This is a genomic window from Asprobacillus argus, assembly GCF_032248395.1.
GTDB classification, from domain to species: domain Bacteria; phylum Bacteroidota; class Bacteroidia; order Flavobacteriales; family Flavobacteriaceae; genus Polaribacter; species Polaribacter argus.
Map to the genome: position 1 here is coordinate 57,672 of NZ_JAVTTO010000003.1, position 57,671 is coordinate 115,342.

The window sequence follows — 57,671 nt, forward strand, 5'->3', positions numbered from 1 at the left end:
CCAAGAACCGATCCTACACCGAAACAAGACATGATCCAACCTACGTGCTCTAGAGTAAATCCTAAGCTTTTTGTTAGATATAGCGACAAAAAAGGAATGACCATGGTACCTGCCCTATTGATCAAAGTGATCAATGATAACCACCACACTTCCCGGGAGAGTCCATTAAAGGTTTCTAAATAATTAAAGTATAACTTTTTCATGTTGCTAGTTGATTAAGAGTTGTATTAAAAATAAAAAGTCCGGCTAAATAGCCGGACTTTTATGATTGATTGATTTTATATAGATATTATCAAAACATATGCATACGGCGACGAAGGGTAACATACACCCTTTGTTTCGTTGAACATGTAATGAAATTCTTCATTGTTTTTTTAATTAATGGCGTAAAGCTACATATTTTTTTTAAATATCAGCGAAATCTAAAATCAATCTTATAAAAACATCCGTATTTTTACATTGTATATTGTACCTCATGAAAAAAATACTGTTGCTTTTAACTGTTTTAATCCTTACTTCTTGTAGTTCTCAAGGCAAAAGGCCTTTGGCTGGAAAAACGGAATATCAACAAAAAGAGAATGCACGCTTTAAGGATGCTTCAAAATCTCCTTTAAAGAAAAGAGATCTTAAAAAGTTTAAGGGTTTAGCCTTTTACCCTGTAGATTCTTCCTATGTAGTAAATGCCACTTTGACCAGAACCCCAGATGAGCCTGTTTTTGAAATGGCCACTACAACAGACCGAAAACCTTTATACAAACAATACGGAATTCTTTCCTTTACATTAAAAGGGAAGGTGTTAAAATTGCACTTGTTTCAAAATCAGGAAAACTTAACAGACGAAAAATATAAAGATTATCTCTTTTTACCTTTTACAGATGATACCAGTGGGGATGGCTCTTATGGTGGCGGACGGTATATGGATGTTTTTATCAGTGAAATTAATAAAGATGACACTGTTATCTTAAACTTTAACAATACGTATAACCCATACTGCGCTTACAACGATAAATACTCCTGTCCGATTACACCAAGAAAGAATCATCTAGATATTGCTATCGAAGCAGGAGTGAAAGATTTTAAAAAGCCCTAGTGCTCATTCAAGCGAAAATCAGGATACGCAGACATTCCATGTTCATGAACATCTAACCCTTCTAGCTCTTCCCTTTTTGGAACCCTTATTCCCACCGTTTTCTTAATGGTAAATATGATAATGAATGATGCTACTACGCAAGCCCCGCCAACAATCAATATCCCGTAGAATTGATTTAAAAATTGGGAAAGTCCTTTCATGTTTCCGAATAGCCCCACGGCCAATGTTCCCCAAATACCACATACCAAATGTACTGAAATCGCCCCTACCGGATCATCTAAACGCAATCTGTCTATTAAAGAAACGGCAAACACAACTAAGGATCCCGCAACTAATCCGATCACAATTGCATCGGTGACTCCCATTTGATCGGCACCAGCAGTAATTCCTACCAATCCGCCTAAAATTCCATTCAACAACATGGACAGGTCATTCTCCTTATATCTGGCATAGGATACAATGAATGCTCCTAAACCTCCTCCCGCTGCTGCGAGACAGGTTGTGACCAATACTAATGACGTTGCTCCTGGCTCTGCAGATAATACCGAACCTCCATTAAAACCGAACCACCCAAACCATAATAAAAATACACCAGCCGTAGCCAGTGGTAAGCTATGACCTGGAATCACTCCTATTTTTCCATCCTTAAATTTCCCTATTCGGGGACCTAACAACCAAACTGCCATAAGTGCAGCCCATCCCCCTACAGAATGTACTAAAGTCGATCCTGCAAAATCATAGAATCCTAATGTCTCGAGAAAACCACCTCCCCATTTCCACATACCCACAATCGGGTAAATAAGGCCTACATAAACTGCAGAAAATAAAATAAATGCTCCAAGCTTCATTCTTTCTGCTACTGCTCCAGACACAATTGTAGCCGCTGTAGCGGCAAACATTGCCTGAAATAAGAATTCAGTCCAAAAGGTATATTGTCCATTGTAATACTCGGCGGTAAGCCCATTGACGGGAAGCTCAAGTCCAAATCCACTAAAACCAATAAAACCACCTGCAAACTCCGCTCCTGGATACATTAAATTAAAACCAATTAACGTATATGTCAGTAACCCAACGACAATAATGATTACATTCTTGAATAAGATATTAATAGTGTTCTTTGCTCTAGTTAGACCGATCTCCAATAATGAAAACCCAAGGTGCATTATAAATACCAACGCGATGCACAACATCATCCAAATGTTGTTAGCAACAAATAATCCATTTTCCATAAACTCTTATTGAAGTGATTCTTTTCCTTTTTCCTTTGTTCGTATTCTATAGGCTTCATCTACTGGAACTACAAAGATCTTTCCATCTCCAACTTCTCCAGTAAAGGCAGCTTCGAGAATTGCACTTACCGTTTTTTCTACAAAAGAGTCCGAAACAACAATCGATAGCATTCTACGTGGTATATCGCTCGTGCTGTATGTAACACCACGATACACTCTTCCTTTTTGTGCGTTTCCTACTCCGGTAACGTCCCAATAGGATAGAAATGTTACTTCAATGTCGTGCAAGGCATCCCTTACATCATCGAATTTTGACTTTCTAATAATGGCTTCTATTTTTTTCATTATATCTATTGATTTAGGTCTTGGTTATTATAAAAACAGAAGAAAAATACACCTAAATATTTCAGATATGAAAGTTCAAATTCATTTTTGCGAAGATGAAAAAAATGAGGGCAAAAAATTATAATATACTTATTTTAAGCATATTGAAATTATGAATTTGAAAATCGGCAGGAAATAACTATGCAGAAACACGCACAAAATACATTCCTAAGAATACTGCTAAAAATGCAATTACAAAACTGGCTATCGTATAGAATGCAAAGCTAGCAAAATCACCTGCTTTTAAGAATACATGATTTTCGTAAGCAAATGTTGAGAACGTTGTGAATCCGCCACAAAATCCAGTGGCCAATAATAAGGTTTGATTTTGCGTCAGAGACTCATTTTTGGCGGCCAAACCTAAAATAATACCTATCAATAAGCTTCCTAAAATATTGGCAGCAAAGGTTCCATAGGGGATTCCACTTTCGGGGTTGTTTAGGTATTTCCCTAATATATAGCGAAGTACGCTTCCAAAACCTCCTCCAATAAAAACCAGTAACAGTTGCTTCATCTTTGCGAAGATAAGAAAACCTCATAGTTTTCACTATGAGGTTTTCTTAGCATTATTTTTTAGACAATTACTTTACAGCATAGTAAATATCTGTTTGAATATCTTGTGGTTTTACACTCGTAGGATCATTCATATATAGTTCCCAAACTAGTCCATTATACTCTAATTTATTGGCTTTCATATACTGGTCAATCTTCGCATGCGCCTCCATATCTCCGGTTCCATAGTTCCCATATTTATCTACCATTACTCCTTTTCCGCTGGGCATTGTCACTACTTTCATTCCTTCTCCTGGTTTCAAATTTTTGTGCAACAATAAACCTATATAAAATTCGGCTTCTTTTGTTTCTTCATCCCACTTGGTATATACAGACCCTGGTGTGTAATCACCTTCTTTTAACCCACTTTTCACAGCATACATCCCTGCTTTTGGCAAACTGGTCATGAATAGTTTTGTCATCTCTTCATGACTCATATCTGTTCTTCCTTTATGGTAATACCCAATAAACTTCTGTCCTTTTAAATCTACGGAGGTTACTTCTCCCACTCTAAAACTATTTTGTGTCATTTTTATCCTTTCTTGTACTACTTTTTCTAAATTATCTAATCCTTGGGCTTCCATCGGACCTAACATAGCATCCCATCCCCCAGACATTGCCGCAAAAATCTTAAACGAGAATGGAGCTTGTGTTTCCTTCATATGCCAAGAAACTTCAGTTCCTCCTTCCACTTCTTTAAAAGACCAGATAACATCTATAGGATTATAATCTCCCATTTGCATCTTTTGTTCAATCAGTTGATTTGGAAGCACTTTTACCGTTTTTATATTTCCCGGTCCGTCTTTACTCGTCCAAGAATCACTTGCTCCTACTCCTACTGTTTTGTCTCCATAAGTAACCACGATTGTTGAATCGTCATCGTGCCATGGACCCCATTCTTCCCAGGACTTAAGGTCATTTACAGTGTTAAACACATCTGCAATTGGTGCCTTAATAACTTTATCTCTAGAGATATCATATTCGCTTGGTTGCATCATAGCAAAAACCAAACCTCCAATAACTAGCACTAATACTAGTAATAATAAGTACTTTAAAAATTTCATTTGTAATGTTTTTTAAGATTGATTACTACTAAGTTAGCATTTTCTACCAAAAAACAAACTAAAACTACAGTTTAACATCCTCAGCATCAGTCCAATTCCACTTACCAGTGACCGTTCCTTTAGAGAATGTCATGATTCCTGGATTGGCTCTAATCATTGTTTTTAACACTGTTTCATCACAGAATAAGAAATCAAAAGGAAGTGAGTATTTGGTTTGAGTCAAGACCAGTTCGTCACCAAAAGAAGCGGTAACTCCATATACCGTATAGCCTTTATTAATGGCATCGTCGGCTATTTTTTTAATTTTTGCAAAACCATCCTTTTCTGACTTAGATATGTTGTAAACCAACAGTAGCATCAATTTATCTTTAGCCATTAACTCATTGGTAAGATCATTTTGCGTGTCTTCTAGAATAAAATCTTGTGTAGGAGGCAATTGATCACCTCCATGATATATTTTACCATCTGGGATATTCTTTCCAACTGCATAGGCTCTAAAGTCGATTAGAGGTAAATGGTTTAACACATGATAGGTGATGTATGAGAAGCTCAATAAAGAGATTAAAGTGATAGCAAGTGTTATCTTTTTGGAAAGTATTTCTTTGATGTCTTTTACACGTATTAGCAATAAAATGATCAGTCCGATCAAAATTACATTCTTGTAGAACGTTTCCCATGGAGTTAGCTTGATCGCATCTCCAAAACAACCGCAATCAGTCACCTTATTATAATAGGCAGAGTACCAAGTTAAGAATAAGAAAATAGCTGTTAATACCAATAAACTCCAAACTGTCTTTTTGGATTTATATCCCAACAGGAGCATTACGCCCAGCATAATTTCAGCTAAGATCAAGAGGATTGAAAAAGGTAATGCATATGGGATCAAGAATTCTAAATTCAACACTCCCTCTCCAAAATATTCCTCAAACTTATATTGCGACCCTATAGGGTCGACTAATTTTACGAAGCCAGAAAAAACAAACATGGCTCCAACAAAAATTCTCGACAGGTGGACTAGTATCTTGATTATCATCTTTAATTCATATGTATCATTGCAAAAACTGCATAGTTAATCATATCCTGGTAATTCGCATCAATCCCTTCAGAAACTAAGGTTTTCCCTTTATTATCTTCAATTTGTTTGACACGTAATAATTTTTGAATAATCAGATCGGTAAGAGAGCTAATTCGCATATCGCGCCATGCCTCTCCGTAATCATGATTTTTATCTTCCATTAATTGCTTGGTTATTCCTATATGCTTATCATATAGGTCCGTAGCTTCCTCCGTTGTTAGGTCTGGGTTCTCAACTACACCCAGCTCCAACTGAATTAACGCCATAATGCTATAATTGATAATCCCTATGAACTCAGACTTCTCTCCTTCGTCTACTTTTCGCACTGCATTTTCCTGCAATTGACGAATTCGTTGTGCTTTTATAAATATTTGATCGGTTAATGACGGTAATCTTAAGATTCTCCAGGCACTACCATAATCACTCATCTTCTTAATAAATAAACTTCTACAGCTTGATACAACGGCATCGTATTCTTTGGAAGTATTCTGCATAAACTCTTTTTATTTCTATAAAGTATTTGCGTAAAAATAGTAAATCCTAAACGCTTTTCGTTTATTTTTACGGAAGAATTTTAGGGATTTAACACATGTCTTTTATGAATAAAATTGTTGTTTTTTGTGGTTCGAGCTTAGGTTTTAATCCTGTTTATAAGGAAGCGGCTATTGCCCTCGGAAATTCTTTTGTCGAAAAGAATATTGCGCTCGTGTATGGTGGAGGGAAAATTGGTATGATGGGGGTTTTGGCAGAAACGATACTATCTCAAAAAGGGGAAGTTATTGGAGTCATTCCAAGTTTGCTCACCCATGAAGAAGTTGTTAATAAAGAAGTTACGCAGCTAGTAGTGACCAAAACGATGAGCGAACGTAAAGTGGTTATGAGTAAAATGGTAGACGGTTATATTACTTTACCAGGTGGGTTTGGCACTTTAGATGAACTTTTTGAAAGCCTTACACTAGGACAATTGCACATAGAACAAAAGCCTGTAGGGCTATTGAACATTAATGGTTTTTTCGATCATACATTGAAACAATTAGATGTTATGGTGGCAGAAGGTTATTTGAAGCCCGCGAATCGAGCATTGTTGATCGTAGCAAATACCGTTGAAGGATTATTAAGTAAAATGAGCGCTTACGAAACTCCAGAAAAATCTCCAGTAATTAATAAAGTGGTACGCTAATGACAATCAATTGTAAGGGCTCCATTATCGATCTTTCTACACCCAAAGTAATGGGGATTCTAAATATTACGCCCGATTCTTTTTACGATGGTGGGAAATACAAAAACAATTCTGATGTTTTACATCAAGTTGAAAACATGTTATCTGAGGGTGCTACTTTTATAGATATAGGAGCTTATTCTTCCCGACCTGGTGCCACTCATATTTCCGAAGAAGAGGAGCTCCAAAGAATACTTCCCGTGATTGATCTTTTGCTCAAAGAATTTCCCGAAATTTTGATTTCCGTAGATACTTTTAGAAGTAAGATCGCCAAAGAAACGATTGCTAGTGGAGCAGCCATAATCAATGATATTTCCGGTGGAAATATGGATGTTAATATGTTCGCTACTGTTGCTGAGCTTCAGGTGCCATATATTGTAATGCATATGTTAAGAACTCCACAAAATATGCAGCAAGACCCTACCTATAAAAATGTAACAACGGAGCTCATTGCTTTTTTTGCAGAGAAGATTTCGACGTTACGGAGCCTAAAGCTAAATGATATCATTATTGATGTTGGTTTTGGTTTTGGAAAAACAAGAGTTCATAATTTCGAATTACTCCAAAACCTTTCATTGTTCAAAAATCTGGATGTTCCCATTTTAGCTGGGATGTCAAGAAAATCAATGCTGTATAAAACGTTAGGAACAACTCCACAAGAGGCTTTAAATGCAACCACCTCTGCAAATACTATAGCGCTTTTGAACGGTGCTTCTATTTTACGAGTACACGATGTAAAAGAAGCCACAGAAGCCATCACAATCACTAACCAACTGATATAGAGAATTTTCGGCATATTGTTTGTAGGTCTTATACTATTAAAAACCTAGACTATGAACAAAAGACACACACCCGAAATTAATGCGGGCTCAATGGCCGACATTGCATTTTTACTACTCATTTTCTTTTTAGTAACCACCACAATGGATACGGATTCCGGAATCTTGAAGAAACTACCTCCAAAAGAGAAAAATGCTCCACAAATTGTTATTCACGATAGAAATATTCTGGAGGTAAAGATCAATCAACACAATGAATTGATGTTTGATAATCGAATTATTGGTCCAGATGAAATTAAAGAAATTACGCTTAATTTTATTGACAATGGCGGAGGGTTAGACATCGATAAGCAGCCATGCACATGGTGTAAGGGTAAAAAAGACAAAGCTTCTTCCGATCATCCATCTAAAGCTTTTATTTCTATTCAAGCCAATAGGAGTTCTTCATATGAAACCTATATAACCGTCATGGACGAGATCAATAAAGCCTATGCTTCATTAAGGAATAGAGTTTCAGTGGACATGTATGGTCAAAATTACTCCAGCTTGCTGGAAAATTTAAAAGCAAACCCAGAAAATGGAGAGGAGATCATGGCAAAAATAAAGGCGGTTCGTTCTAAATACCCGCTCTTAGTGGCAGATACCGAAATGTCGAATTGATATGGCGAAAAGGTAAATAATTAGTACATTTATCCGAAATACATCAATTAATGCTCGATTTTATTGATATTTCATTTTTGGATATACTAGACATCTTACTAGTCGCTATCTTACTCTATTACATTTATAAGCTTTTAAAAGGTACTGTTGCCATCAATATTTTTTTAGGTATTGCCTTTATATTCTTGATCTGGAAGATTACAGAAGCGCTTAAAATGGAAATGCTAAGCCGTATTTTAGGATACCTACTTAGCGGTGGAGTTATTGCATTGATTATTGTTTTTCAACAGGAAATTAGAAAGTTCTTACTAATGATCGGGACTACCAATTTCTCCTCTAAAAGAAGTTTTTTAAATCAGATCAAGTTTTTGAAATCAGAAATTAGCTCTGAAACAAACGTCACTATTTTAGTTGAAGCATGTAAGAAATTATCTACTACAAAAACAGGAGCACTAATTGTACTGGAAAGAACCAATAGTTTGGATTTTTTAACCAACACAGGTGATACTATGAATGCTTTACTTAATGAAGTTTTATTAGAAAGCATTTTCTACAAAAATAGTCCGCTGCACGATGGCGCTACTATTATTAGAGATAATTATATTGTTGCTACCAGAGTTATATTGCCTGTTTCTAATAGCGCTACTATTCCTTCAAGGTTCGGTTTAAGGCATAGAGCCGCTATAGGTGTATCCGAGAAGACCGATGCTGTTTGTTTGCTAGTATCTGAGGAAACTGGCGAGATCTCCTATATTAAAGATGGGGGGTTTGAACTGTATGCAGATTACAATGAACTTATTGATAAACTAAGAAATGATATTGCTTAACATATGGATTGTAAAAACTGTAAGAATTCTGTATTAGATTCAGATGGCTTTTGCTCTAATTGCGGAGCTAGAAAAGTAGATAATCGACTCACGTTTAAATATTTTTTTCAAGAGTTTTCTGAGAAGGTTTTAAGTGTAGACAATAAGCTTCTTAAGACGATCATCCATCTTTTTGTAAAACCCGATGTTGTTATTAAAAGTTATATTGATGGGGTACGAAAAAGATATATCGACCCATTTGGATATCTTTTAATATCTATTACCCTTTCTGGTATTTCCATTTATTTAATGAGAGAGGGAGCCATTCAATCGATAGAAAATCTGAATGATACTGCTGGTTTGCAAAATACTGAAGGGACTAAGCAGATGATGAATATGATCTATGATTATTCCGCGATAGTTACTGGAATGAGTATTCCCATTTATGCGCTCATGTCATGGATTGTGTTTTACAACAAAAAAATGTACAACTATGTTGAGCACATCATCATTTATTTATATACCAATGCGCAATTTGCTATTGTAAACCTTGTTGCAGTATTAATTGTATACGCAACAAAACAAACTATGGGGCTTGTCTTTTCTTTTGGGCTCATGGGTTTCTATTTCATTTACACAGCCATTATTTTAAAGAAGTTGTTTAAGTTAACCTTTGTACAACTCATTATAAAAAGTTTATATTTTTTGTTGATTCTGGCAATCTTTTACGTCATATTTAGTATTCTCACTGCCGCATTGATGTACCTATTTTTAGGGCCTGAGTATTTTAAACAATTTGCACGTCCAGCGCAAGCGCTTTATGATGCTAGTTCTACACTAAATTGTTTATCGTATAGGTTTCTGTAGTATCCGTCTTCTTTTTGTAGTAACTGATTATGGGTTCCTTGCTCTACGATAATCCCTTTGTCCATGACAATGATCTTATCTGCTTTTTTAATAGTGGCTAACCTATGCGCAATAACAATGGAGGTTCTATCTTTAGTAATCGTATCCGTAGCGTGCTGAATCATTTGTTCTGCATGTGAATCTACCGACGACGTAGCTTCATCTAAAATAAGAATACTTGGCTTACTGACATAAGCTCTTAAAAAAGCAATCAACTGTCGCTGCCCTGAAGAAAGCATTGCGCCTCTTTCTTTTACGTTGTAGTTATAATTTTCCGGTAAGGTCATGATAAAATCATGTATCCCAATCTTTCTAGCCGCTTCTTTCACCTCTTCCAAAGAAATGTTCTCATTTTTAAGTGTAATATTATTAAAAATGGTATCGGAAAATAAGAATACATCTTGTAATACCACTGCGACTTGCTTTCTAAGAGATAAGATTTCGTATTCATTCACAGGAATCGTATCTACACAAATGGTTCCTGAGTCAATTTCATAAAAACGGTTGATCAAATTAATTATCGTTGATTTTCCTGCTCCTGTAGCTCCAACAATGGCTACGGTTTGTCCTTTCTGCACGTCGAAAGAAATTCCTTTTAACACTTCTTCTCCTTCTATATAACTAAATCTAACATTTTTAAAAGCGATATCTCCTTTTAAGTTTTCTGCTTTTAATGTTCCGCTTTTATTAATAAAGCTATCCGTATCCATCACTTTAAATACACGTTCACCAGAAACGATTCCCATTTGCAACTGATTAAACTTATCGGCTATCTGACGTAATGGTCTGAACAGCATTTGTGCAAACATGATAAATCCGAAAATATCACCAGGACCAGAGACTACTCCTTCGAGTACTTGACCTCCTCCAAACCATACTATCAAACCAATTCCTATAGACGATAGTACCTCAGCAATCGGGAAGAAGATAGAATAATACCAAATGGTTTTTATATAAGCTTTCTTGTGCTTATTATTAATTTCTTTAAAGTTTCTATATTCAATCTTTTCTCTATTGAACAACTGTACAATCTTCATACCCGTCACTCTTTCTTGTACAAAACCATTCAAATTCGCTACCTGATTTCTAACTTCTTGAAATGTGGCTTTAATAGCAATTTGAAAGATTTTCGTTGCATAAATCAGAATCGGCAATACAGCTATGGCTATTAATGCTAGTTGCCAATTTATATAGAACATTACAACAATAACCGTCATCATTTTTAAGATGTCACTTACTATGGTAAAAACGCCTTGCGTAAAAAAACTTGCAATGGTTTCTATATCAGATACTACTCTCGTAACTAACCTCCCTACCGACGTATTATCAAAATAGGTCATTTTAAACTCCAAGATATGCCTAAATGTTTTAGTTCTAATATCTCTGATAATATGTTGCCCTACCCAATTGGCATAATAGATAAATGTGAATTGTAATAGAACCTCACCCATCAAAATTGCCAGCATGATCAATATATAGTTCAGCAAGCCAACTTCATCCTTACCAATGATGTAATCATTTACTGAAGCAATTACCACCAAAGGTCTTGCCACAGAAAACAAAGCCAATAAGATCGTGGAAGACGCCGCTATAAAAAAATGTAATTTATAACGCCTTGCAAAACCCATTAGTCTTGTAAATACTTTTACATCAAATGCTTTTCCCGAAACTTTTTCTGCCATTGCTTAATAGGTAACTTTTGTTAAAAATAATCCTTTTGCCGGTACCGATGTCCCTGCATTGCTTCTATTTTTACTTTCTATAATTTTTTCAAACTCGTCTATACTAATTTTACGCTCTCCAACTTGTAATAACGTTCCTACAATGGCTCGCACCATATTCCGTAAAAATCTATTTGCCGTAATATGAAATGTGAGCTCACTTCCATCTTGTATCCACTCTGCTTTTGTAATATCGCATAAAAAGGTATGCACCTCCGTCTGAACTTTGGAAAATGCCTCAAAATCTTTATACTTAAACAAACTCTTACATGCTTCATTCATCAAATCTACATCCAAAGTTTTATGATGCAATTGAAAGGTAGTATCTAGTAAAAATACATTTCTACCTTGCCAAACTCTATATTCGTAACTACGATCTATAGCATCGAATCTAGCATGTTTTCCGTCATCTACCTTAAAGAGGTCATGAATTACAATATCGTTTGGCAGTACAGAGTTAAACTTGTATGTGTACTTGCTATCCAGTTCTTTTTCCGAATCAAAATGTGCGAACATTTGGGATGCATGTACTCCTGTATCTGTTCTTCCAGCTCCTACAACACTTATTTCTTCTTGCAACACGGTACTTAGCGCTTTATGAATTTCGCTCTGCACGGAATTCGCATCAGGTTGAATTTGCCATCCATGATAGTTCTTTCCATGATACGATAATTCGATAAAATATCTCAAAAAAATACGGATTTAAAACAAATCAAAATTACGGATTTTATTTCGTTATTTGTACTTTAGAATTATGAAGAAGATACTACTACTTTCTGACACGCATAGCTATATCGATGATCAAATTTTAAAGTTTGTAAAACAAGCCGATGAAGTCTGGCATGCAGGTGATATTGGGAACCTTGATGTTACCGATACTATTAAAAAATTAAAACCGCTACGCGCCGTATTTGGAAACATTGATAATAAAGATGCACGTACTGAATTTCCGTTAGACAACAAATTTGAAGTAGAAGGTGTAACGGTTTGGATTACACATATTGGAGGGTATCCTAATAGGTATAACCCTCGTGTAAAAGAAATGTTGGCTACCAACCCTCCAAAATTATTTATATGTGGTCATTCACATATTTTAAAGGTTCAGTTCGATAAAAAATTGGAGCTTCTACACCTAAACCCAGGTGCCGCTGGAAAACATGGCTTTCACAAAATACGCACTATGCTTCGTTTTGAGTTAGATAAAGGTGCTATTAAAAATATGGAAGTGATTGAATTGGCTAAGCGAACGTAACAGCTTCACGCTCGTGAATAGGAAGTTCTACCGAAATTTTAGTACCATTTCCTTTGCTACTTTCAATCGTGAATTTACCTTGCATCATTTTTATTCTGGCATCAATCTGGTTGATTCCTAATCCATCTTTTTCAGGAATGAGATCTTTATTAAATCCTTGTCCATTATCGTTAATAGAAAGCATTAATCTCTGATCTTTTTCAAATAATGTCAATTCTGCTTTAGAAGCTTTACTATGCTTTAAAACATTATTAATAAACTCCTGAATGATATTGTAGGTCTTTATTTCGAACCCTTGATCGTATCTTCTCAAGTCAGAGATGTCAGTTCTAATCTCTATTTGGGAGTTCGAATACTTGTCTGCCATATCTTTTAGCGAATACTGCAGTCCGAATTTCAATAGTACAGAGGAGACTAGCGTATGTGACAAATCTCGAATCTTATCAGAAGCTTCGGTAATGATCTTTTGTGATTTCTCTATTTCTACAGGTGTGGATCCATTGAACTGAGAACGGCATGCCTGTAAATGTAGATTTGCGGAAGATAATAAGGTACTTACACTATCGTGCAAGGTTTCTGCTATTTGTTTCCGCTCTGATTCTTTTCCGTCTATGGTAGCATTTAAAATACGGATCTGTGATTCTGATTTTAACTTCTCAATCTTTTGTTGTTGAATCAGTTCGTTTCGAGACACCTTTAAACTCAGATTCTTTTGTCGGAATTTAAAATACGCAATGGTTCCAATTAATATGATTAGTATAGAAATACTTAATACCGTTACTCCCCAGGTTTTGTCTTTTTGCTCTAAAAGCTTGATCTCTTCCTGCAAAATTCCCTCTTTCATACCAATTTCGAAATTCTTCTCTGCGTTAGCTTTTTCGACTATTTTCCTTAACTCATCCCCTCTTAATTTGTCAAAAATATTATACGATTTCTCTTGAAATTCATAAGCTTTGTAATCTCTTAACATATACATTGCATAGGCTAAGTTAAAATACAAATCCGCTTTATACCTGTCTGCTTTTTCTCCCTTAATATTATCTAGAAAATTCAAAGCTTTTAAGGTAGTTTGTTTAGACTTTTCATAATCAGACTCATACAGGTATATTCCTGCCAAGTTTCCATATGCTCCAGCTAGATCATAAAAATTCTTTGAAAAGTCAGATTCAATTTGAATTGATTTATTTGCATATAGTTCAGCCGTATCAAACATGCTATCATGCATGTAAATACTAGATAAGTTACTATAAGTTTTTGACTGCAACTTGAGTGCCTTTCTTTTAAAAGTCTCAGAATCAATTACTTTACCATAATAATATAGTGCACTATCTTGAAACTTTATTATACTATCATTTCTTTCTAAAAGTCTATGGTATGTGACTCCCAACTTAAAATTATTTTCCAGAAAAAGAAAATCATTATCTTCCACCTTTAGTTCTTTCAATAGAGTATTATTCATTCTATTTCTACTAAAACTTGACAAACTCTTTCTAAAATATTTCGCTGACTTTTTATATGCTTTCGTTTTGTACCATATTTGCGCCATCAGGTAATTAGCAAGCGATTGTAATTCTATATTTTTTTCTTTTTTCGCTTGATATAGCAATTCAGTCGTTACCTCAACAGCCTTAGGGTAATCTTTAACGAGAAATAAACTATCAGCCTTTCTAAATTTCTCAAGCAAAAGACTATCCTTGACTTGACTATGAATTATAAGCGAAGAAGTTGTATAAGATACAACTTCTTTATTAGAACACTCAACCGCAGAGCTATAAATCAATATAACTAAGGCAAAGAATAATTTCGTTATTTCCCTCAAGTATTTAATCATTAATTATAGACCTCGGCTTTCTTTCAACCATTGCGACATTTTCCTCTCTACTTGTTGTACCAACGTAATGATTTACAAAATCAATTTTTAAATCCACACCTTCCTCTTTAACAAATGTCTTAAGATATTCAGATTGTGAATTGACTCCATCTTCAAGATGTACCTCATACGTTTGTAAATCATCATTATAAATAAACTCTACTGTTACATCATCAGCAACCTTAAAATCTAAATCATAAGTACCATCTCCATTGCTTGAAATACTATATTCATTTAAAAAATCTTCATCAGCATTTCTATTACTGTAAGAAATTTTATCATCTATTATCATTATAGAAGATTTTTTTCCTGTTTCTGTATCAGTAAACCCAACTCTTAAAGAATTGTCTTGTATTGCTAACGCTTCTTTAAAACTTTTTTTAGACTGATTATCAGATGAATATAGGTAAAAATCATTAGAATTTGATCTTTTATCCTTAGAAAGTGATACTTCTGCATTATCTGCTAAATTATAATCTAATGAGTATGCCCCTGATGCATCTCTTTTAACGGTATAGTTTTCTAGTAACTTATTTGTTGTGTCTTCTGGTGTAAATATTTCTTCTGAAGAACAAGACATTAGCCCCATGCTAATGGTTAACATTACAAAAATTGATTTGAAATTTTTCATGATTGAGAGAATTTAGGAAATTGAATTTAATACTAAAAAAATAGGCTTATAATGTATGCAGCTTACATAGTAATTGGGGGGAAAACAAACTCTTATTAGGGGTATTCTTAAAAGAATATAAGAGAATCTTATTTTAGGGGATATTACTAGATAATATTGTTTTTTACTGCATACATTGCTAAGCCTACTGCGTTTTTAACTTTTGTTTTCTTTAATAAACTTTTTCTATACGTTTCTACTGTGTTTGTACTTATGTTTAATATACCTGAGATTTCTGAGGTACTGTTTTCTTTTGCTATTAACTTAAGAACTTCTAGTTCTCTTTCTGTTAAACTATGAGCAATGGTACTTTCTGGTCTTTCTCCTTCGGCTACCTTTTGCCCCGTATATAACTTAAATAAGTTATTCTGAATATCGTCGCTAAAATACTGCTCTCCTGCTGCAACCGCCTTAATAGCTTTTACAATATGCTCTCCAGCACTATTCTTTGATAAAAATCCTTTGGCTCCTAAATTGAGCATTTGTTTTACCAAATTCACATCGTCATAACTAGAGAGGATAATTACTTTTTGGTCTGTCTTATTTGACTGAAAAAACTTCAGCACATCTATTCCATCAAAAATGGGCATGTTAATGTCCAAAATCAGAATATCAGCGGTTTTTTCTTTCGACCAATCAATCACTTCTTTACCAGTGAGAGAATATCCTTCTATCTCTATATCCTTGTCAGTATTTATTACAGCAATGATCCCTTCTATTAAGATTTTATGATCATCTGCTACGTGAACGTATATCTTTTCTTTCATTATTACGTTACAAATTTAAGTGGTATTTCAAAGTTGTACAATACCTTTTTTCCGTGAAATTTTCATCTAACGGTTTTCGGTGATATCAAATTAAGGGGTGAAAATTGATCACAAAATAATATTGTTCTCGACTACAAACATACAGAATATAAAACGAAAAAACCGGAGTTCTTCAACTCCGGTTTACGCACTAAATATACTAAGATGTTAGGCTTATCGCAATCTATCTACAGATTTCACAAGATCTTCATCCCTCTTTATAGCCTTATTAGCCAATACGGCAAACAAGATTGCTACCACAGGTAGGAACATCCCAATACCCTTCTTAGAAACCGCAGTTTCTCCAGGTAAGGTTAGAGATAGATAAATCAACAATCCTAATAAAAAAAGGTTGACCAATACTATAATTCGTCCTAAAACAAATTGCAATTGTCTCTTCTTAAAATTAAAGATAGCCATCAATGCAATTAAAGACGATGCTAAAAATGAAACAGGAATCACTTTAAAGGTAAACTCTGGCTTAGAAAATAAGTCTAAAACAAACTCTTGTTTGTCGCTTACCAATGTCCATAAACTGAATACAAATATGAGCCCTCCAGAAACAGCTGCCACCAATAATAAATATAATGTTTGTATTCTTTGAATCATTTTTAAAAATTCTGGAAGACAAAAGTAAAAATTTCTTTTTTAACGGGAGCCTTTTAAATTTAAAATAATTGTATATATTTGCTTGGAATAAAGAACCCTTCTGAAAAAAATTGTATACATACTTTATACAATTGCTAGATATCAAAAAACAATTTAAAATTCTTACACCTCTAAGAAATAATTTAATCATTATATATAATGTTCGAGATTTCGGAACTAAAAGCAAAGACTCTACCAGAGTTACAAGAAATTGCTAAAAGCATTGGCCTATCTAAGATAAGTCAATTAAAAAAATTGGATTTAGTGTATAAAATAATTGATACACAAGCGGCAAATCCTCCTAAAAGTGAAAAACCTAAAACTGCTAGACCAAAAAGGAAACGCGTTGCTAAGTCAGCTGCGCCAGTGGCTAAAGTAGTTGCTGAAAAATCAAATGCACCAGAAAAGCACGCAGTTAAAAAGGAAGAAGCTAAGCAGGAACCAAAAGAGGCATCTCATGCCAAACAACCTCAAAAACAGGCGCATCCTAAAACTGATAATTCTAAGGCTGACAATTCTAAAGCTCCTGCTAAGAAAGAGAACACTGATGGAAAACAAAACCATCAAAAATCAAAACAGCAGCAGAACAATCAGAATCAGAATAATCAGCGAAATAAAAATCATAACAACCAGAATAGAGATAAGAATCATCAAAGAAATCAAAAGAACGGGAACAAGTATAGAGACCCTGATTTTGAATTTGATGGAATTATTGAAAGTGAAGGTGTGTTAGAGATGATGCCTGATGGATATGGGTTTTTAAGATCTTCGGATTATAACTACCTATCCTCACCAGATGATATATATGTTTCTCAATCTCAGATAAAATTATTTGGTTTGAAAACAGGAGATACTGTTAAAGGAAATGTACGTCCTCCTAAAGAAGGAGAAAAATACTTTCCATTAATTAGAGTATCTAAAATAAATGGTTTAAACCCTAATGTTGTAAGAGATCGTGTTTCTTTTGAGCATTTAACACCGTTATTTCCGGATGAAAAATTCAACCTAGCAGAAAAGGGAAGTTCTCTATCTACTAGAATTATTGATTTATTCTCTCCACTTGGTAAGGGACAGCGTGGAATGATCGTAGCACAGCCTAAAACTGGTAAAACCATGTTATTAAAGGATGTGGCGAACGCTATTGCTGCGAATCACCCTGAAGTATATCAGATCGTTCTATTAATTGACGAACGTCCTGAAGAAGTTACCGACATGCAACGTAGTGTGCGTGGTGAGGTAGTTGCTTCTACTTTTGATGAACCAGCTGATAAGCATGTACGCGTAGCAAACATCGTTTTAGAAAAGGCAAAACGACTTGTAGAATGCGGTCATGATGTTGTGATCCTTTTAGATTCTATTACACGTTTAGCGAGAGCATACAATACTGTAGCTCCGGCTTCTGGAAAGATCTTATCTGGTGGTATCGATGCAAATGCGCTACATAAACCTAAACGATTCTTTGGTGCAGCTAGAAATATTGAAAATGGTGGTTCTTTAACAATCATTGCTACAGCATTAACAGAAACTGGTTCTAAGATGGATGAAGTGATCTTTGAAGAATTTAAAGGAACTGGTAATATGGAGCTTCAATTAGATAGAAACATTTCTAATAGAAGAATTTACCCTGCTATTGATCTTATTAAATCTAGTACACGTAGAGACGACCTGTTACTGGATGAAAAGACAGTACAACGCATGTGGGTATTACGTAAGTACTTAGCTGATATGAACCCCATTGAAGCAATGGAGTTTATTAACGAAAGAATAAAGTTCTCTAAGAATAATACAGAGTTCTTAGTATCTATGAATGGGTAAACCTACTTCATTATTAAACATAAAAAAGCCGCTACAAATTGTAGCGGCTTTTTTATGTGCTTTAACGAACCTTCTAATTAATCGTTTACCCCGTAGTATGCAGGTCTGTAATCTTCAATCTTAGTCGATTTCTTGATTGCTTCATACATCTTAAAAGATTGATTTTGTCTAGTTTTTGCTAGTTGATTTCTGCTTATACTATAATTAGGTAAAGCCGTTGGTAATTCTTTGCTATTTAATACCACAGCAAAAACTCCATTCTTCCCAACAATCTTCGTATATAACTTATTAGGCGCTGCATTATACATTGCTCCTAACACAGCTGGCTCTGTACCAACTCCAGGAATTGATGGTGCTTTTAACGTTGCCGCAGCTACCCTTCTTACAGTAGTATTATTTGCTTTTGCGATATCAGCTAATGATGTTCCGCTCATTTTAGCCTCTAACAATGTCGCTTTACGCTCTTTTACAATAATAGGTCTTACCGTATTCGTAACACTCGCTGCTGTTGCTAACCCTTCTTCATTTGAAGCAGTAACAATAGCCACTACATGTCCTTTATCTATATCAAATCTTTTAAAGCTTCCAACTTCAGTATCTTTATTAAAAGCCCAAGCAACGATAGTTCTTTGTTTTCCTAATCCAGGGATATCTTCGCCCAATACTTTTAAACCAATTGCCGGTCTAACCTGAGCTCCTTTTTCCTTGGCAGCATCATTGATCTTAGTTCCATCAGATAATGCCAGTGCAAACTCTTCAGAGTTCTGGAATGCCTTGTTTTCTGTTTCTTTTGATGGTTCAATCTTTCTACCAAACGTTATCAGTTTAAATGCATCTAAAGGTTTGTTTTGATCTTCGATCATGACTATATGAATCCCAAACGCTGTCTTTACAGTACCTATATCTCCTTTTTTACCAGAAAAACAAAAGTCTCTAAATTCAGGCACCATACGCTTATAATCGAATTTCCCTAAATCTCCTCCTATATCAGCATTTGTTTGATCCGCAGAAAACTCTTTAGCCAATGCAGCAAATTTTGATTTATTTCTCTTTACAACCTTCACAATACTGTCTGCAGTTACTTGAACCTGTGCTTCCGTTTTCTTTGTATCCGGGCCTGCTGATCTCGATCCCAAAAATGGAATCAAAATATGGCTAGCTTTTACAGAATCTGGCATTTTAGTCACTTCAGAAATCTTTGAGATCTTATAATACTCACCATCCTTATATGGGCCGAAAGTATCTCCTTTTTTTCCTGCTATTACTTGACCTGCAACTACGGCTGGAATATCTTTTTTAAACTTATACAATGTATCTAACGGAACATCTGAATCACTCTCGTCAAAGAAAAGAGTTATATCAGTAGCATTTTTCAATCCTTGAATTGTTTCTACGCTATTTGTTACCTTGTTTAATTCTTGTCTGTCTTCTAAAAACTCTCCGACAGTATTCTTAATCGCTTGTTCGTCTGCGGCACTTGGAACAATATCAAACTTTACATAAGATAGATTTCTTGAAGCATCTACTTTATACTCATCTCCATGTGCTTTAATGTATGCTTCTATATCCGACTTAGTAACATTAATTGTACTATCTTGAATAGATGTGTACGGTAAATACACTACACTACCTGTTAATTTAGTGTTGTCAATCATGTACTTGTTTTCCGCTTCTTTTAAAGAAGCACCTAAACCAGAACTGATTAATTTGTTATATGTATTTGTCTCTAAGTTAGATTTTACGTTGTTCTCGTATTGTTTCCATCTTGCCCATCTACCATCTGTTGGATTATCTCTCATTTCTGATAAGAACAATTTAAATTTCTCTTCATCAAAAAACCCAGCTTCATTTGTAAACTGCGGGTTTTGTTGATATGCTTTTAATATTTCTTGCCATACATCTTCTTCTCCAATAGTAATACCTGCCTCAGCTAACTGCGTTTGGTAGATTTTCTGTCTTACTAAATTATCCCAAGTTGCTGTAGCCGCTTGCATTTCTGATGATCTGTTTCCAGTTCTAGATCTATAATCTTCCAATGCCTGCGCATATTCTTGTCTAGAAATAGTTTCTCCGTCTACTTGCCCAACTTCATTTACCTTAGATGAGCTAAAGAAATCTTCTAACGTGGAAGGATCTAATACAAAAGCAAAAAGCGCTAAACCAATAACAATGATCAATGCCATTGAACGTTCTCTAATCTTAGATAAAATTGCCATACTTCATTTATTTTAATTTCAGTCTGCGAATATACAATTTGGGTTTTAATAATACAACCTGAACACTAGAGAATTAAAGAAAAAGAAGAGATTTTAGAGCAATTTATTCTTCGCTATCTAAAACCTTAAAATTCACCTCTTCAATTTTAGAAGAGCTTACCTTTAGAATTTTAATTTTAAAATTAAAGATTTCAAGAACTTCGTCCTGATTCGGTATATTTTCGGTGTGATCGATGATAAAACCACCCAATGTTTCATAGCCTTCTTCTTTAGGAATATTAAGATCGTATTCTTCATTCAAATAATCAATCTCTAATCTTGCAGAAAAATTGTAATCATGTTCACCAATCCGATCATCAAGCATCTCTTGTACATCATGTTCGTCTTCTATTTCCCCAAACAGTTCCTCCACAACATCTTCTACCGTAATAATACCGGAAGTTCCACCATATTCATCCACAACAACAGCAATACTTCGTCGTTTTTTCATGAGTCCATTCAGAATATCGTTGATGAGCACGGACTCCGGCACAATTTCTACCGGTAGCAGGATCGATTTTATTGTCTTGGGCTTTTTAAAAAGTTCAAAAGCATTTACATAGCCTAAAATATCATCCAATGAGTTCTTATATACCAGGATCTTAGATAATCCAGTCTCAATAAATAGTTTTTTTAGGTTAGAAACGGCATCGTGTATTTCGATAGCAATGATCTCCGTTCTCGGAACCATGATCTCTCTAGCTTTTACATTTTGAAATTCTAAAGCATTTTGAAATATTTGAATTTCAGAATCTATCTCCTCATTTTCTTGACCGGTTTCTAATTGCTCGGTAATATAATTCCCAAGTTCCTGTTTGCTAAACTCTGTCTGCTCTTCGTCTTTATTTGTTTTAAAGAAAACTCTCAGGAAAAAATCCGAAATACCAGTTATGAATGATGAAAAGACATAAAAAATGATGTAAAAGAAAAAAGCAGGTAAGGCAAAGATCTTTAAAACAGTATTTGCATAGATTCTAAAGATAGCCTTTGGCAAAAATTCTGCTGTGACTAAAATGACTAAAGTAGATATGACGGTTTGTGTCAACAATGACAGCTCCGATAAAAGATAATTTATAAATGAAAACTGTGACGGAAGCATAGTTTGAAACCAAGAAACTAATAATCCTCCCATGAAGTAACTGTAGATCACCAGTGCAATATTATTACCTACCAACATAGTGGTAATAAACTTAGATGATTTTCGAGTGAGCTGTGTAAGTATATAAGGTATCAAACCTGATTGCTTCTTCTCTAACTCAATATGTAGTTTGTTAGCAGAAACGAAAGCGATCTCCATTCCTGAAAAAAAAGCCGATAAAATGATAGAAATTAGTATGACAACTATCTCAATATCCATTTATTTTTGAGCGTTTCTCTTCTCTATTTTTTTTCTAAAATGTCTTTTAAAGAAGAATATTAATATTATAAAAATAGCAAAACCAAACATAAGTAATGCTCTTTCTCTATTTTTATTAAATGCTAATACTCCTTCTACTAAGAAAATGGCTCCTACGATCAGGTAACCATATTGGAATATCTTCCACAATTTATTCATAATTCGTTTTCTTTAATATTGAATTCTCCAGTTACATTTTTTGAAACCCATTTACTCAGGTTTTCTCTCGATTCAAACCCAAAACCCCTTGTGGTATCTCGTTCTTTCATTCTGATTAATGTAAATCTTTTTTCAGAAAAGAAATACTTTGTCTTTTGATCCCAAAAAAGCTGATCTGTTTCCAATTTAGATGCTTCGGTATGATTAATTACCACTACATTCCCTCGTATCTCAGAAATAGCTGTTTTTGTATATGATAAAGCATAATCACCTGTAATTGTTATTGAGTCTTTTCCTTTATTTTCAAAATTAATAATCTTAATTCCTTTAGGAAATTCGTTATACGGATGATCTTCACGATTTCTAAAATCTCTCATTAGTGGTGTAATAAGCTTTGAGGTAATTTGACCCGAGTCTTTATACACATGAAAAGCATCCTTTGCCACTGCAATTGGCATATTCTTCTCCGCTAAAAAATCACGTACTTGTTTGGTGCTATTCTTACAAGAAAAAAACATTGCTACTGCCAAAGCAATAACAATGTTTTTTGTTAATATATAAGAATTGATTTTCATTACCTTCCTTGAGGAACTTTTACAGTCTCACCGATCCAACATTTGATCGAATGATTACTTCCAACTGTTACCCCAGCTGTAAATACCTCATTCTTGGTTGGGATATTTCCTTTGTAGTTCTTTACAAACTGTCTCGCAACAGATGCAATACTAGGGTCTACCGCAGAAGCTCTTCTTGCTTTATTTAACGCTGCTACATACACCATTCTCTTTTCAAAAATATTACCTCCACAATCATTTACAGAGCTCGCATATAAACTTGCAATGAATAGGTATGCTTTTCCTAAATTAGGATTAAAGCTCAGTGCTTCTCTTGCCAATTGTCTTGCTCTAGATTTTTGTCCTCTCTTCTTAGCTGCTTGTGCAAACTTTAACTTAAAGTTTGCCTTTTTTAATGGATCTGTTTCAAGGTTGAATGCTTTCAATCTCATTTCAGCAGCGCCTTTAGCGTCTCCATTTTTTTCTAAAACAGCAGCCACAAAAGAATATGCATCTGCAGAAGGAGAAGCATCGGCATACGCCTTCGCTAATTTTTCGAATAATGGATCGTCTGTACACTCTTTATTAAACATTCTAGACACTGCTCTCTTTAACCATTTAGCGTTAGATTTGTTCGCCTCAAAATCTCTAGTATATAAAGGAACTAATCTATCACAAGTAGAAAGTGTTACAATAATATTGTCTAACCCAGCTTCAACCTGACCCAAAGCTTCAGAATTTTTAGTATAAGCTCTTAATCTTCTTGCATCTTTTTTACCTAGCTCTTCTCCAGCTTCTTCCATACTTCTGTACTTCTTGATTTTTTTAGCATAATCTGCTAATTTCTCCGATACAGACTCTAATACATCATCATACGTGTCAAATACTTTTTGCGGATTTGAATCCTTATTTCTATCCGTCACTCCCTTGAAATATCTATACATATTTCTAACTCCTAATCTCGTTGGATCTATAGAGTATGCTTTTTCCAAAATTGAAAAGATTTCCTGATCCGTACCTAATTTGTTCTTAATCATAAAAGTTGCATAATCACTATGCACTTTTGCTGGATCTCTATCAGGAAAATTTTGTAATCTTTGGTTGTAGATTCTATTAATAAGCTTCAACGCTTCATCTTTGTTTGAAGCTTTCTTATATCTATCTTTAGCAATAACATCTCCTTGTTTATACACGTTAACAGATAACTTAGCACAGTTATCCATCATATACATTAAATTTGGAAACGCATCATCGTACTTTTTAGATTTATAATCTCCACTAAAAAGATTATATTTAATTACACATTCCTTATTCTCCTGTGCATTTGTATCAACCACGGATAGCAACAAAAATAGGCTAGCCAAAACATAAGTAACTTTTCTCATCTTGTTTTTATTTATGTATTTAATCAATTCTTCTTTTAATAAACCATATGTCATTTAAAGACAGTCCCACTCGAACATTAAAGTAGTTTTCCTGTATTAAACCATTACTGGTTGTCCCCCTTTTACCATATTCAAATCCAAGGTTTATATTAGACAACCCTTTTCCTAATGGTAAACTTAAACCAAAAGACATGCCAAAGTCTTTAATGCTTGTAAATGTGTTAGAGGTAGAAGACCCATTTACTAACAATCCTGTGTCCTCAAATCGTACACCGGCGCTATACTTTATTCTTTTCCAATAGCCATTAATTGCATTTACATTTGGGATGTAAAATCCACCAATAGATATTCTATTCGAATTCCCAAATTTATAGGCGTCACTTACTGTATCAAAATACCCTTCTGCTACGATAGCATCCTGCTGTTCATATTCAGCTCCTAAGTACCATTTGCTTTCCTTTCCTAGTCCTACTCCTATAATAGCTTCTAAAGGGTTTTTCAATTTTCCACGTGAAGCCACATTATAAACTGTATCTCTTGGTGCTTCGGAATCATTTATCCCTACCGCTAAAGAATATAAATACTCGCGCCCATTAGCGTTAAATGTATTACTTAATTTTAAACTAGCCCCTACATCTAACATCAATTTATCTTTAAGTTCTTTCTTATATTGAACTCCTAACTTTATAGCGCCTCCTCTTACATTTGCCGTTTCGAGGTTTTTCGTAGCCAATTGTACTCCTGATCTTTGTGTTCTAATGGAATTTTCCACATTACCAAAAACAAAGTCTAATTCGACCCCTAAAGATAAATTCTTAGCAGCAAAAATACCAAAACTTCCGTAAATTCTATTCAACCCCCCATTTCCTTTAAATAACGTTCTTTCAATTAGCGTTTCATCTGCATCAAAAACATTATTCACTAAAGAATATCCAACTGCGGAAACTGGCTGTAATCCAAAATGGGCACCAGCCTTAGTTCCTAAAGGAAACCCAATAGTGAAATAGTTCAAGTTAGTAGTCGTAGTCGACTGCTTTTTTGTTCCATCATCGATGGTCAAATCATTATTTAATAATCCAAATGTGTATGTTGAATATCTTAAATACGCTGCTGCTGCTGGGTTTGTTAAATTTATTTGATATAAACTATTATATGCGGCTCCTAAACCACCCATACTAGCTTGTTCTATGGTTCTTGGTTTAAACTCTTCTCCTACTCCAAAAAAAGAATATGGTGACGAAACTGTTCTTTGTGAAAAAACAGACACTGACACAAGCAGTGTTATAACAATCAGTCCTTTTTTAATCATTTGCTACTGTTAAAAATCAATATTGAATTTAATCCCTCTAGGAGAAAATTTTGATTGGCAAATATGCTACTTTTTAATTGTTTAGCCAAGAAATTTGTGTCTCCTCCTGTTAAAACTACTGTTAAATCTGGATATTTCATTCTATACTTAGAAATAACACCTTCAATTTCATTGAGTACACCATTAATTATACCAGAATGAATTGAGGCTTCCGTATTCCTTCCGATAAGTTCTCTTGGGCATTCTGGGTTCAAGCTTGGTAAGCCATTTGTATATGCGTGCAACGACTTATATCTCATATTAATTCCAGGAGAAATGCCTCCACCTAAATACTCTTTTTCTTGGCTTACAAAATCAAAAGTAATACAGGTTCCGGCATCAATAATTAAACTATTCTTATTTGGAAAGGCATGAATTGCCGCCGCCGCCAATGCTATTCTATCTACACCCAAAGTCTTAGGTGTTTTGTACGCATTTTTAAATGGAACAGGAGATGTATTAGACACTTCCATAAAATGCTCATTTTTAAACATCTCTTGCAAGTCTGTATCTATAACGGAAGTTACCTTGGATACGATCGTATGCTTAATTTGAAAAGTTTCTTTAATTTTTTCTATTCGATCTTTTATTTCAGAATGCTCAAAAGAAAAACTCTTTTGCAACGTATCACCCTTAAAGACAGCAGCTTTCACTCGGGTATTTCCAACATCAATAATAAGATTCATTTGGTAACTTTTAAAGAAGTGTAAAAATACAATAGATTTTTGTAAATTTATTTGGTAGATATAAAAAACTCGCTTTATATTTGCGTCCGCTAACGCGATGGTGCCTTAGCTCAGTTGGTAGAGCAAAGGACTGAAAATCCTTGTGTCCCTGGTTCGATTCCTGGAGGCACCACCAAAAAAGCCCGATCAAATTTGATCGGGCTTTTTATTTTTATCTTGATTTCTTTATATCATCTGTAAGTTTATCACTTCTTGATTGGTAAGCTCTCGCCAGCGACCTCTTGGTATATTCTTTTTTGTCAATCCTGCAAAAATCACACGGTCTAGTTTCACCACCTTATACCCAACATGCTCGAAAATTTTCCTCACAATTCTATTTCTTCCTGAATGTATTTCTATCCCAATCTCCGTTTTTTGCTCTCCTTCTATATAGGAAACAGCATCAATAAATACTTTTCTTCCTTCTATGACTACATCTCCTTGTAGTTTGTGCAGTGCTTTAAGATCTAACTTTCTATCTAAAGATGCATGATACAACTTTCGCACATTATGTTTAGGATGGGTAAGCTTTTTTGCCAATTCGCCATCATTTGTAAACAAAAGCAATCCTGTAGTCATTCTATCCAGTCTACCGACAGGATAAATACGTTCATTTGTCGCATTATCAACCAAGTCCATGACTGTTTTCCTACCTCTATCATCATCCATAGTGGTAATGTAATTCTTAGGCTTGTTCAACAATACATATCTTTTTTGCTCTGGAGAGATCGCACTTCCATCGAATCTTACAACGTCATTTGGTTGTACTTTATATCCCATTTCCGTAACCAGATTACCATTGACCGTTACACTTCCATGTTCAATATAGGTATCCGCTTCTCTACGTGAGCAGATTCCTGAATTTGAAATGTATTTGTTCAATCGAATTCCGCCCACATCGGCAGGCTTTGGAGTAGGTTTTGATTTCTTAAAATCTTTCTGGTAACCTTTTTTTCTTTGAGGAGTGCTGCCTTTGCTTGCTTGTCGTCCTCTCGACGAGTTTTTATTTGAGTTCATTTTTAAAATTTTGGCAAATGTACTGCTAAATAATTTTTTAGTTTAGTTTATCAATCACTTTTTCTAAAACTAGACTGGTATCAATAAAGATTAAGCTTAAAATACCAATAAGCAACAACAGCTTTAAAATATTATGAAGCCTCATATACTGACTTTTTGTAGTAGCCTTCCACAGATACACACTCACGTAAATAAGCACTAACGCCGCAAAATAGAAGTAGAATTTCATATAACTAATAGCCGGATACGTAAATAAAATTGCAGCTGGAAAAAGGGTCAATCCTATAAGCAGCACAGATAATTGCTTTGTTCTTTTTTCTCCATAAGCAACAGGAAAAGTGTCATAATTATTAGCCACTGCTCCTTTTATACTTTCAAGATCCTTTATAAACTCACGCACCATAATCACTAAAAAGAGAAAAATAGCATGTACAAAAATGATCTTAGAAAAATTCCTAAAGTATACAAATACAGCAAAAAAAGGCAATATGGTGAGTACTGTTGCAGAGATGGATCCAGTAAGAGGATATCTCTTAAGCTTATGTGAATACAACCAAATTCCAAAAATATAGGTTGCAAAAAAGATAGCAGCTCTATACGAGACTAAATATGCTGTTAAAAATCCAATGAAGTTCAAGAAAAAGTACAGCGATAATTTTGTCTCTTGCTTTATAAAACTATCAATTTTTGCCTTTATCGGACGATTGATCCTATCTACTTTAACATCATAAAAATTATTAATTATATACCCGGCTGCAATAACGCATACACTTGCAAAAACAATATAAAAAAGATGTAAGTCTAAGATAACACTACGTGCTGATTTCTTTGGTGAGAAAATGAAAATAGCAGCCAGATATTGGGCTGCTACTAATATTGCTATATTGTATCCTCTTACCACAGAGAGCAAGCTAAAAAGCTTATAAAACAAAGAAACTTTGTTAGAACCTCCCATAACTCTGAATACTATCTTTAGAACCTATATACCAGTTCTAACCTATAGTCTTTTAATTTTTTCTTTGCTTTCTCAAAATCCTCTGTAAAACCTAGAATATACCCGCCGCCGCCTGAGCCGCATAACTTTAAGTAATAATCATTGGTTTGTATTCCCTGTTCCCAAACTTTATGAAAGGATGTAGGGATCATCGGTTTAAAATTTGCTAAAACAACCTTAGATAATTTCTTTACATTGCCGAACAAGGATTTTACATTACCTCTTAAAAAATCTTCTATACAAGCATCTGTATGAAAGGCAAACTCCTCATTCAACATTTTTCTGAAACCTTCGTTCTTCATTTTATTCATGAAGATACTTACCATTGGTTCAGTCTCACCTACTTGTTCCGAATCCAATAAGAAAACGGCACCTTTACCTTCTTTTTGAGAAGGAATACCTGCGGGCTCAATATTTGTCTTAGAATTAATAAGAATCGGCAAGCTTAAGTAACTATTCAATGGATCCAGCCCTGAGCTTTTTCCGTGAAAAAAAGACTCCATTAAAGAAAAGATACCTTTTAATTTTAGCAATTTATCTCTAGTAAGGTTCTCTAAAACTGTAATCTTATCATTAGCATACTTGTCATAAATCGAAGCTACCAATGCACCTGAGCTACCTACTCCATATCCTTGTGGAATAGAAGAATCGAAATACAATCCATTTTCCAGGTCTTCCTTAAATTCTGATAGATTAAATGAAACAAGATCCGTATCTAACCCAACTAAGTAGTTGTAGAACTTTACTAAGCAATTATTCGATTTCTCAGCTTCACCTGACAAATTTTTTGCAGCTTTTAACGCTCCTCTATACGAATTATAAGGAATCGCCAAACCTTTAGAATCTTTAATGATTCCGTATTCACCGAATAATAAAATCTTGGCATAAAATAATGGGCCTCTCATAAATTTCTATTTCTTTAGCTATACAAAAATACTACATAATCCCATATAAATGAATTAATTAGTAGATGTTTTTATAAAATGTCTTCCAGACACCTACCTTCTCTCCATCTTTATAGGTTCCTTTTGTTTTTATTTTTCCGCTTTTATTATAAAACTTCCAACCGCCATCTCTCTTTCCATCTTCATACCTTCCACTTTCTTTCAATTCTCCAGTCCTATAATACTCCATGTATGCACCATCCATTATCCCTCTTTTATAATTGACCTTCTTAAAAATGGTCTCATCCGAAAAATAATACGTTACATATCCTTGAAACAGTTCATTGTTTAACTCAGGCGTTTTTGCTTTACCTTCTCTAAATTTTTTACCGTTCTTATAATAGTCGATAATCAAGAAATTACTTCTTTTTTGCTTAGGGACTGGTCTATAATAGGTTGCTTTTTCTTTACTGGTTTCGTTAAACCCAGCATCAAACCAAATAGTTTTTTGAGAAAAAACATTTGACCAAGACAAACTAAACAGTAAAAAAACGAGTGCTATTTTGAAGTGTTTGCTATTCAATATCATCTATTTTTCTGGCTCCAAAGCCAGTATTATCACAAATATACTGATTTTTTTGACAGTATTTAGATAGCTGATTTTCAATAAATTGCAACACTTTTTCTTTTTCTTTTTCTGGATATAATACGTGTACGTTTGCTCCGGCATCTAGTGTAAAACAGATATAGCTATTTTGTTCCTTTCGATACCTCCATATTTCATTAATAATCTGTAATGTATTTGGCTTCATTAATATAAAATAAGGGTCGCTGGTTAACATCATGGCATGTAATGTTAATGCCTCACTTTCTACTAAACCAATGAAAGATGTTATATCTCCATTAATTAGAATTTGCTTTAGCTTCTTAATATTTTCATTGGCCTGAGAAAATCGTTGCTCAGCATATGGGTGATCATGCATTAAATTATGCCCTACTGTACTACTGACCTGCTTTTCTCCTTTATCTACCAATAGAATAGTGTCTTGGTAGTTCTTAAAAATTGGGGCTACCTCCTCGTTAAACGGAACTCCAAAAAGATCTGAACTCTCTTTTATTTCATCATGACTACCCCAAACCACAAGCGGTCCTTCAATACTTCTACTAGCACTTCCAGATCCCAATCTTGCTAAAAAAGAAGCTTTTTGCTTGAAGAATTGATCGTTCAAATTGTCCAAACTCAACGCTTTTTCTAAACTCATCAAACACATCGCAATAGCACTTAATCCACTGGCTGAAGATGCTATTCCGCTACTGTGCGGAAATGAGTTTTTTGATCGAATAATCATATCATACTCAAAAACATACGGGCAATATTGAGATATTCTCTTAAAAAAAGTTGCAATCTTGGGTTTAAAATCATCGTTCTTTTTACCCTCAAAATACATATCGAATTTAGGTAACTCTCTTCTTTTTGCTTTGATAAAATCAATACTTGTAACTGTATGACAATGTTCCAACGTAAAACTTATAGAAGCATTTTTAGGTATTTGCGGATCGCTTTTTCCCCAGTACTTTACTAAAGCAATATTACTTGGAGTCTGCCAGGTTACTTTTAATTCTGAAATAGTATTTTGTAATGATTCAGGAATGAATTGATCTGTATTCAATGTCGAAAAATTTAGGGTAAAGATAGTTGTTTTCGACTAATTGTTTTCCAACTTTTTAAGGACTTGCTCCTTATAGGATCTACTTATGGAAATTGCTTTATCAGCAACCTCTACGTACTCATTCGTATACGATGATATCCTATCGAACGAAACAATAAATGACCGATGTGTTCTTAAAAATTTACTTACAGGAAGTTTCGCTTCAATATTACTGATCGTTTCTCTGGTAATTATTGTTTTAGCATCAAGATGAAGCTTCACATAATCGCTTAAACTTTCTACATAAAAGATGTCATCAAAATTAATTTTTATCATTTTTCGCTCCGACCTCACAAAGAAATGCTCATTTCTTGATGATTTCTGCGCTTTCTCCTGCGCTTGATTTCCTTTCGAAACATCGAAAAATTTATGAATTGCTGTCAAAAATCGATCAAAAGAAATTGGTTTCAACAAATAATCTACCGCATGTAAATCGAATCCATCTATCGCATACTCTCTGTAGGCAGTTGTAAATATAACTTTTGTTTTATTTTGAATTGTTTTGGCTAAAGATAATCCAGATATCTCTGGCATATTGATATCCAGAAAAACTAAATCAACTTTTTGACTCCTCAACACCTCTGTCGCGTCAATTACATTCTTACAAGAAGCAATCAGATTTAATGAAGGAATTTTCTCCACATGAGTTGCTATAATATCTCTAGCTATGGGTTCATCATCGACTATTATGCAATGTATCTTTTCTTTGGTCATTTTTCTTTTAGCGCATTTAATATAATGGACAAACTCGTTTTAAAATAAGATTCTTCTTCTTCTATTTCTAAGTCATAAGCGTTTTTATATAACATCTCTAATCGTCTACGAATATTATCTAAGCCTATTCCTTTAATGGTCTCATTTCTTTTTGATGAATTTACAACTTCAAATGTTAACCGACCGTCTCGCTCATATCCGTTGATCTCCACTTTTAATACACCATCAATCATTGCACCATGTTTGAACGCGTTTTCTACAAAAGGGATCAGTAACATGGGGGCAATCCTATAGTTTGATTGCAGTAATGTATGATCAAAATGAACCTCTAGCGTATCTCGGAATCGCATCTTTTCTAAAGAAATATAATCTTCCAAATGCAACAACTCATCTTCCAGCAGTACATACGGTTTGTCTATTTGATATAAAATATAGTCCAGTAAGTTAGATAGCTTTAGAATCATTTCTGGAGCCTCTTCACTCTTTTTTAAGGCAAATCCATAAATTGTGTTTAGCGAATTGAATAGGAAATGAGGATGAATCTGCATTTTTAAAAACTTCAACTCCTGCTCTTTTAACTGCAATTGAGTATGTAGAAATTTATTTTCTAAATCCTCATTATCTACGGCAAATCTATAATTATGTAGCACTAGACTAATGGCTACAGCCATACTTATAATAAAATACACACCAAGAACTATAAAAGGTAATGTTTTGGTTAGAGGAGTACTATTCTCTGGCCTTATTTCAAACAATAAGACAAGCCCATAGAGAATAGAAAGTACAATTAAAAACGTAGCTATAATCATTGTGTATATACTGTATAACACAAACAGAAAACGCTTTTTTCGCAATAGATATTTAGGTATTAAATGGTAGATAAAAAAGTAACTTACGACCATTGTAATAGGCATCAAAAAGTAAGAAAACCGATTTACATATGTCGTGTCAACACTGCCATATCCCAAAAAATACGTGTAAAAGAAATATACCACTATCCAAAATAGTCCATGGAGCATTCCAATAAGTATGGGATGTACTACTTGTATTGATTTCTTCATATGTTTGCAATATCCAATTTTTTAAGAAATCTTAAGAGATTTTGAGACGAAATTCAAAAAAAACAAGGGTTGCAACACGTTTTCTTCTTTTTTCGGAAAGCACGGTAAATCCAGTAGAATAGACGCTATTATTTACATTCTATCGAATTTAAAAAATTTCGTGCATGCTAAAAAATAGATTTGGAGTATGTTAATCTAAAAAAGATAATTTATGAAACCTTTATTTTCAAATTTACTGTCTGATGGCGGTCCTTTGTTTATGTATCCTTTATTAATCTTATTAATAGTATGTGTTGTATTAATCATTAAAGCTTTTGTAAAAGGAGATCCCGATGATCGTTCCCGTAAACTTGTTGGCTCTATAAGTTTATTTGCATTAGTTTGGGGGTTCTTAGGACATCTAATAGGACTAATAGGTGCCTTAGATGCAATCTCAATTGCAAACGACGTCTCTAATGGAGTACTTGCAATTGGTCTGAAAATTGGCTTATTGAGCCCTACTTTCGGCATGGTTGTTTTCTTGATTGCACGAGCTGGAATGATTGGACTTCAGTTGAAAAAGAAATAGTTTTTCACTCTTATTTCTTATAATTGCGTACCCGTTTCATTAAAATGAAATGGGTATTTTTGTAGTATGCAACGAAAAATAAAACTGCTTTGGGATTTTAGAGGCCCGGATGCCAAGGAAACAGCCAAACATCATACCATTCACTTAAAAGAATTTGCCGCTATTGAGGACTTGATATATCATGAGGTTGATATTCAAGAATTGAATCCAATGCTATGTACCGCCTTTATCACAGTAGATGAGGCTGATATGAAAACCTATAGAGATGCTTTAAAACCACATCGTGGAGAACTAAGCTAAATTAAGTACTATGAAAAAATATGTTCCTTTGTTGTTAGTAGTGGTTATTTTATCCTGTAAAACTGCGAAACAGCACCAGTCAGATGCTCCTCTAGAGGTAGACAAGAGTATAAACCTATATGCTTTTATAGGTAAAAAGATTTCAGTAGATGAATTCGAAGTGAAAAATAAAATCGTCTACAGCATAGATTCCATTACAAATGATACTATTAAGAACACCAGTGTTGCCATGGATAGAGGGTTTAATGCTACCTATCAAGTTCTCAAACCTGTTTTTAACGACCTAAAGGTCGACACTATACAGTTTAAAGTGTTTAACCATTATGGAAGACCTTATTTTGAAAAACATAAAACAGCGTTATTATATATTTCAAAAGGGGATGGTTATTTCTATCTCCAAAAATATCAATACGATGTTGTAAAAAAGAAGAAAGGGATTTGGAAAGGGAAAAAAGGCAGATCGTTACAAGAGCTATTTAATGCAAAAAAGCAAGGGGTCTTTAAGGCTAGAGAACTCTTTAGCAAAAAATAAATTCCAAACGAAAAAAATTCTTCTATTCACAAGAATCTATTTGGATAAAATTGCATACATTTCACTACCTCAATAATTGTTAAATTCCTTCTGGTGAAAAATCTATTCTATTGTATACTACTGCTTGTTTCGGCAAATCTAAATAGTCAAACGACTAATGATAGTTTCAGTGAGGCCGATTTTAAAAAAACAAAACAATTAATTGACCATTTCGGTTCAGTTCTAAAAAAATACTATCCAGAAACAAGTACAGAAAAAGTATATCAAAAATACCTATCAGATTTGCTTTTACGAAAGGTGAATCCTCAAATCATAAAAGAGGAAACATCTATCGATTTGTTTGCTAGCTTTAGACAATCATCAACGTTTGAAAAAATCTGGTCAAACAAGTTAAAGGGTAAAAAAACAATTTATAGAATTAACTACAAAGGTTCTTATTTCGACTATTTAATTAAGAACATCCCAAATAAAAAGGTGCGCGAATCTTTTGAATTTTTTAAAAAGGAAGAAAGTTTAGATTTGAGCCCATATATTCTGGTAGCTTCCTTACAAACTGAATTGACAGAAAAAGATTACAACACACAAAGTGTTCAGATGGCGATTGCCATGATGTTCTATTATGATATAATCTTGCAGTACAGCACAAATTAAACATCTAATCTTTTAAAGCCTTAGCACATATCCAACCTCCTGTCCAGGCATTTTGAAAGTTAAATCCTCCAGTAACGGCATCAATGTTTAGAACTTCGCCTACAAAAAACAGGTTTTGATGTTTTCTGCTTTCAAAACGTTTGAAGTTGATCTCTTTTAGATCAATTCCGCCCGCGGTAACAAACTCCTCTTTAAATGTACTTTTGCCATTAGCCTGAAATACACACTTCGTAATCTGAATTGCTAACCTCTCTATCTGAGTATGACTTAAATCTGCCCAATTTTGAGCATTGTTAATTTGAGAAGCCAAGACAAATCGCTCCCACAATCGTTTTGGAATTTCTTCAAAAGGAGAACGCAAAATGACTTGTTTCCTGGGTTGTTTCTTCTTTAGATTCAACAATACATTCTGAATCTTATCCGTAGGTCTAGAAAGCCAATTAACCTCTACCTTATAATTGTACTGTTTTTCAGCCAAAATTCTAGCGCCAAATGCAGAGAGCTTTAGCACTGCAGGTCCGCTTAATCCCCAATGGGTGATCAGTAATGGACCAAAAGCCTCTAGTTTTGTATCCAATAGTTTCACACTGGCATTCGGAACTGAGATCCCTAATAAGTCTCTTATTCTATTATCTTTAATATTAAATGTGAATAAGGAAGGTACGGGAGGAACGATGTTATGATCTAAAGTTTCAGCCAAATCCCATACTTTTTTACTGCTTCCAGCGGCTATTACTAATTTATCCGCAATAAATTCCTTGGATTTGGTAAAAACCTTCCACCGGTCTCCTTGCTTTTCAATAGCATTCACTCCACAGTTTTTAATAACTTCTATACCAAGACCATCGGCAGTATGCAAAAAACAATCAATGATCGTTTGAGAGGAATTGGATTCGGGAAATACCCGATTATCTCCTTCTATCTTTAGTGGAATTTCTCGTTGTTCGAACCATTCAAAGGTATCTCCGGTCATAAATTGATGAAAAGGTCCTAGCAGTTCTTTTTCTCCTCTAGGGTAAAACTTTACCAACTCTTTGGGTTCAAAACAAGCATGTGTTACATTACAACGACCTCCACCAGATATTTTTACTTTTTGCAACACTTTTTTTCCTTTTTCAAGAATCATAATATCTAGATCAGGGTTCATTTCTTTTGCATTGATGGCAGTAAAAAACCCAGCTGCTCCACCCCCTACAATGATAACTTTCATAAGATCATATCTTTATATCTAAGCACAGTCTGATATCCTTTTTCTTTAAAATACGCTGGTGTGCTTTCGTTGCCTGTAGCTAAAATAAAATCACCTCCCCAAGCTCCAAGGCTTTTGATTGCCCCAAAATAATCCGTAAACAATCTTTCTTTAATTGGTTGTTGTTTAATAATCTCAGAAATAAGTTGTTCATGCTCCTCCATCAATTCTTCAAACTCTTTAATATTTGAGGCTTTTATAAATTGATCAGTAAGTTTCGAAATTCTTTCAATTGCAACTTCTAACACTTCGCTATACTCTTTATACTGGGCAATACCTTCCCGACTATCTTGTTTCTGATTTAAATGCACAAAGAATAGTTGCTCTTTAAATGAAGGATCGAATTTGATTTCTGACACTACAGGTTTTTTTTGGTCTAGTCGATATAAAATAGCCGAATTATTCTGTGCGCAAGCAATATCATACCCGCTTCCAGAAAATGCATTCCACAACAGTTGATACCCATCTACCTTTGCCCACTGAGCAATATTATTAATAAGAGTGGAAGAGCTTCCTAACCCCCAATCGCGAGGAAACGTCAAGTTTGTTTTTACCAAAAAGCCCTGCTCTGAATTCAAAAATTCAGGATTTAACACTCGACCTTCTTGTAAAATATCTTGTAATGTTTCTGCTATAAATTCGGTACTGCCGTCCTTTTTAGAATTAAAGGTTGCATTTACTAATCGTAGTTTTGGCAGGTCAAAAACCGCTTCAAACCAACAGGTTCCATCATGAGAATAACTTTCCCAAACTAATTGAGGTTCTTCAATCGTATCAACCGTTAAGTCTTGCCCAAATTTTGTTGGAATGGCTAGAGCAGTAGCTCCATCAAGCACAAGATACTCTCCTGTAAGCAATAATTTTCCATTGGAATAATACGTACTCAATTCTTCTGTTTTGTCAGGTCGAGCGCAGCCGAGACCTTATTAATACCCTCTCGACTGCGCTCGAGATGACATTCTTGTTGGAATAAAACTTATTCATTTTTCAACTCCTTGTACTTTTCAACGACTGCAGCATGCGAAACGGTTTTCCCATCAAAATACTCGGCAATCTCCTTTTTATCAGACTCAGTAGCTCCGAGTTGATTTAAAATATTCATCAAGTGCATTTTCATATGTCCATGCTGAATTCCTTTTGTCGTTAATGCTCTTAAGGCTGCAAAGTTTTGCGCTAATCCAGCTGTCGCCATAATCATCATTAACTCTCTTGCAGAAGGTTGTTGTAACATATCCAGTGAAAGCTTGGCCATAGGATGCAAAGAAGTTAGCCCTCCTACGGTTCCTAATGCTAGTGGAATTTCTATCCAAAATTTAAAAATTCCATCTTTAACAGAACAATGTGTCAAACTTTTATACTCTCCAGATTTAGATGCATATGCGTGCACGCCAGCTTCTACCGCTCTAAAATCGTTTCCGGTTGCTAGAACTACCGCATCGATTCCATTCATAATTCCTTTATTATGTGTAACCGCTCTATAAGGCTCTACCTCTGCAATTCGAACCGCCTGGCAGAATTTCTCCGCGAATTTTTGAGGATTCTCTCCTCCCAAATCTTCCACTTTACAACTCACCTCTGATCTCACCAAACATTCCGGAACATAGTTAGACAAGATGCTCATAATAATTTCTATGCCTTCTTTTCTAAATCTTTTTGCAATTGCCTCGAGACAGGAATTAATGAAATTTGCGCCCATAGAATCCTTTGTTTCAAAGGACACATATAATTGATAGTAGTGGTCTAGTTTTTCTGTTTTATCTTTTAGTTCAATATCTAAAATTCCGCCACCCCTCTTTCTCATGTTCTTGGTAATGTCGGAAGTTGCTTCTATCAAACCTTCCTTGACCTCTCGAAAATAACTATTCAAAAGGTCTTTATCTCCAGCGTACATAAAATGCACTTGTCCAATCTTCGTGGTGGAGATCACATTAGCTTTAAAACCACCTCGCTCACTCCAGAATTTAGCTACTAAAGAAGCAGCTGCTACCACAGAACTTTCTTCAATTACCATAGGTATGGCATACTCTTGACCATTAATTATAAAATTCGGAGCAACCCCAAATGGCAAGTAAAAATTAGAAACCGTATTCTCTATAAAGTCATCATGAAGTTGTTGCAGTTTTTCATCTTCATTCCAATATTTCTTAATAACTTTTACCGTTTCTTCTTGATCCTTGAAGTAGGTTTTGGCTAGCCAGTGGATCTTTTCCTCTTTTCGAAGTTTAGAAAAACCTGAAATTCGTTTAGACATTTAGTATCTTATTTTCAATCGAGAACAAAGATAATTGAATCGTATAAAACAAGGGTTCTAATTCAAGATTTATAATAATTTAAACGGTTTTTTGCTGATTTTTCCGTAAACTTGGCATTCTATTATTAAATCTTGAAATTAGAATGAAGAAAATATTCATTTTAGCAGCAATCTCTCTTTTTATTAGCTGCGACAATACAAAAACTCCAACAGCAAAAATACAAACAGGTACTAAAGAAATTACAGTAGAGGAAATATGGAATGGAGCCTTTAGAACCAATAGAATGAACGCTTTAAATTCTATGAATGGGGATTTTTATTCTTTGTTGAACAGAGATAGAGACGCAGGAACGAGTTCGGTAGATAAATACAGCTATGAAACCTTAGAAAAAGTAGTTACCATTGTTGATAGCAAAAACTTAAAAAGATTAAAGAGTTTTAGCTCTTATAGCTTTAACAATGATGAAACGAAGCTAATTTTAGGAACTAACTTTAAACAGGTATACAGAAGATCTTTTAAAGGAACCTATTACGCATATGATATAGCTTCCAAAAAATTATCGTTGATAGGAAAAGGAATTCAAGAGCCTACTTTTTCACCTGATAACAAAAAAGTAGCCTATGCCAAAGATAATAACCTATACATTAAGAACCTTCAGAACAACAGTGTACTTCAGGTTACGAAAGACGGAAAAACAAATAGTATTATTAATGGAACTACTGATTGGGTATACGAAGAGGAGTTTGCATTTGTAAGAGCATATGAGTGGAGCAATGACAGCAAGTTCATTGCTTTTTTACGTTTTGATGAAACGAACGTACCTCAGTTCTCTATGGATATCGTAGGAAAAGAATTATATCCTTCTCAACAAGTATTTAAATATCCTAAAGCTGGAGAGAAAAATGCTAAAGTGAGTCTACACATGTATAATGTGAATGGCAATGCTACTAGAAAAGTTTCGTTAGGTGCTTATGAATATATTCCAAGAATTCAATGGTCTAATACTAACAATGTGTTAGTCGCTACAACATTAAATCGTCATCAAAATGATCTAAAGTTATACAAGGTAAATGCTTCTAATGTATCAACTTCTTTGTTACTAAATGAAAAAGATGCTGCCTATGTAGATGTAAAAGATGATTTAACATTCTTACCCGATAACAGTTTTATATGGACGAGTGAAAAAGATGGTTTCAATCATATTTACCATTATGGTTTTAATGGAAAATTGATCAACCAAATCACAAAAGGACCTTGGGAAGTGACCAATTATTATGGATATAACCCAACTAAAAAGACTGTTTATTATCAATCCGTAGAAAACGGCTCTATCAATAGAGGGGTATATAGCATTGGGTTAGATGGAAAGAATAAGAAATTATTGAGTAATGAAGATGGTAATAACAGGGCTTCATTTAGCAAGAATTTAAATTACTTTATCAATACACATTCCACGACAGAAATTCCACCTATATACAGTCTATATACTGCTGAAGGTGAAATGAAGGAAGTCGTAAAAGATAATGGTGATCTGAAAACAAAGCTGGCGGACTATAAAATGAGTCCTAAAGAATTCTCTACCATCAGAATCAATGGAAATGATTTGAATATGTGGATGATCAAACCAGCAGACTTTGATGAAAATAAAGAATATCCTTTGTTAATGTTCCAATATTCTGGTCCAGGATCTCAGCAAGTAGCAAACCGTTGGAATGGCTCTAATGACTACTGGCATAATATGCTGGCCCAAAAAGGCATCATTGTTGTGTGTATTGATGGGCGAGGAACGGGTTTAAAAGGAAGGGATTTCAAAAAAGTAACTCAAAAAGAGCTAGGAAAATTCGAAGTTGAAGATCAAATTGCTGCAGCTAAAAAATTGGCAGAACGCAGTTATATTGACAAAAATAATATTGGTATTTGGGGATGGAGTTATGGCGGATTTATGAGTACCAATTGTATTCTAAAAGGAAGTGACATTTTCTCTACGGCTATTGCAGTAGCACCTGTAACTTCCTGGAGATTTTACGATACAGTATATACGGAACGATATATGCAAACACCGCAAGAAAATGCGAGCGGATATGATGATAATTCCCCTATTAATTATGCTGATAAGCTAAAAGGGAATTACCTAATTGTTCATGGATCTGGTGATGATAATGTGCATGTTCAAAACACCATGAGAATGGTGAACGCTTTAATTGAGGCCAACAAACCTTTTGACCAAGCAATTTATCCAGACAGAACCCATGGTATCTTCAGAGGAAAGAATACCAGGTTGCATTTATATAAAAAAATGACTTCTTTTATAGAAGAGAATATGAACAGTAAAAAAGACAACGATATTAAAATTAAAGGATAATATTTATGGCAGATTCAACTATTAAACAACCACATGAAAAAGAATTATTTGGGCATCCAGTAGGATTGTATGTTTTATTTTTTACCGAGATGTGGGAACGTTTCTCATATTACGGAATGAGAGCACTTCTTGTACTGTACCTAACCTCAAAAACAACAGATTTAAATCCAGGTGTTGGTTGGACCCAAGGAGATGCATTAGCACTTTATGGTTGGTATACTGCATTAGTATATATTATGTCTATTCCCGGTGGTATTCTCGCCGATAAATTTTTAGGTCAAAAGAAATCAGTAATTCTTGGAGCCATACTCTTGGTAATTGGACACAGCGTTCTTGCTATAGAAGCTATGTGGGCATTTTATACAGGACTTGTCTTTATAATCCTAGGTGTAGGTTGTTTAAAACCAAATATTTCCACTATGGTTGGAGGCCTATATAAGAAAGGTGATGTGCGAAGAGATAAAGGTTTTACCATTTTTTATATTGGTATTAACATCGGAGCATTTTTATCTGGTCTGGTAGTTGGATATGTAGGAGAGGTTCATGGTTGGCACTATGGATTCGGTTTGGCCGGAATCTTAATGGTGTTAGGTTTAATTCAATTTCTAGCAGGACAAAGATACTTGGTTCATGTCGGGAATTATTTAGGAAAATCTGATAAAAAAGAAGATCAAGAAGCATATAAAAGACCACTTACTAAAGTTGAAAAAGACAGAGTTATCGTTTTGCTAATTTCTTTCTTATTGATCATTGCTTTTTTCGCTGCTTTTGAACAAGCAGGCGGTTTAATGAACATTTATGCTAAGGAGAAAACAAATAGGATGCTAATGGGCTGGGAAGTACCTGCTACTTGGTTTCAATCTTTGAATTCCTTTTTTATTATAACCTTGGGTGTCGCCATAGCAGCGTTCTGGGCTAGACGAAAATTAAAGGGAACAGAAGCTTCTTCATTATATAAAATGATTATAGGTTTAGGGATAACAGGTCTTGGGTTCTTATTTATGTCTGCTGCTGCTGCTGAATATGATGACACGGGAAGCTCTATGATGATTTGGCTTGTTTTGGCATATTTATTCCACACTGTTGGTGAGTTATGTTTATCACCTGTTTCGCTTTCTTTTGTAACCAAACTAGCTCCTGCAAAATACGCATCTATAATGATGGGTATTTATTTCGCTACTACAGGATTAGGAAATAAAGCTGCTGGGTTGCTTGGTGAGTCTTCTTCCATTTTTGGTGAGTTTAAAGTTTTCACTGGAATAGCAATTTTCTGTATAGTGTTTGCATTTTTAGTATTCCTATTCTTTAAAAAATTAAAGGCGTTAACTCATGGTGCAGAAGATAATGAAGTTGATTTCAGTACCAAAGAGGCTGAAGGATTTGAATTAGCTGACGAATAAACCAAAAAAATATTATAAACCTCATACTATTAAAATGTATGAGGTTTTTTCTTATATAAAAATCAAAATATATTTTTCATGAGTACCGCAAAAACCAATGAATTTAGCTTACTAAATCATAAACCAGCCTTATTTGTTTTATTTTTTACTGAAATGTGGGAACGCTTTTCTTACTATGGAATGCGTGCCATTTTTGTCCTATTTCTTACAGCGCCATTAATTGATGGAGGCTGGGAATGGACTAGGGAAAGAGCTATTGCCTTGTTAGGAATATATACCAGTTCGGTATATCTAACACCCCTTATTGGTGGGTGGATTGCAGATAAATTTGCGGGATATCAAAAGGCAGTAGCGCTTGGAGCTCTTGCTATGACTTTGGGTCATGCCTCATTGGCTTTTGAAACAGAATTTATGTTTTATATAGGAGTTGGATTATTAATCATTGGAAATGGTTTATTCAAACCTAATGTAACCTCTATTGTAAGTGGATTATACGACAAATATCCTGAGCGTAAAGATGGGGCTTTTACCATATTCTATATGGGTGTTAATGCTGGAGGGTTTTTAGGTGTTTTATTATGTGGGTTTTTAGCAAGTAACTTAAGTTATTCATGGGGATTCGGATTGGCTGGTTTATTTATGTTTTTAGGAATGCTGCAATTCTGGTTTGGTAGAAATATTTTTGAGAATGTAGGGAAACAACCTTCTAAAGAAGTAAATCTTACAGATGCTATTGACAAAGTAGAAGTTAATAACGAAAAAGTACCTGCAAATGTGCAACGAGATCGTTATATCGTGGTTGCAATATTGGCATTTTTTACTGTATTCTTTTGGGCTTCTTTTGAACAGGCCAGTGGTTCAATGACCGTCTTTGCAAATGATTATACACAACGAACTCTGGAAGGGGATTCAGCTTTCATTTTTAAGATTGTCGACGTTTTAGTTTCTACGGTTCCATTACTAATAATAACATGGGTTTTATTCAAACTATTTAGACAAACTTTTAGGAAAATATCCTTATCAAATATTGTTTTAGGTACTAGCTTTCTAGCTGTATGGGGATTAGTAATATGGAAATTAAGTGTCATTATGCCAAAGGAAAATGCCGAAGTTGAAGCATCTTGGTTTCTAATCTTAAACTCTCTTTTTATCATATTCCTTGCGCCGCTTTTTTCTAAGTGGTGGGAAAGTAAATACAACCCTTCCGCGGCAGTAAAATTTGGTATTGGAATGGTACTATTAGGAATAGGTTTTGCAGCATTAGCCTATGGTTCTAGTGGCATTCCTCAAGGAGCAAAGACCGCTTCGGTAAGTATGATTTGGTTAGTATTAGCCTATTTACTTCATACTATGGGGGAACTTTGTGTTTCTCCTGTTGGGCTTTCTTACGTTTCTAAACTTGTTCCTCCTAAGAAGATTGGCATGATGTTCGGTATTTGGTATTTAGTCAATTTCTTGGGTAATTTTTTAGCAGCGTTTGTTGGGAAATATATAGACGTAATCGTGGAACAATTCTCTATGTCTTACTTCTTTCTAATATTTACGCTTATTCCAGCTGGAGTAGGTGTTATATTTTTAATCCTAAATCCGATAATAAAAAAACTCATGCATGGAATTCGTTAAGAACTTAATTCCATGTTAAAATAAAAGCACTCCAAAAAGAGTGCTTTTATTTTTTGTAAATTTGTGACTCGATTATCGACTTAAACTCTATGAAGAACTATATACTTATACTCCTTATTGCTTTTTTCAGCACTTCCATAAATGGGCAAGAAGTGAACTGGATTTCCTTCGAAAAAGCTATTGAACTCAATAAGAAAGAGAAAAAGATGATCTTATTAGATGTCTATACCGATTGGTGTGGCTATTGTAAAAAGATGGATAAGATTACCTATAAGAATAAGGTAATTGTAGATTATATAAATAAACATTTTTATGCGGTGAAGTTGGATGGTGAAGGTAAAAAAGACATCACCTATAAAGACTATACATTTAAATATAGAAAAAAAGGACGCTCTAAATTTCACGAATTACCTGCGACCATTTTAAATGGAAAATTAAGTTACCCTACTACTGTTTTTTTAGATAAAGATGAAAAACTACTAGACCGGATTCCTGGATATTTAGATGTGAAAACTATGGAAAAAGTAATCGCTTATTTTGCCCAGGAAAAATACAAATCTCAAAAATGGGATGATTTTGTAAAGAATTTCAAGAGTAGCATCTAAAAGTTACTTTTTCAAAATATAAGCTCCATTTTGGCCAGTGTACCAAAATGGAGTTTTCTTTTCTATGCATGTTTTTTCCCATTTAGCAACCGTACTTTTATAGTTAGAACCATCTGCGATAATCACCTTGGGATTTAAACGGGTAATTAGCCTTTCCAAATTTATCCTTGGAGATTGTCTCAATAGTATTATTGCATTTTCATACCCTTTAAACTCATAGACCCCTTTTTTATCGACAATTAGTAACTCTTCATTTCCTATCTGGTAATAATTGTGTAACCTTTCATCAAAGTATACAAAAACATCCTCTCCTAGAAGATACGATTTTACTGCGTGATCCCCTTGCAGATCTAACAGGTTCATATCGCTATATATACACAAAGAATCTTGCAGTCGCTCACCAATTATTGTTCTTTTGCTCTTATGAAAAACAATCAATGCCTTAGGTGAGTTTTTTTCATATTCTTTATACATCAAAACAGATTGAAAGAGTATTATCGTTCCTAATGCCACCATCATTTTTTTTGGATGCCATTTTGAACATAGGCTTCCAACGCTTAAAATCACAAAATAACTTGCTATCATGAGCATCATGGAGAAAGAGATCTCTGTTATAAGAAACTGCTCTTGAGCGGCAATCCAACTCACAAAACTGTTCATTGTAGCCACAGTAACTTCATATACTTCCACTAAAAAGTGAGGCAACACTCCTATTAAGGAAAGGAATATGATTAGAATTCCTCCTAGTAAAATCATCCCCAGAAAAGGAACAATAACTAGGTTAGAAATTATAAAGAGCCCTGGAAATTGATGGAAATAATATAAGCTCAATGGCAAGATCATTGCTTGAGCGGCTATGGATACCGTGCTCAATTGCCAGAGTTTATTCACTATAGTATATTTAGGTTTCCATAGGTTAGAAATCATAGGTTGTATCCAAACAATCCCAAAAACAGCTAAATAGCTTAACTGAAAACCAACATCAAATAGGAACAAGGGTTTTATTAGTAATAGGAAAAAAGCAGAGCTCAGCAAAGCATTTAAAACACCTCCCGATCTTTTCGTCATCATACCAAATGCCACAAATGTGAACATAGTAACCGCTCTCACCACAGAAGCGGACAGTCCAGCTATTAAAGCAAACATCCAAAGAAGTACAACAACTATTAGTGTTTTATAGAATTTTCCATTTTTTATTCTTTCGATTGGACCCAACACATAAGAGAAAATCAGCAATAATATTCCCACATGTAAACCAGAAACAGCTAAAATATGAATGGCTCCTGCCTTTGTATAACTTTCTATAAGACCCACAGAAATATCTCGTCTTTGTCCCAATAATAATGCATTCATAACACCTAATACATCCTTGTCAACTATTGACTTTCGTAACGAAATCTCAATTGAATTCCGTATTTCAGAAGCCATGGTTTGTAACGAATTTTGACGTTGTTCCATAATGACATATTCTGAATTCTTCACAAAAACTTGATGATAAATACCTTGTTTTTCCAAATAAGATCCATAATCGAATTGATGTGGATTCAATGGAGATGATACCTTTTCAATTTTAGGTTTCAAAAACAGTATATCACCAACTTTTAATCTTTTCTCAATAGAATCTTTATCAAGGTTTAATAATATGTTCCCGCGCACAGGTGTAGTATCTAACTGAAGAATAGTAGCCTCATACTTATAATTGTATGTACTACTTTTAAGCTCCTTTTGTATGGCAATTACTGCAGAAGCATTGTCCTTCTTATGATGGCCGTAGTATGTACTATAATTTCTGTCATCCTGGGCATAAACAACGGCAACTCCGATACAAAAAAAGAACAACCAAACACTGAAAAAATAGAGCTTTGATCTTCTTAAAAGAATTAATATAATGAACAATGCAAAGGCTACATATGCCATTGCTAAAAACCCATAAGACCATATTCTAAAATTGAACTGGGAGGTGATTCCAATAATAAGAGATAAAGTAAAATGGAATGGTAAGTATTCCAATAACTTTTTCATAACAGAATAAAGTTACAAAAAAGTATAAAATATTAAGCGTTTTCTACAATCAAAGTAGCAGCTTTTTCCGAAGCCCCTGTTCCGCCTAACTTCTTTTCTAATTCAAAATAATCCAAGAACAGTTTTTCCTGATGTTTAGTATCTAAGATTAAAGACAATTCTTTCTCAATATTTTTTGAATTAAAATCGTTCTGGATCAATTCTTTTACCACTTCTTTATCCATAATTAAATTGACCAAAGAAATAAACTTTAACGTAATTATCCTTTTAGCAATTTGATAGGATATGGCACTTCCTTTATAACAAACAACCTGTGGCACTTTAAACAAAGCGGTTTCTAAAGTTGCTGTTCCAGAAGCTACAAGCGCCGCATTAGAAATACTCAGCAAGTCATAGGTTTTATTATTTACAAAAGACACCCGTCTTCCTCCTATGATCTTCTTGTAGAATTCAAAAGGTTGACTTGGCGCTCCACCAATCACAAATTCATACTCAGTAAACGTATCGATCATGGTAAGCATTACTGAAAGCATCTTTGTAATTTCCTGCTTTCGACTTCCCGGTAATAAAGCTATAATTGGTTTATCCGATAGCTGATGTTCTTTTCTGAAGGAGGCCTCATCCACTTGCTTTCTATTCGCAATAGCATCAATTAAAGGATGTCCAACAAAATGTACATCATAGTCGTATTTTTTATAAAACTCTTTTTCAAAAGGCAATATCACATACATAGCATCAATATCTCTTTTAATACTTTGCACTCTACTTGCTCTAGAAGCCCACACCTGTGGTGAGATATAATAATTTGTTCGATAATTCTCCGTTTTCGCCCATTTAGCAATACGTAAATTAAAGCCCGAATAATCTATAAAAATGATGACATCTGGATGAAAAGAAGCAATATCTTTTTTACAAAAAGAAATGTTTTTGAAAATAGTAGAAACATTCATTAACACTTCAATAAAGCCCATAAATGCAAGTTCTTTATAATGCTTTACTAAAGTACCCCCTGCAGCTTCCATCAAGTCACCTCCCCAAAACCTAATATTTGCCTCCTTGTCTTTCTCAAAGATGGCCTTCATCAAATTGGATCCATGAAGATCTCCAGAAGCTTCACCCGCTATGATATAATATTTCATGATCAAAATTGTCAGGTCGAGCGGAGTCGAGACCTAAATTTATAACCTCTCGATTCCGCTCGAGGTGGCATTATTTAATTTTTAAAATAACTTTAATACAAATGTAGTTAATGCAGTTAATATGGAAGCTATTAAAACTCCTCTTGCTCTATAATCCTGTCTTTTCTTTATGAAGATGAAGAAAACAAAAATGTTAGGGAGCGCAGCCAACGCTAACACCTGACCATACAAATTTCCTTCTTTGATCATCTCAACGGTCGCATCAAAACTATACTTCGAAAAATACTGTAAGTACAGAAAGATTCCACATGCGGTAGAAAAGATGGATACCAGGATTCCAATAAGAATATCTTTTTTTATAGTCCCCATGAATTTAATTTTTGGATCATATGATGAGCAGTAAGATCAAATTGTACAGGGACAACAGAGATAAATCCGTTTTCTAAAGCCCAAACATCCGTGTCTTCTCCTCCATCTTTATTAACGAATTCCCCGGATAACCAATAGTATTCTTTTCCAAACGGACTTGTTCTTTTATCAAAATCTTCTTTCCAATACCCATTTGCTTGTCGGCAAACTTTGATTCCCTTGATCTCTTTTTTTGAAAGTTTTGGAATATTAACATTTAAGACGGTTCCTTCAGAAATTCCATTTTCAAGTGCACTTAACGTGATTTTCTTTACAAAATCTTCAGAAGCCTTGAAATCTGCATGCCATTTAAAATCTAATAAAGAAAAACCAATTGCAGGAATTCCTTCGATTCCTGCCTCAACCGCCGCACTCATCGTTCCAGAATAAATTACATTGATTGACGAATTTGATCCATGATTAATTCCTGATACACAAAGGTCTGGTTTTCTATTCAAGATCTCGTTGATAGCCATTTTCACACAATCGGCAGGTGTACCCGAACAGCTGTATTCTATTTGTGGTCCATCATCTACAGTTATTGGGTTACAATGCAATACATTATCAACCGTAATTGCATGTCCCATACCACTTTGCGGACTATCTGGAGCTACGACAACTACATCTCCTATTTTATTCATTATTCGTATGAGAGATCGAATTCCTGGTGCGGTAATACCATCATCATTCGTAACTAAAATTAGCGGTTTTTCATTCATCGTAGTAAATTATTTACAACAAAAATAAGTGAAATAAATCGAACTTCTTTTTAACATTTTGTAAAGATTTATTTCATTCTTTTTTGGTTAACATTGTATATCTATCTAAGGTATAAAACCATCAAAAAAATTTGGCATCATTTTAGTACCTTAGCAAGGTTTATAAATGTAATTATTAACTTTTAAAACGACAGAAGATTTATGAAGACGAAATTTATAATCCCATTTTTGGCCTTCCTACTTATAGGAACCAGCATTCATGCAAATACAGATAAAGATCCTGAAAAAGATAAAGTGATCGTATATGTACTTAAGAATATGCTAACGAGGTTTCATTTTGTGGAAAAAGATTTAAATGATGATTTTTCTGAATTAGTTTTTAAAAATTTTATCGATGGACTAGATCCATCAAAAAGGTATTTTACCCAAAAGGATATTCAAAAATTCTCCAAGTACAAGTATCAGATAGATAATCAGATTAAAAATGAGAATCTAACCTTCTACAATTTGGTGTATAGTCGTTTTACTGAAAAGATCAAATCAGCAAAGGAGTATTACGGAAAATTACTCGAAGCTCCTTTTAACTATAAGAAAAAAGAAATTATTGATGTTGATTTTGATAAAGTTCCTTTCGCGGAAAATGAAAATCAGCTGATCGACTATTGGAGAAAACAATTAAAGCTACAAACGATAGGTAAAATTCAAGAAAAGGAAGAATTAGAAGCAGAAAAAAGTAAGAACGATAAAAACTATGAAAAAAGAGCGTTCAAAGTACTAGAAAAAGAAGCTAGAGCTGAAGTATTGAAAAATATGAATGAACTGTATTTAAGAATTGAGGAACTTGAACATGAAGATTGGTTCTCTACTTTTTTAAACAGTGTCGTTGCTGGATTTGACCCTCATACGTCCTATATGGACCCAAGAATCAAAGAACGTTTCGATCAAGATATGTCTGGTAAACTTGAGGGTATTGGCGCGCGTTTACAAAAAAAAGGTATTTACACACATGTAGTCGAGTTAGTTTCAGGTGGACCGGCTTGGAAGCAAGGTGAATTAGAAGCTGGAGATATTATTTTGAAAGTTGCTCAGGGAGATAAAGAACCTTTAGACATTGTTGGTATGCGTTTAGATGATGCTATTAAATTTATCAAAGGTCCAAAAGGCACTAAGGTTCAATTAACTGTAAAGAAAAAACTAGACGGCTCTACAAGAGTCATTCCTATTACCAGAGACGTAGTAGAACTAGAAGAGACCTTCGTAAAGTCATCTGTTGTTATTAAGAATGGTAAGAAATATGGAATTATAGATCTTCCAAAATTTTACATAGATTTTTCAGATGTTACGAATAGAGACTCTGCAAAAGATATGGAGAAAGAGATCAAACGATTAAAAGAAGAAGGTGTGGATGGTCTCTTAATCGACCTTAGAAATAATGGTGGTGGTTCTTTAAAAACAGCTATCGAGATCAGTGGTTTATTTATCAAAGAGGGCCCTGTAGTGCAGGTTAAGTATAGAGGAGAATCTCCTATCATACGAAATGACAAAGATCCTAAAACACAATGGGATGGAAAGCTAGTGATTCTAGTTAATGAACTTTCGGCATCGGCTTCTGAAATTTTAGCAGCAGCAATGCAAGATTATAATAGAGCGGTAATTGTTGGAGGAAATCAAACATATGGAAAAGGAACCGTACAACAGGTAATTCCAATGAATCAGTTTTACCCAAGTTATAATAAAGACATTGGTTTTTTAAAGATGACCATTCAGAAATTTTACAGAGTGAATGGAGGGTCTACGCAAGCTGAAGGAGTTTATTCTGATATTGCTATGCCTAGCAGATATAGTTATATGAAATTTGGAGAAAGAGATCTAGATGGAGCTCTAGCATGGGATAAAGTGGCGCAGGCTAAATACATTAAGTCAAATTCTTATGAGAATTTTTCTGATGTCATTAACAACAGTAAAGAGCGTATTGCCAATAGTTCAGATTTTAAGCTTGTAAATGAATATGCAAAATGGTTAAAGAAAGAGCAAGATGATACTACCTATTCTTTAAACTATAAAAATTATGTTCAAGACGTTACCGACAAAGAAGCGTTCGCGAAGAAATTCAACTCGGTTTTTGATTTTAAGTCGAAATTGACCTTTAACTCACCCAAATATGAACTAGCGGCATTAGACAAGGATAAAGAATTGAAGCTTAAAAGAACAAAATGGCATGAAAATCTAGCTAAGGATATGTACGTAAATGAAGCTTTAAATGTCTTAAGTTCTTTGAAGCTAAGAACTGGAAATGAGATTGTAAAGAATTAAAAACAAGATATAATAATTCCTATTAAAACCTGATAAGTTTGTGTAACCTATCAGGTTTTATATTTTTGTAAAGATGTCCGAGCAATCTAAATCACTTTCTCAATTAGCGTTTCAAAAATTCAAGCGAAATAAAATCGGTTTTGTCAGTTTTATTTTTGTCATTTTTTTAGGGCTTGTTGCCATATTTGGATATGTCTTTGCTCCTGACAACAGCAACAGTGCAAACCAGATGCATCTGGAAATTCATTCTAAGAAACCAGGGTTTTCGGTGCTTATGTTAACCATTCCCTCCAAGGATCATAAATCTCAGTCCTGGTTCTCGATTCTTAAAAACGGGAAGTTAAATACGGATACAGAAATTCCAATCAAATCTTATACGGTTGCGAATAATTCTATTTCTTATGTTGGTTATACTGATGGGTTGACCAAAGTATTGCCCCTTGCCAAGGTTTTTAATGATCCGGAAAAATATATTACACAAAGAACTTTTTATTTTGGAACTGATAAATACGGACGAGATGTGCTAAGCAGACTGATTATTGGTACACGTATTTCATTCTTTATTGGATTTATAGCCGTATTTATTTCATTGTTAATAGGAGTTTCTATAGGAGCAGCGGCAGGGTATTTTGGAGGAAAAGTAGACACATTTATTATGTGGTTAATCAATATTACCTGGTCTATACCCACACTGCTTTTAGTTATTGCTATTACGTTAGCATTAGGTAAAGGATACTGGCAGGTTTTTATTGCTGTAGGACTAACCATGTGGGTTGAAGTTGCTAGGGTAGTACGTGGTCAAGTTATGAGTACAAAGCAATTACAATATGTAGAAGCAGCAAAAGCATTAGGGTTTTCAAACTTCAGGATCATCTCCAGGCATATCATTCCTAATATTATGGCACCTGTTATTGTTATTTCTGCAGCTAACTTTGCGTCGGCCATTCTTATTGAAAGTGGCTTAAGCTTTTTGGGAATTGGAGCGCAACCACCTACCCCTTCATGGGGAGCAATGATTAAAAACCATTACAATTATATCATCTTAGGAAAACCATACCTTGCCATTATCCCGGGTGTTGCCATTATGAGCTTAGTAATGGCATTTATGCTCATTGGAAATGCATTGCGTGATGCCTTAGATGTAAAAGATTAAAATTGAACGCTTATGGATATTTGGTCTATTTTAATTATCGTGTTATTGTTTCAAGGAGTTTTCAATTTGAGCGTATTATCTCTTTCATATATTAAAAAGCGCCAAAGGAAAGATCTTTATCTGATTTTAATTACGCTCACTCTTGTTTGGTTTTTATTGGAGTTTTTATCTGTTAGAAATACCTTTAAGGTTCCTTTGAATCTGTTTTACGGCACCAGATATGGTTCCTGGTTACTGTTAGGACCATTGGCCTATTTCTTTTTCAAATCCGCAACAAATTCAACGTGGCGCTTTAAATACATTGATAGTATTCATTTACTTCCATTTATATTCTTTGCTCTTATCATTCCATGGGTATCCAGTGAATCACTTAGTCATCGACAAATACATTATGGTATGCTTGCTGTTTTTGACTACCGTCCAAAAACGGTAGGTATGTTTGAATATGTGTATTCAACTATTTTTTATATTCAATTTATTCACTTAGCGGTGTATCTGCTATTTAACTTGAAGTTGTTAACTAACTATGCCAAAAACCTACAAAAAGAATATTCAAGCATTAATGATTTGAAGTGGTTGAGAATTTTTAATATCATCTTGATATGTATCTTGATATTATCTTCAGCTTATTTATATATACTTTTTATTTCTGATGCGTATTCAAGGTCTCTAGATTACATCTATGTTGTGCCCATTGGTTTATTTATTTACGCAATCAGCTACAAATTGTACAATCATACTTGGTTAGAAGTTAAAATGCAAAAGCGATACCAATCCTCTTCTTTAAAAGAGGATGAAAAGGAAACATATATTCAAGTTTTGGAAAACATAATGCAAGAGCAACATCCATATTTAAAAAATGACCTTCGAATAAAGGATTTGTCTTCAATAGTCAACATCAATCAACACCATCTTTCTCAGTTGATCAATGAGCATTATACATGTTCCTTTTTTGACTTCATTAATCGATATAGGGTTGAAAAAGCAAAAGAAATCATGGTTGGTGGCTCGGAGAAAAATCTGTTACAAATTGCTTTTGAATCGGGGTTCAATAATAAAACTTCATTTATCAATGCCTTCAAAAAATTTAATGGTACCACACCATCACATTTTAGAAAAGGTCTTCTACGTTAATATTTTATTAATATGTCCCTTTTATTGACAATCTTTATAAAGGTTGTCGATAAACAATCTACTTGTTCATAGTATTGATCTTATTAATCAAATACAATAGGTCATGAAAAAAACAACATTTACAAGTTTACTTTTGCTGCTATGCATTCATTTTAGTTTTATCATTATTCCATCTGAACCTTACTCACTGGATCAAGGGCATACATATATCGGCTTTGATGTAGAACGTTTTTTAGTAGGTGAAGTATCAGGCCGGTTTAATGAGTTTTCCGCAGATGTTTCAATGAAGGATAACGATTATACTACTTTGCAACTTGACGCTACGATAAAAGTGGCGAGTATAGACAGCAACAACAAAACGAGAGATGGTCATTTAAAAGGAGAGATATGGCTTGATGAGGCAAATCATCCGACAATTCGTTTTACATCAACATCGGTATCGAAAAATGAATATGGAAAATATATAATGACCGGGAATTTCACGATTAAAGGGATTACGAATACGGTAACATTTCCTATTGTAATTTCTGGTCCATTTAAGGACCCAACTCAAAAAACAGCTATCGGTATTAAAGCAGATTTTGTAATCAACCGGTTTGATTATGGAATAAATCTTGATAAAAAACTCCGCAATGGGTCCTTCTTTATAGGAAAGGACGTAAAAATAAAGATCCGAGCACTTGCATATAAAAACTAGGCACAAGGTTCTAAAAATAAATACTACTTTGTAACTTCGTTTTATAATTTATTGAGCATGAGTTACGAAGTAGCATTTACAACAAAATGGTCCGATTTCGACCCAAATAGACATATGCGGCATACTGCCTATAACGATTATGGTGCCGAGGTACGTATCCGATATTTTGCACATGCAGGGTGTCCTGTAGAGGATTTCGCTAAAGAAGGAGTAGGCCCTATCTTGTTTACCGAACATACTTCTTTCCGAAAAGAGATTCACACGGGTGAAAATATTATTGGAAATGCACGATTATCGGGGCTATCTGAACATGGTGAACGTTGGAAAATTCGACATGAGATTATTAATGAAGCTGGCAAGGTTGCTGCTATCATAGATGTGTATGGTGCATGGCTTGATCTTAAAGAAAGAAAATTGACTTCAATACCTAAAAAATTCAAACATCTTTTTGATGGTATCGAAAGAACAGAAGATTTTGAAATTATTCCGATGGGTAGAAAATAAAAAAGCCTCTCAACTGAGAGGCTTTTTTATTACACTGGTTTTATCCAAAGCAAATGTTTCCATTTATCTTTTTCTTTTAACACCAACGTAATATTAATTGCAAATAATAACCCTGTATTCATTAGTTCTCCTACCTCATCGGATTCAAGAAACAAATGAAATAAGAATATATGTAATGTTATTGGCAGCAAAAATAATGCTCCAATAAACCCTGTTCCCTGAAGAATCAGTAAAAGCCCGAACAAGAATTCACAAATCCCTAGTAATTCCCAGAAATACCCGGTCTGTTTAGCGCCATTTATGTACAGTACCTTTTGTAAGATGTTTTCTTTTTCCGGAGCACTGAATCTTTCTGCTTTTTTAACAACTTCTATGGGAGATGGAGATGGCTTTGAAAATTTTTGAATTCCTCCATAGATCATCATTCCTCCTAAGAATAGTCGTAAGCAAATAAATAGAATATTAATATATTTTTTCATTCTTTAAAAAGTTGTAACTCCTGCATTAGGTTGATATACGTAGTTGAATGTAAAGTACCTACTTTCATCTGTAAAAGCATTTGGCGCAGCTGGTGCATCTTTATAGTAGCTCACGATTTCTACCTTTGCATACTTCCCTTCCGAAGTTTTTACAACAATTACAGTCCCTGCTATTGGCGTTATTAAGTGTGTTGGTGGTCCAGCATATGCATACCATCCGTTTCCACCTCCAGAAGGAATGGCATATCCTGTAGCACTATCTTGAACAAAAGATGCGTCATTTACTTCAGCAACAGCTGCTAACCCTCCAGTAGTGAGATAGATAGCCGCTCCTCCTGTTCTAGCTGGTTCATCCGCAGTACCTAAAGAAACGCCTCCATTAACAATGATGCTCGTTCCTCTAAAGGCAATATCCCAATCCGTATCACTGGTAGTTGTTTGACCTGTTTCAAAATCGAACTTGGTAAAAGCCCCTGAAACTGGTTGCCCCTGACCTCCGCTTTGAGGTGCGTGTAAATTAGAAACCGTTTCCGACTGAATTTGTTCCAGCACTATTGGATCGTTATCATCACATGATAGTATAAAAGTTGAAATTGCAACCGCTATTATAAATTTTACTGTTTTCATTATAGTTTATTTAAGTATTAAAATTGAATATTAAGTTTTCCGTATATAATTCTCCCAGGGATATTGGTTACCTGAGTGTTGGTAAATCCGAGCAGGTTATCCGAACCAAGGCTGAACTGATAGTTTTTAAAAAGTGTTTTGTTTACTGCTACATCTATAATTGCATAGCCTTCTACAAAGCTATCCAGTGTGTCCAGGTACTCATTTCCATTCGTGTCAAACAACCCATATTTGCTTCTGTAGGTAGCTCTTATGTTAGCATCCAAATTCCATTTCGGAATTGCATAGAACACTTTGATATTTGCCATATGTTTCGATCTATTGAATAGTCCGAAATATTGATCTTCTGTAAGTTGTAATGTGGTTCCTACGTTAACACCACCTTCCTTAAACTTTTGGATAGCTTCTTTATCCTTAGCATATAACAATTGGTACCCAACTGCTAGTTTTAATCGATCGCTTGGTTTGTACGTTGAGTTAAACTCTAATCCTTGTGTAAAGACCTTGTTTCTGTTCACATAACTGAATACATTTTGACCACTAACTTTTGGTGCTATCACCTGCGTATCGATTAAGTTGGTTACGTCGTTCCTGAATAGGTTTACACTAAAATCAAGATTCGAAATCGGTTTTATAGTAGCACCTATATTATACCCTAAAGAACTTTCAGCCTTCAGTTCATTAGTAAATTGCGCCAATATAGATGGTAAATTGGCAACCGTACTTGCTGGTAACTCACCGTTGTTTGCCAGTTCCTGTAATCTTGTACTAGCCACATTATATCCCAGTACCGTATAACCGACGGTGGAATTCGTAAAATCGAAATACAACTGACGAAAATCAGGAGCCTTAAAGCCTCTTCCTACAGATCCTTTTATTGAGATCCTCTCATCGATCTTGTAGTTAACTGCCAACTTGGGGTTGAACTGTGACTGATATTGATTATGATTATCATATCTGGCTCCGACAATGATATTCAGTTTTTTAGTCGGATTCATATCGTATTGAGCAAACAAATACGGGGCATTGAAAATAGGAGTGGTGGAAAAATAGGTTCTATCTAACGCCTCGTATGTAGTTCCTAAACCTACCATTAGTTCGTTTTCTTCCACCACCATGGTAGATCTAAATTCAGGTTTATACATTTTCTGATCGAAAAAGCTATCGCTAAATAAAGAGCCATCTACCCTATTTAAAAACTCTTCTGCTTTGTATTGACTCCCGTATAGCTCTATAAGGCTCTGCCATTTATCGTTGTGCTTATACACAGCTTTTATTCTGGTATTCCATTCATTAATGTCACTTTCTCCTTTATAAATTTCTAAGGTGTTGGTGTTTTGAACCACATTGTCTTGATTTTGGGTGTAATATCTTCCAGAAAAAAGCAATGACAACTTCTCAGAAAAGTCATAGGTTACTTTGGTGTCAAAGGTGTAATTGGAGAAAGGGTCTACTGTATTAGTAACGGTGCTGTTGGTAAGATCATACCCTTCGCTACTGAACCTATTTACAAAAAGATTGATGCCAAACTTATCCTTTTTATGGCTTGCGGAAACGCTGAGATCGTTCGTTCCAAAAGATCCGCTCCTTAAATTAGTTTCTCCTCTGAAACCGTATTTTGGCGTATCCGTTATGATATTAACAACACCTCCTAAAGCCTCGCTTCCATACAAGCTAGAAGAGGCTCCTTTTACAATTTCTATCTGCTTTATGTTTCCAACAGTAATCCTACTTAGATCTAATGTTCCCGCAGAACGTCCTATTAAAGGAACCCCATCGATCAGGATTAATGTATACTGAGAATCTAATCCTTGCAACTGAATTCCTTCACCTCCACCGAAATCAGGAACAGTAATCAACCCAGTTTGTTCGTTTAGAATATCCGAGAGGCGTAACGAGTTAGATCGTAGTATATCTACCTTGGATACCAACAGTACGGGCATAGGTAATGAAGATAATTGCCTTAATGTTCTTGTTGCTGTCACCACTACTTCGTCAAGTCGTTCAACTTTCGTCGAATCTCTGCGTTTCTGCTGTCCTAAAGCAATCATTGTCGAAAATGTGAAAAGAAATACGCTGAAATGTTTTTTATTTAGAATCATTCTACATTATATTTGCAGCAAATATATATCTTATTTTTATTCAATCTAAATAAATTTAATAATTTTTAAATAGTAAAAAAATGAA

59 protein-coding genes and 1 tRNA gene (2 of these 60 cut by a window edge) are annotated in these 57,671 nt (G+C 34.5%); 23 read left to right on the forward strand and 37 right to left on the reverse strand.

All coding sequences use genetic code 11. The features are described from left to right. On the reverse strand, positions 1-203 hold the 5' end (the start) of the coding sequence (locus RQM59_RS07680; RefSeq protein WP_349241515.1) for an MDR family MFS transporter. The gene continues 1,003 nt to the left of window position 1, outside the view; the window shows 203 of its 1,206 coding nt (coding positions 1-203); the start codon lies at positions 201-203; its stop codon lies off the left edge, out of view. Positions 204-475: 272 nt separating this feature from the next. Here RQM59_RS07680 and RQM59_RS07685 point away from each other — a divergent pair, with 272 nt between their 5' ends. Continuing rightward, positions 476-1,090, forward strand: coding sequence for a DUF1684 domain-containing protein (locus tag RQM59_RS07685; protein WP_349241516.1), 615 nt, complete (start codon positions 476-478; stop codon positions 1,088-1,090). Here the strand turns inward: RQM59_RS07685 and RQM59_RS07690 are convergent. From RQM59_RS07690 to RQM59_RS07715, 6 genes are all read right to left on the reverse strand, one after another. Continuing rightward, positions 1,087-2,319 carry an ammonium transporter gene (locus tag RQM59_RS07690; RefSeq protein ID WP_349241517.1) on the reverse strand — a complete coding sequence of 411 codons (1,233 nt, stop codon included), beginning with the start codon at positions 2,317-2,319 and terminating at the stop codon, positions 1,087-1,089. The two genes, RQM59_RS07685 and RQM59_RS07690, sit on opposite strands and share 4 nt — an antisense overlap. Before the next feature lie 6 nt (positions 2,320-2,325). Beyond that, positions 2,326-2,664, reverse strand: a complete 339-nt coding sequence (locus RQM59_RS07695) for a P-II family nitrogen regulator (RefSeq protein WP_349241518.1) — start codon at positions 2,662-2,664, stop codon at positions 2,326-2,328. Positions 2,665-2,842: 178 nt separating this feature from the next. After that, positions 2,843-3,217: a fluoride efflux transporter CrcB gene (gene crcB, locus RQM59_RS07700; protein WP_349241519.1), complete on the reverse strand. Its 375-nt coding sequence runs from the start codon at positions 3,215-3,217 to the stop codon at positions 2,843-2,845. A 67-nt stretch (positions 3,218-3,284) separates the two neighbouring features. Beyond that, a complete protein-coding gene (locus tag RQM59_RS07705; protein WP_349241520.1) occupies positions 3,285-4,319 on the reverse strand; it encodes an SRPBCC family protein in 1,035 nt (344 codons plus the stop codon). A 64-nt stretch (positions 4,320-4,383) separates the two neighbouring features. Then, positions 4,384-5,352: a BT_3928 family protein gene (locus tag RQM59_RS07710; RefSeq protein WP_349241521.1), complete on the reverse strand. Its 969-nt coding sequence runs from the start codon at positions 5,350-5,352 to the stop codon at positions 4,384-4,386. 2 nt (positions 5,353-5,354) lie between these two features. Then, positions 5,355-5,888, reverse strand: coding sequence for a DUF1599 domain-containing protein (locus tag RQM59_RS07715; RefSeq protein WP_349241522.1), 534 nt, complete (start codon positions 5,886-5,888; stop codon positions 5,355-5,357). Positions 5,889-5,992: 104 nt separating this feature from the next. Between RQM59_RS07715 and RQM59_RS07720 the strand changes: the two genes are divergently transcribed. Genes RQM59_RS07720 through RQM59_RS07740 form a run of 5 tightly spaced genes read left to right on the forward strand, consistent with a single transcriptional unit; the run spans position 5,993 to position 9,725 of the window. Continuing rightward, on the forward strand, positions 5,993-6,574 hold the full coding sequence (locus RQM59_RS07720; protein WP_349241523.1) for an LOG family protein: 582 nt from the start codon (positions 5,993-5,995) through the stop codon (positions 6,572-6,574). Beyond that, positions 6,574-7,395: a dihydropteroate synthase gene (gene folP, locus RQM59_RS07725; RefSeq protein ID WP_349241524.1), complete on the forward strand. Its 822-nt coding sequence runs from the start codon at positions 6,574-6,576 to the stop codon at positions 7,393-7,395. The genes RQM59_RS07720 and folP overlap by 1 nt, the downstream gene beginning before the upstream one ends. A 51-nt stretch (positions 7,396-7,446) precedes the next feature. Continuing rightward, positions 7,447-8,052: an ExbD/TolR family protein gene (locus RQM59_RS07730; RefSeq protein WP_349241525.1), complete on the forward strand. Its 606-nt coding sequence runs from the start codon at positions 7,447-7,449 to the stop codon at positions 8,050-8,052. A gap of 50 nt (positions 8,053-8,102) precedes the next feature. Next, entirely contained in the window at positions 8,103-8,879 is a 777-nt protein-coding gene (cdaA, locus tag RQM59_RS07735) for a diadenylate cyclase CdaA (RefSeq protein ID WP_349241526.1), read from the forward strand. Between the two features lie 3 nt (positions 8,880-8,882). Then, entirely contained in the window at positions 8,883-9,725 is an 843-nt protein-coding gene (locus RQM59_RS07740; protein ID WP_349241527.1) for a DUF3667 domain-containing protein, read from the forward strand. On the opposite strand, the gene RQM59_RS07745 is transcribed toward RQM59_RS07740, so the two are convergent. Further along, positions 9,677-11,446 carry an ABC transporter ATP-binding protein gene (locus tag RQM59_RS07745; RefSeq protein ID WP_349241528.1) on the reverse strand — a complete coding sequence of 590 codons (1,770 nt, stop codon included), beginning with the start codon at positions 11,444-11,446 and terminating at the stop codon, positions 9,677-9,679. The two genes, RQM59_RS07740 and RQM59_RS07745, sit on opposite strands and share 49 nt — an antisense overlap. Before the next feature lie 3 nt (positions 11,447-11,449). Beyond that, complete coding sequence (gene truA, locus RQM59_RS07750) at positions 11,450-12,175, reverse strand: tRNA pseudouridine(38-40) synthase TruA (protein ID WP_349241529.1); 726 nt, start codon at positions 12,173-12,175, stop codon at positions 11,450-11,452. A 64-nt stretch (positions 12,176-12,239) separates the two neighbouring features. Here truA and RQM59_RS07755 point away from each other — a divergent pair, with 64 nt between their 5' ends. After that, entirely contained in the window at positions 12,240-12,737 is a 498-nt protein-coding gene (locus RQM59_RS07755; RefSeq protein WP_349241530.1) for a metallophosphoesterase family protein, read from the forward strand. On the opposite strand, the gene RQM59_RS07760 is transcribed toward RQM59_RS07755, so the two are convergent. The 4 genes from RQM59_RS07760 to RQM59_RS07775 form a co-directional block, all read right to left on the reverse strand. Further along, positions 12,724-14,556, reverse strand: coding sequence for a tetratricopeptide repeat-containing sensor histidine kinase (locus RQM59_RS07760; protein WP_349241531.1), 1,833 nt, complete (start codon positions 14,554-14,556; stop codon positions 12,724-12,726). The genes RQM59_RS07755 and RQM59_RS07760 overlap by 14 nt on opposite strands. A gap of 4 nt (positions 14,557-14,560) precedes the next feature. Continuing rightward, positions 14,561-15,211, reverse strand: a complete 651-nt coding sequence (locus RQM59_RS07765) for a hypothetical protein (RefSeq protein WP_349241532.1) — start codon at positions 15,209-15,211, stop codon at positions 14,561-14,563. Positions 15,212-15,384: 173 nt separating this feature from the next. Next, the gene (locus RQM59_RS07770; RefSeq protein WP_349241533.1) at positions 15,385-16,044 is read right to left on the reverse strand and encodes a response regulator; all 660 of its coding nucleotides are present in this window, start codon (positions 16,042-16,044) and stop codon (positions 15,385-15,387) included. A gap of 213 nt (positions 16,045-16,257) precedes the next feature. Continuing rightward, positions 16,258-16,692, reverse strand: a complete 435-nt coding sequence (locus RQM59_RS07775; RefSeq protein WP_349241534.1) for a DUF4293 domain-containing protein — start codon at positions 16,690-16,692, stop codon at positions 16,258-16,260. Positions 16,693-16,890: 198 nt separating this feature from the next. Here RQM59_RS07775 and rho point away from each other — a divergent pair, with 198 nt between their 5' ends. Then, positions 16,891-18,546, forward strand: coding sequence for a transcription termination factor Rho (gene rho / locus RQM59_RS07780; RefSeq protein ID WP_349241535.1), 1,656 nt, complete (start codon positions 16,891-16,893; stop codon positions 18,544-18,546). A gap of 77 nt (positions 18,547-18,623) precedes the next feature. Here rho and RQM59_RS07785 read toward each other — a convergent pair whose 3' ends face one another. The 7 genes from RQM59_RS07785 to RQM59_RS07815 form a co-directional block, all read right to left on the reverse strand. Beyond that, a complete protein-coding gene (locus RQM59_RS07785) occupies positions 18,624-20,762 on the reverse strand; it encodes a peptidylprolyl isomerase (protein ID WP_349241536.1) in 2,139 nt (712 codons plus the stop codon). Between the two features lie 103 nt (positions 20,763-20,865). Beyond that, positions 20,866-22,158: a hemolysin family protein gene (locus RQM59_RS07790; RefSeq protein WP_349241537.1), complete on the reverse strand. Its 1,293-nt coding sequence runs from the start codon at positions 22,156-22,158 to the stop codon at positions 20,866-20,868. Continuing rightward, positions 22,159-22,356, reverse strand: a complete 198-nt coding sequence (locus RQM59_RS07795; protein ID WP_349241538.1) for a hypothetical protein — start codon at positions 22,354-22,356, stop codon at positions 22,159-22,161. Continuing rightward, entirely contained in the window at positions 22,353-22,931 is a 579-nt protein-coding gene (lptC, locus tag RQM59_RS07800; RefSeq protein ID WP_349241539.1) for an LPS export ABC transporter periplasmic protein LptC, read from the reverse strand. The genes RQM59_RS07795 and lptC overlap by 4 nt, the downstream gene beginning before the upstream one ends. Continuing rightward, a complete protein-coding gene (locus RQM59_RS07805) occupies positions 22,931-24,295 on the reverse strand; it encodes a tetratricopeptide repeat protein (RefSeq protein WP_349241540.1) in 1,365 nt (454 codons plus the stop codon). The genes lptC and RQM59_RS07805 overlap by 1 nt, the downstream gene beginning before the upstream one ends. Before the next feature lie 19 nt (positions 24,296-24,314). Further along, the gene (bamG, locus tag RQM59_RS07810; protein ID WP_349241541.1) at positions 24,315-25,604 is read right to left on the reverse strand and encodes a BamG family beta-barrel-assembly machinery protein; all 1,290 of its coding nucleotides are present in this window, start codon (positions 25,602-25,604) and stop codon (positions 24,315-24,317) included. After that, on the reverse strand, positions 25,601-26,329 hold the full coding sequence (locus RQM59_RS07815) for a type III pantothenate kinase (protein WP_349241542.1): 729 nt from the start codon (positions 26,327-26,329) through the stop codon (positions 25,601-25,603). The genes bamG and RQM59_RS07815 overlap by 4 nt, the downstream gene beginning before the upstream one ends. Before the next feature lie 99 nt (positions 26,330-26,428). Between RQM59_RS07815 and RQM59_RS07820 the strand changes: the two genes are divergently transcribed. After that, a tRNA-Phe gene (locus tag RQM59_RS07820) sits at positions 26,429-26,504 on the forward strand. Between the two features lie 50 nt (positions 26,505-26,554). On the opposite strand, the gene RQM59_RS07825 is transcribed toward RQM59_RS07820, so the two are convergent. Genes RQM59_RS07825 through RQM59_RS07855 form a run of 7 tightly spaced genes read right to left on the reverse strand, consistent with a single transcriptional unit; the run spans position 26,555 to position 32,747 of the window. Then, positions 26,555-27,385 (reverse strand): pseudouridine synthase, encoded by an 831-nt coding sequence (locus RQM59_RS07825; RefSeq protein ID WP_349241543.1) that lies wholly within the window; start codon positions 27,383-27,385, stop codon positions 26,555-26,557. A gap of 37 nt (positions 27,386-27,422) precedes the next feature. After that, the gene (locus RQM59_RS07830) at positions 27,423-28,316 is read right to left on the reverse strand and encodes a geranylgeranylglycerol-phosphate geranylgeranyltransferase (protein ID WP_349241544.1); all 894 of its coding nucleotides are present in this window, start codon (positions 28,314-28,316) and stop codon (positions 27,423-27,425) included. A gap of 41 nt (positions 28,317-28,357) precedes the next feature. Next, complete coding sequence (locus RQM59_RS07835; RefSeq protein ID WP_349241545.1) at positions 28,358-29,284, reverse strand: mevalonate kinase family protein; 927 nt, start codon at positions 29,282-29,284, stop codon at positions 28,358-28,360. A 58-nt stretch (positions 29,285-29,342) separates the two neighbouring features. Beyond that, a complete protein-coding gene (locus tag RQM59_RS07840) occupies positions 29,343-29,846 on the reverse strand; it encodes a toxin-antitoxin system YwqK family antitoxin (RefSeq protein WP_349241546.1) in 504 nt (167 codons plus the stop codon). Beyond that, entirely contained in the window at positions 29,839-30,933 is a 1,095-nt protein-coding gene (locus tag RQM59_RS07845) for a diphosphomevalonate decarboxylase (protein WP_349241547.1), read from the reverse strand. The genes RQM59_RS07840 and RQM59_RS07845 overlap by 8 nt, the downstream gene beginning before the upstream one ends. A gap of 36 nt (positions 30,934-30,969) precedes the next feature. Next, entirely contained in the window at positions 30,970-31,686 is a 717-nt protein-coding gene (locus tag RQM59_RS07850; RefSeq protein ID WP_349241548.1) for a LytR/AlgR family response regulator transcription factor, read from the reverse strand. Beyond that, on the reverse strand, positions 31,683-32,747 hold the full coding sequence (locus RQM59_RS07855; protein ID WP_349241549.1) for a sensor histidine kinase: 1,065 nt from the start codon (positions 32,745-32,747) through the stop codon (positions 31,683-31,685). Before RQM59_RS07855 ends, RQM59_RS07850 begins: the two co-directional genes overlap by 4 nt. Positions 32,748-32,958: 211 nt before the next feature. Here RQM59_RS07855 and RQM59_RS07860 point away from each other — a divergent pair, with 211 nt between their 5' ends. From RQM59_RS07860 to RQM59_RS07875, 4 genes are all read left to right on the forward strand, one after another. Continuing rightward, on the forward strand, positions 32,959-33,315 hold the full coding sequence (locus RQM59_RS07860; protein ID WP_349241550.1) for a hypothetical protein: 357 nt from the start codon (positions 32,959-32,961) through the stop codon (positions 33,313-33,315). 66 nt (positions 33,316-33,381) lie between these two features. Further along, entirely contained in the window at positions 33,382-33,615 is a 234-nt protein-coding gene (locus RQM59_RS07865; protein WP_349241551.1) for a hypothetical protein, read from the forward strand. A gap of 10 nt (positions 33,616-33,625) precedes the next feature. Next, the gene (locus RQM59_RS07870; protein WP_349241552.1) at positions 33,626-34,147 is read left to right on the forward strand and encodes a hypothetical protein; all 522 of its coding nucleotides are present in this window, start codon (positions 33,626-33,628) and stop codon (positions 34,145-34,147) included. Positions 34,148-34,240: 93 nt separating this feature from the next. Continuing rightward, the gene (locus tag RQM59_RS07875; protein ID WP_349241553.1) at positions 34,241-34,798 is read left to right on the forward strand and encodes a hypothetical protein; all 558 of its coding nucleotides are present in this window, start codon (positions 34,241-34,243) and stop codon (positions 34,796-34,798) included. Positions 34,799-34,802: 4 nt separating this feature from the next. Here RQM59_RS07875 and RQM59_RS07880 read toward each other — a convergent pair whose 3' ends face one another. The 3 genes from RQM59_RS07880 to RQM59_RS07890 all read right to left on the reverse strand — a co-directional run bounded on the left by RQM59_RS07880 (position 34,803) and on the right by RQM59_RS07890 (position 38,298). After that, positions 34,803-36,008: a BaiN/RdsA family NAD(P)/FAD-dependent oxidoreductase gene (locus RQM59_RS07880; protein WP_349241554.1), complete on the reverse strand. Its 1,206-nt coding sequence runs from the start codon at positions 36,006-36,008 to the stop codon at positions 34,803-34,805. Then, the gene (locus RQM59_RS07885) at positions 36,005-36,934 is read right to left on the reverse strand and encodes a GYDIA family GHMP kinase (RefSeq protein ID WP_349241555.1); all 930 of its coding nucleotides are present in this window, start codon (positions 36,932-36,934) and stop codon (positions 36,005-36,007) included. The genes RQM59_RS07880 and RQM59_RS07885 overlap by 4 nt, the downstream gene beginning before the upstream one ends. An 89-nt stretch (positions 36,935-37,023) precedes the next feature. Beyond that, positions 37,024-38,298 (reverse strand): hydroxymethylglutaryl-CoA reductase, degradative, encoded by a 1,275-nt coding sequence (locus RQM59_RS07890; RefSeq protein WP_349241556.1) that lies wholly within the window; start codon positions 38,296-38,298, stop codon positions 37,024-37,026. Positions 38,299-38,441: 143 nt separating this feature from the next. Between RQM59_RS07890 and RQM59_RS07895 the strand changes: the two genes are divergently transcribed. From RQM59_RS07895 to RQM59_RS07910, 4 genes are all read left to right on the forward strand, one after another. Next, entirely contained in the window at positions 38,442-40,661 is a 2,220-nt protein-coding gene (locus RQM59_RS07895) for a S9 family peptidase (RefSeq protein ID WP_349241557.1), read from the forward strand. A gap of 5 nt (positions 40,662-40,666) precedes the next feature. Continuing rightward, on the forward strand, positions 40,667-42,061 hold the full coding sequence (locus RQM59_RS07900) for a peptide MFS transporter (RefSeq protein ID WP_349241558.1): 1,395 nt from the start codon (positions 40,667-40,669) through the stop codon (positions 42,059-42,061). Between the two features lie 78 nt (positions 42,062-42,139). Beyond that, entirely contained in the window at positions 42,140-43,684 is a 1,545-nt protein-coding gene (locus RQM59_RS07905) for a peptide MFS transporter (RefSeq protein WP_349241559.1), read from the forward strand. 89 nt (positions 43,685-43,773) lie between these two features. Further along, the gene (locus RQM59_RS07910) at positions 43,774-44,289 is read left to right on the forward strand and encodes a thioredoxin family protein (RefSeq protein WP_349241560.1); all 516 of its coding nucleotides are present in this window, start codon (positions 43,774-43,776) and stop codon (positions 44,287-44,289) included. Positions 44,290-44,292: 3 nt separating this feature from the next. On the opposite strand, the gene RQM59_RS07915 is transcribed toward RQM59_RS07910, so the two are convergent. From RQM59_RS07915 to surE, 4 genes are all read right to left on the reverse strand, one after another. Then, positions 44,293-46,311, reverse strand: a complete 2,019-nt coding sequence (locus tag RQM59_RS07915; RefSeq protein ID WP_349241561.1) for a ComEC/Rec2 family competence protein — start codon at positions 46,309-46,311, stop codon at positions 44,293-44,295. 32 nt (positions 46,312-46,343) lie between these two features. Continuing rightward, on the reverse strand, positions 46,344-47,450 hold the full coding sequence (lpxB, locus tag RQM59_RS07920; protein ID WP_349241562.1) for a lipid-A-disaccharide synthase: 1,107 nt from the start codon (positions 47,448-47,450) through the stop codon (positions 46,344-46,346). A gap of 81 nt (positions 47,451-47,531) precedes the next feature. Further along, the gene (locus tag RQM59_RS07925) at positions 47,532-47,819 is read right to left on the reverse strand and encodes a hypothetical protein (protein WP_349241563.1); all 288 of its coding nucleotides are present in this window, start codon (positions 47,817-47,819) and stop codon (positions 47,532-47,534) included. Then, entirely contained in the window at positions 47,807-48,577 is a 771-nt protein-coding gene (gene surE, locus RQM59_RS07930; RefSeq protein ID WP_349241564.1) for a 5'/3'-nucleotidase SurE, read from the reverse strand. The genes RQM59_RS07925 and surE overlap by 13 nt, the downstream gene beginning before the upstream one ends. Before the next feature lie 201 nt (positions 48,578-48,778). Between surE and RQM59_RS07935 the strand changes: the two genes are divergently transcribed. The 5 genes from RQM59_RS07935 (at position 48,779) to RQM59_RS07955 (ending at position 54,378) form a co-directional block, all read left to right on the forward strand. Beyond that, entirely contained in the window at positions 48,779-50,890 is a 2,112-nt protein-coding gene (locus RQM59_RS07935) for a carboxy terminal-processing peptidase (protein ID WP_349241565.1), read from the forward strand. Positions 50,891-50,963: 73 nt separating this feature from the next. Next, on the forward strand, positions 50,964-52,043 hold the full coding sequence (locus tag RQM59_RS07940) for an ABC transporter permease (protein ID WP_349241566.1): 1,080 nt from the start codon (positions 50,964-50,966) through the stop codon (positions 52,041-52,043). Between the two features lie 12 nt (positions 52,044-52,055). Next, on the forward strand, positions 52,056-53,177 hold the full coding sequence (locus RQM59_RS07945) for an AraC family transcriptional regulator (RefSeq protein ID WP_349241567.1): 1,122 nt from the start codon (positions 52,056-52,058) through the stop codon (positions 53,175-53,177). Positions 53,178-53,280: 103 nt separating this feature from the next. Then, a complete protein-coding gene (locus RQM59_RS07950) occupies positions 53,281-53,874 on the forward strand; it encodes a YceI family protein (protein WP_349241568.1) in 594 nt (197 codons plus the stop codon). Positions 53,875-53,931: 57 nt separating this feature from the next. After that, a complete protein-coding gene (locus tag RQM59_RS07955) occupies positions 53,932-54,378 on the forward strand; it encodes an acyl-CoA thioesterase (RefSeq protein WP_349241569.1) in 447 nt (148 codons plus the stop codon). A gap of 29 nt (positions 54,379-54,407) precedes the next feature. Here RQM59_RS07955 and RQM59_RS07960 read toward each other — a convergent pair whose 3' ends face one another. From RQM59_RS07960 to RQM59_RS07970, 3 genes are read right to left on the reverse strand one after another with little or no spacing between them, the layout of a single operon-like run. Then, positions 54,408-54,857 carry a DoxX family membrane protein gene (locus RQM59_RS07960; protein WP_349241570.1) on the reverse strand — a complete coding sequence of 150 codons (450 nt, stop codon included), beginning with the start codon at positions 54,855-54,857 and terminating at the stop codon, positions 54,408-54,410. A 3-nt stretch (positions 54,858-54,860) separates the two neighbouring features. After that, entirely contained in the window at positions 54,861-55,484 is a 624-nt protein-coding gene (locus tag RQM59_RS07965; protein WP_349241571.1) for an HmuY family protein, read from the reverse strand. 17 nt (positions 55,485-55,501) lie between these two features. Continuing rightward, a complete protein-coding gene (locus RQM59_RS07970) occupies positions 55,502-57,586 on the reverse strand; it encodes a TonB-dependent receptor plug domain-containing protein (RefSeq protein ID WP_349241572.1) in 2,085 nt (694 codons plus the stop codon). An 80-nt stretch (positions 57,587-57,666) separates the two neighbouring features. Between RQM59_RS07970 and RQM59_RS07975 the strand changes: the two genes are divergently transcribed. Further along, positions 57,667-57,671: the 5' portion of a DUF6607 family protein gene (locus RQM59_RS07975; protein ID WP_349241573.1), read on the forward strand. 904 nt of this gene lie beyond the right edge of the window; the window shows 5 of its 909 coding nt (coding positions 1-5); the start codon lies at positions 57,667-57,669; its stop codon lies off the right edge, out of view.

What these genes read in the sequence shown, in the direction of transcription:
- RQM59_RS07685 (WP_349241516.1), top strand. Translation starts at nt 476, where the DNA reads ATGAAAAAAATACTGTTGCTTTTAACTGTTTTAATCCTTACTTCTTGT.
- RQM59_RS07690 (WP_349241517.1), bottom strand. Translation starts at nt 2,319, where the DNA reads ATGGAAAATGGATTATTTGTTGCTAACAACATTTGGATGATGTTGTGC.
- RQM59_RS07695 (WP_349241518.1), bottom strand. Translation starts at nt 2,664, where the DNA reads ATGAAAAAAATAGAAGCCATTATTAGAAAGTCAAAATTCGATGATGTA.
- crcB (WP_349241519.1), bottom strand. Translation starts at nt 3,217, where the DNA reads ATGAAGCAACTGTTACTGGTTTTTATTGGAGGAGGTTTTGGAAGCGTA.
- RQM59_RS07705 (WP_349241520.1), bottom strand. Translation starts at nt 4,319, where the DNA reads ATGAAATTTTTAAAGTACTTATTATTACTAGTATTAGTGCTAGTTATT.
- RQM59_RS07710 (WP_349241521.1), bottom strand. Translation starts at nt 5,352, where the DNA reads ATGATAATCAAGATACTAGTCCACCTGTCGAGAATTTTTGTTGGAGCC.
- RQM59_RS07715 (WP_349241522.1), bottom strand. Translation starts at nt 5,888, where the DNA reads ATGCAGAATACTTCCAAAGAATACGATGCCGTTGTATCAAGCTGTAGA.
- RQM59_RS07720 (WP_349241523.1), top strand. Translation starts at nt 5,993, where the DNA reads ATGAATAAAATTGTTGTTTTTTGTGGTTCGAGCTTAGGTTTTAATCCT.
- folP (WP_349241524.1), top strand. Translation starts at nt 6,574, where the DNA reads ATGACAATCAATTGTAAGGGCTCCATTATCGATCTTTCTACACCCAAA.
- RQM59_RS07730 (WP_349241525.1), top strand. Translation starts at nt 7,447, where the DNA reads ATGAACAAAAGACACACACCCGAAATTAATGCGGGCTCAATGGCCGAC.
- cdaA (WP_349241526.1), top strand. Translation starts at nt 8,103, where the DNA reads ATGCTCGATTTTATTGATATTTCATTTTTGGATATACTAGACATCTTA.
- RQM59_RS07740 (WP_349241527.1), top strand. Translation starts at nt 8,883, where the DNA reads ATGGATTGTAAAAACTGTAAGAATTCTGTATTAGATTCAGATGGCTTT.
- RQM59_RS07745 (WP_349241528.1), bottom strand. Translation starts at nt 11,446, where the DNA reads ATGGCAGAAAAAGTTTCGGGAAAAGCATTTGATGTAAAAGTATTTACA.
- RQM59_RS07755 (WP_349241530.1), top strand. Translation starts at nt 12,240, where the DNA reads ATGAAGAAGATACTACTACTTTCTGACACGCATAGCTATATCGATGAT.
- RQM59_RS07765 (WP_349241532.1), bottom strand. Translation starts at nt 15,211, where the DNA reads ATGTTAACCATTAGCATGGGGCTAATGTCTTGTTCTTCAGAAGAAATA.
- RQM59_RS07770 (WP_349241533.1), bottom strand. Translation starts at nt 16,044, where the DNA reads ATGAAAGAAAAGATATACGTTCACGTAGCAGATGATCATAAAATCTTA.
- RQM59_RS07775 (WP_349241534.1), bottom strand. Translation starts at nt 16,692, where the DNA reads ATGATTCAAAGAATACAAACATTATATTTATTATTGGTGGCAGCTGTT.
- rho (WP_349241535.1), top strand. Translation starts at nt 16,891, where the DNA reads ATGTTCGAGATTTCGGAACTAAAAGCAAAGACTCTACCAGAGTTACAA.
- RQM59_RS07785 (WP_349241536.1), bottom strand. Translation starts at nt 20,762, where the DNA reads ATGGCAATTTTATCTAAGATTAGAGAACGTTCAATGGCATTGATCATT.
- RQM59_RS07790 (WP_349241537.1), bottom strand. Translation starts at nt 22,158, where the DNA reads ATGGATATTGAGATAGTTGTCATACTAATTTCTATCATTTTATCGGCT.
- RQM59_RS07795 (WP_349241538.1), bottom strand. Translation starts at nt 22,356, where the DNA reads ATGAATAAATTGTGGAAGATATTCCAATATGGTTACCTGATCGTAGGA.
- lptC (WP_349241539.1), bottom strand. Translation starts at nt 22,931, where the DNA reads ATGAAAATCAATTCTTATATATTAACAAAAAACATTGTTATTGCTTTG.
- RQM59_RS07805 (WP_349241540.1), bottom strand. Translation starts at nt 24,295, where the DNA reads ATGAGAAAAGTTACTTATGTTTTGGCTAGCCTATTTTTGTTGCTATCC.
- bamG (WP_349241541.1), bottom strand. Translation starts at nt 25,604, where the DNA reads ATGATTAAAAAAGGACTGATTGTTATAACACTGCTTGTGTCAGTGTCT.
- RQM59_RS07815 (WP_349241542.1), bottom strand. Translation starts at nt 26,329, where the DNA reads ATGAATCTTATTATTGATGTTGGAAATACCCGAGTGAAAGCTGCTGTC.
- RQM59_RS07825 (WP_349241543.1), bottom strand. Translation starts at nt 27,385, where the DNA reads ATGAACTCAAATAAAAACTCGTCGAGAGGACGACAAGCAAGCAAAGGC.
- RQM59_RS07835 (WP_349241545.1), bottom strand. Translation starts at nt 29,284, where the DNA reads ATGAGAGGCCCATTATTTTATGCCAAGATTTTATTATTCGGTGAATAC.
- RQM59_RS07850 (WP_349241548.1), bottom strand. Translation starts at nt 31,686, where the DNA reads ATGACCAAAGAAAAGATACATTGCATAATAGTCGATGATGAACCCATA.
- RQM59_RS07855 (WP_349241549.1), bottom strand. Translation starts at nt 32,747, where the DNA reads ATGAAGAAATCAATACAAGTAGTACATCCCATACTTATTGGAATGCTC.
- RQM59_RS07860 (WP_349241550.1), top strand. Translation starts at nt 32,959, where the DNA reads ATGAAACCTTTATTTTCAAATTTACTGTCTGATGGCGGTCCTTTGTTT.
- RQM59_RS07865 (WP_349241551.1), top strand. Translation starts at nt 33,382, where the DNA reads ATGCAACGAAAAATAAAACTGCTTTGGGATTTTAGAGGCCCGGATGCC.
- RQM59_RS07870 (WP_349241552.1), top strand. Translation starts at nt 33,626, where the DNA reads ATGAAAAAATATGTTCCTTTGTTGTTAGTAGTGGTTATTTTATCCTGT.
- RQM59_RS07880 (WP_349241554.1), bottom strand. Translation starts at nt 36,008, where the DNA reads ATGAAAGTTATCATTGTAGGGGGTGGAGCAGCTGGGTTTTTTACTGCC.
- RQM59_RS07890 (WP_349241556.1), bottom strand. Translation starts at nt 38,298, where the DNA reads ATGTCTAAACGAATTTCAGGTTTTTCTAAACTTCGAAAAGAGGAAAAG.
- RQM59_RS07895 (WP_349241557.1), top strand. Translation starts at nt 38,442, where the DNA reads ATGAAGAAAATATTCATTTTAGCAGCAATCTCTCTTTTTATTAGCTGC.
- RQM59_RS07900 (WP_349241558.1), top strand. Translation starts at nt 40,667, where the DNA reads ATGGCAGATTCAACTATTAAACAACCACATGAAAAAGAATTATTTGGG.
- RQM59_RS07905 (WP_349241559.1), top strand. Translation starts at nt 42,140, where the DNA reads ATGAGTACCGCAAAAACCAATGAATTTAGCTTACTAAATCATAAACCA.
- RQM59_RS07910 (WP_349241560.1), top strand. Translation starts at nt 43,774, where the DNA reads ATGAAGAACTATATACTTATACTCCTTATTGCTTTTTTCAGCACTTCC.
- RQM59_RS07915 (WP_349241561.1), bottom strand. Translation starts at nt 46,311, where the DNA reads ATGAAAAAGTTATTGGAATACTTACCATTCCATTTTACTTTATCTCTT.
- lpxB (WP_349241562.1), bottom strand. Translation starts at nt 47,450, where the DNA reads ATGAAATATTATATCATAGCGGGTGAAGCTTCTGGAGATCTTCATGGA.
- RQM59_RS07925 (WP_349241563.1), bottom strand. Translation starts at nt 47,819, where the DNA reads ATGGGGACTATAAAAAAAGATATTCTTATTGGAATCCTGGTATCCATC.
- surE (WP_349241564.1), bottom strand. Translation starts at nt 48,577, where the DNA reads ATGAATGAAAAACCGCTAATTTTAGTTACGAATGATGATGGTATTACC.
- RQM59_RS07935 (WP_349241565.1), top strand. Translation starts at nt 48,779, where the DNA reads ATGAAGACGAAATTTATAATCCCATTTTTGGCCTTCCTACTTATAGGA.
- RQM59_RS07940 (WP_349241566.1), top strand. Translation starts at nt 50,964, where the DNA reads ATGTCCGAGCAATCTAAATCACTTTCTCAATTAGCGTTTCAAAAATTC.
- RQM59_RS07945 (WP_349241567.1), top strand. Translation starts at nt 52,056, where the DNA reads ATGGATATTTGGTCTATTTTAATTATCGTGTTATTGTTTCAAGGAGTT.
- RQM59_RS07950 (WP_349241568.1), top strand. Translation starts at nt 53,281, where the DNA reads ATGAAAAAAACAACATTTACAAGTTTACTTTTGCTGCTATGCATTCAT.
- RQM59_RS07955 (WP_349241569.1), top strand. Translation starts at nt 53,932, where the DNA reads ATGAGTTACGAAGTAGCATTTACAACAAAATGGTCCGATTTCGACCCA.
- RQM59_RS07960 (WP_349241570.1), bottom strand. Translation starts at nt 54,857, where the DNA reads ATGAAAAAATATATTAATATTCTATTTATTTGCTTACGACTATTCTTA.
- RQM59_RS07965 (WP_349241571.1), bottom strand. Translation starts at nt 55,484, where the DNA reads ATGAAAACAGTAAAATTTATAATAGCGGTTGCAATTTCAACTTTTATA.
- RQM59_RS07970 (WP_349241572.1), bottom strand. Translation starts at nt 57,586, where the DNA reads ATGATTCTAAATAAAAAACATTTCAGCGTATTTCTTTTCACATTTTCG.